The sequence below is a fragment of the Flavobacterium erigeronis genome, from assembly GCF_054075165.1.
On record NZ_JBSKGP010000001.1, the window covers coordinates 1 to 57,671 of the forward strand.

The window sequence follows — 57,671 nt, forward strand, 5'->3', positions numbered from 1 at the left end:
TACTGACGTGTTTGTCGCTGTAACCGCGGCTCCGTTTAGTTTGTCATTCGAAGTAACATTTCCAACATTTACTGCGGCAATTCCCGAAGTCTGATTTGCGTAAGAATCTGAATTAGCACATAATATTGAATTAATAACAAAGCTTGCATCTCCTGACGAACAACTACTAACTGAAGCTGAAATTGTATAAGTCCCCTTTGGTGCTGTAACCGTATTTCCGGTTTGAGTAACTCCAGCTGAAGGAGTTATTTTATATGTGTAAGCTGAATTATAATTATTGATAGTAAAACTTCCTAAAGTTACTGAACATGTAGGTTGAGTAATTGAACTCAACACTGGTGCTGACGGATTCGTGTTTACAGTCACAGTTACTGCTGTACGTGTGCTCTCACATCCGTTTCCAATCTGGCTTACATAATAAGTTCCTGTTGCAAGAGTTTCATCTCCTGTATATAATGTTCCGTTCGAAGAAGCGCTGTACCATTTGTATGTAGATCCAGACGGACTTAAGTCTTTTACTTTTTTGGCTTCAGCTGAACAGAATGTCTGTGCTGATGCCGAAGGTGCTGATGGAGTCGTATTTACCGTAACTGTTACCGCTGTGCGAGTGCTTTCACATCCGTTTGCAGTTTGGCTTACATAGTAAGTCCCCGTTGCAAGGGTTTCATTTCCTGTATATAATGTTCCGTTTGAAGCAGCGCTGTACCATTTGTATGTAGCTCCAGAAGGACTTAAATCGTTTACTTTTTTAGCTTCGGCAGAACAGAATGTCTGCGCTGATGCCGAAGGTGCAGACGGAGTTGTATTTACCGTAACTGTTACTGCTGTGCGAGAACTTTCACATCCATTTGCCATTTGGCTTACATAGTAAGTCCCCGTTGCAAGGGTTTCATTTCCTGTATATAATGTTCCGTTTGCAGAAGCGCTGTACCATTTGTACGCTGCTCCCCACGGACTCAAATCACTTACTTTTTTAGCTTCAGCTGAACAGAATGTCTGTGCTGATGCCGAAGGTGCTGATGGTATAGAATTTACTGTAACCGCCGTTGCTGTTGAAAATGCACTAGGACATCCAGAAGCATTGGTTACTCTAACACTATAACTTCCTGAAGTAGATACGGTGATTGATTGTGTTGTTGCTCCATTTGACCATAGATAGCTACTTCCTCCTGTCGAAGTTAAAATTACACTTTCTCCTTGACAGAATGTTGTTGCTCCATCCGCTGAAATAGAAGGTGCTGCTGGCGTAGGATTTACTGTAACTCCTACTAAGGTCCTTACACTTTCACAGTTATTAAGTGTTTGACTTACATAATAATTTCCAGAAATTAAAATGTCATCGCCTGAATATTGCGTTCCTCCAGTACTTGCATTGTACCATTTCAGAGCAAATCCTGTCGCAACCAGATCATTTACCTTTTTAGCATCATCCGCACAAAAAGTTTGAGCTGAAGCTGTAGGTGCAGCCGTAGTATTTATCGTAACAGTTACTTGAGTTCTTTGACTTTCGCAACCATTTAACGTTTGACTTACATAATAATTACCAGAAACTACAGTTTCATTTCCTGAATATTGTGTCCCGCCAGTATTTGAATCATACCATTTTAAGGCAGATCCAGTAGCCACTAAATTATTTACTTTTTTAGCCTCAGAAACACAATAAGTCTGAGCTGAAGCTGTAGGCGCTGCGGTAGTATTTATTGTAACCGACACTCTAGTTCTTGGACTTTCACCGCAACTATTACTTTGGCTTACAAAATAATTTCCAGAAGTTAAAGTTTCATTACCTATATATAAAGTACCTGCTGTAGCTGCACTATACCATTTATAGTCAGTTCCAGAAGGTGTTAAATCATTTACTTTTTTATTCTCGTTTACACAAAATGTTTGTGAAGAGGCTGATGGTGCAGATGGTATCGTACTAATAGCAACTGTAACCTTGGTTTTCTCACTTTCACCACAGCTATTTGCTGTTTGGGTAACATAATAATCCCCATTAGCCAAAGCTTGAGACGAAGTAAGAAGTGTTCCTGATGCATTGTACCACTTTAAAGCAGTTCCAGTAGCTTGTAAATTATTAACAGTACTATTGCTTGCAGCACAAAAAGATTGTAACGCAGCTGCAACTGGCGCTGAAGAATTTGAATTTATTGTTACTCGCACTGCTCCAGTCTTAGAACTTTCACAACCATTTACAGTCTGAGTTGCATAATAATTGGTATTATTAGTTAATAATTGGTTTGATGGCAATAGCGTACCATTATTATTATACCATTTTATATCACTACCTGTCGCAACCAGATTACCAACAGTTTTATTCTCTGAAGAACAGAATGTTTGATCAGAAGCTATTGGTGCAGCTGGTGCAAATATAACAGAAACACTAGAAGAGCTAGCGCTTATACAGTTTGAACTATTAGTTACTTTAACTGAATAAGTTCCATTTGTAGTAACAACAATATCACGTGAAGTTTCTCCAGTTGACCATAAATATCCACTACTGCTAGGTGCTCTTAACGTGATACTGCTTCCATCAAAACAACTAATTGAACCATTAGTTATAGTAGCCCCACTAGTTCTTGAACTAATACTAGGCGTAGTAGGTTGTGCATTAACTGTAACCTCTACTGGTTTTATAAACTGACATCCGTCAGCAGAAACTGCTTTTATATAATAAGTTCCTGAAGTCGCAACAGTACTTGGCGAAGATAGGCTAGTCGTTGCTCCAGCATTTGTCCAATAAGAAAGTGTCAGATTTGAAGAACTTCCTGTCGTAACAGAAGAAGCTGTTAAATTTACCGTTGAAGGTGCACAAACCGCAGCAGGATTTGTTACCACAAGATTTGCTGACTTTGGATTTACCGCAGCACTTGCAGAATTGTTTGCAGTATTTGTATCTACATCGTTTGGTAATGATGCCGTATTGGTATAATTTCCAGATGCGTTTACAGTAGCAACAATTTTTAATGTCATTGATGATTGTGCTTCTACATCACCAATTGTCCAAACTCCCGTTGTTGAATTATACACTCCAACTGATGGTGTTGAACTTACATACGTATAACCTGAAGGAAGTGAATCGGTTACTGAAATCCCAGAAACATTGTTCCCTCCTAAATTACTAACCTTAACCGTAAATTCTACATTAGATCCGATACAAGGCGCAGCAATATCTACTGTTTTAGTAATTCCTAAATCTGTACATAAAGTTACTGCAACTGTTTTAGAAGGAGTCTGAGCCCCACATACCAATGTAGAAGATACTGAATAGTTACCTGTTTTTGTTGCAACATATGTTGGAGAATTAGCACCACTTATCGCTGTTCCATTGTAATACCATTGATATGGAGCAAAACCAGGAGGTGTAGTTAATTCAGCGGAGTTATTTGTACAACCTCCTCCTTCGATGTATGTCAAACCAGGATCTCCTGGTAAAGCTGCAAAAGTTGAGAAAAAACCAGCCATCGAGAAACCTCCAGCTTGCTGAACTATCGAAACTGTTAGTTTAGCTTTACTTTCAATAGAAAGAACTTCAGGTCTTCCTATTTTCTCGCTATTAAAATTTATAATATACCAACCTGTTGAACCAATTTGATAACGAGCTCCAACTCCAGGTATATCTGTAGTTTTTTTGCCATTTATAGTAACATCTTTTTCAGCATCTTTTAATAAAATATATCCAAAATAATCTAAATTTCCAGAGGTATAGTTCTTAAATTTAGTTGTTTCTACAAACTCTGAGCCTCCACAGTCTGATACTGGTGCGATAGTTGAAATATCAACTTCACAATTTTGTGCTGTTCCTGAATAAACAGCTACACTCTTAGTGGCAACAATCCTAGAAGCTGTGAAATTAGTATTTGATACTCCATTAACGAAAGTAGTAAAATCACCAGCTTTTTTTAAGTTCACTGTTTTGGTTGAACTAGGCACCAAAGCTCCAGTTGTTGTAAAACTTTGAATTATTAAATCTGTATCATCTTTTGTTGCTACTACAGTAGTTTGCTCTGCTGTATCATTTCCTGTCCCTCTTTCAAGAAAATATTCAGTTCCTAAAACCGCTTCTGGGGGAATTTGATTGACTGCACCATCTCCACATCCACCAGGCATATCTATAGCAGCCGACGTATTCATAACGATAGGATTAGACGATTCTACCAACGTCCCTATCGCCGCTTTAAACAAATAACTCTGCCCTTGATTCAATGTAGTTACAATAACATCTTTTATTTTTATCGTTGTATTATTAGCCGTAGCCATAATAGTATAGATAGGCCTTTGATCTCCATAATTGTTAAAATTTCCTAGCGAACCATCTCTGTAATAACCCACTCTAAATCGCACTCCAAGTCCTGCATCACCAAAACTAGTTAATGCCGCATTTCCTTTTATTTCCTTATCTATATCAGTACCCGATAACGCATCGGAAGCTACGTTTCTTAAATTAATAGACACTGGAGCACTAGCTTCTACAATTAATCCTATTCCGCTTAAAACGGTATTAAAAACGTACGCCTTTGTTGCTGTTGGACTTGGTGCGCCAGTAAATCTGTATACTGCTGGATTTCCTTTAGTGGCTGTAAGGTTAGTTACTAATGTCCCATCGCTTTTTAATAAACGAATGTTTGCACTACTTGTAGAATTTGTTGCTACAACAATTTCATTCGCATTATTAAAATACTGCCAAGGAGCTGGTGCAATATAATGCTTGGTATAAAATTGAGCCGTAGCGTTGTGGGCTGTTAGTAATAAAAAAACAATAAAAAATAGTAGTCTAGAAAATCTAGACTGATTAAAAGTAAAGTTACGCATAGACAACTTGGGTTTGTGGAACAGAAATTTTATTTGCTAAAAAACGGATGATCGTTTTTAGCATATTGGTGAGATACGTGAAAAAAAGTATGTTGGATTTTAAAAAACTTAAAAAAGTTTTTTCAAGACTTACACAAAAAAAGGACATTATGCAGACCATGACATTGGATTAAAAAAGACTATAAAAGTCCTTTAGGTTTTAAATTAAGTAGATTTGGAAGTGCGAAAGTATATCGAGGAATGAAATCACACCTCATTATTTCGACAAAATGCACATAAACTCGTCAAACAACCTTTTTTAACAATTGTTTATCGCTTGAGAATTGAAAAAACATGAATATTTGACAGCAAAGAAGTGGAATTTTCTTAAATAATTGAGTTAATTTTAAATTCTTACAGAATTTAATGACAAATAAGTAAAATAACGTAAGAATTCAAAGTTGTACAAAAAGAAAAAAGCTATTTAAAACAAATAGCTGATAGTCAAAAACATACTTAAAAACAGACTTAATATAATTATTGAAGAAACTTGATGTTACGTTTTAGACCATCAAATTTGGTTCTTTTAATGGGAGAATTTTTAAAAACTAGCTTAAAGGTTTCTTCAGTAATTTCCATCCAGTCTTTTTTAGTAAAAGAAAGTAGTTCTGGATTAGGATTGAATAAAGGTTCTGAATGTGGTTTAGAAAATCGATTCCACGGACAAACATCTTGACAAGTATCACAGCCAAACATCCATTCATCAAATTTTCCTTTCATTTCTTCTGGAAGGTTTTCTTTTAACTCAATAGTATAATAAGAAATGCATTTACTGCCATCAACAATATAAGGTGCCACGATTGCTTGTGTTGGACATGCATCTATGCAGGCTGTACAAGATCCGCAGTGGTCTGTAACTGCGTGATCGTATTCTAATTCTAAGTCAATAATAAGTTCGGCTATGAAGTAAAAGGAACCGACTTTTTGAGTAATTAGATTACTGTTTTTTCCAATCCATCCCAAACCACTTTTTGCTGCCCACGCTTTATCTAAAACAGGTGCTGAATCAACAAAGGCGCGTCCAGACACGTCTCCAATATTTTCTTGAATAGAGTGGAGCAATTCTTTCAGCTTATCTTTAATTACAAAATGGTAGTCTTGTCCGTAGGCATATTTTGAAATCTTAAAACTCTCGTCGTTTTGTATCGAATCGGGATAGTAATTAAGCAAAAGTGATACGACACTTTTACCGTCATCTACCAGTAAAGTGGGATCTAAACGTTTATCAAAATGGTTTTCCATATAAGCCATCTGACCATTACGATTGTTCTTTAACCAATTTTCAAGTCGAGGCGCTTCCTGTTCCAAAAAACCTGCTTTAGATATACCACAAGAAAGAAAGCCAAGCCTTTTTGCTTCCTCTTTTATAAATTTCGAATATTTTTCTTTGGAATTAATCATTATCTTTCAGAAAAAACAACTTCAACACCAACAGGCTTTAAGGTAATTAACGGATTAAAATTGACAGTATCTCCTACTGACATAATTTTATACTTTTTGACGACATGAGAAATCGCCAAACACATTTCATAAATAGCAAATCCAGCACCAATACACATTCTTGGTCCCGCTCCAAAAGGATAAAAGTATTGCATAGAATGCTTTTTCTGTTCGCCTAAAAAACGGTCCGGATTAAAATTATCTGGGTTTTCCCAATATTTCGGATTTCGATGCAACTCATAAAAAGAAACACCTATCAGAGTGTCTTTTTTTATAGTGAATTCTCCTAAAATATCATCTTCTACATTTTGTCTGTCGGTAATCCAGGCCGGAGGATACAAACGCATTGACTCATTCAAAACTGCATTTATATAAGTCATTTTTTGCAACTGCTCTACAATGTCCTTACTTTCAGATTCAACTTTAAGGATTTCATCCAATACCTTTTGCTGCACATCTGAATGATTTCCCAATAAATGCAATGTAAAAGTCAGAGCGTTGGCAGTTGTTTCATGCCCCGCAATAAAAAGAATCTTAATTTCGTCTATTAACTGCTCAATGGACATTCCCTCGCCAGTATCTTCATAACGAGTTTCCAAAAGCATATTGAGCAGATCATTAACTTCAGTTTTTGAAGCAGTTCTCTCTTCAATAATCCCTCTAATGATTTCATTGTTTTCTTCAGCCAATTGAAGATGTTTCTTTACCTGACCTGTAATAGAAAACCACCAAGCTTTATGCGGTAATCTAATTTCTTTAATTAAAAAATTCTGGACTGCTTCAATAATATATTTAATTCGATCTAACTTTTCATCCGCGATAGAAAATTGAAATAATGATTTAGCCACAACATTAAACGCCAATTCACTCATAACAGGAAAAAGATCAACTTTCTCATTTGAAATTATCCCTTCCAACTCAGAAGCAATAGTCGTTTTCATATTTTCAACCAGCTGATTCATTTTTTGCTTATGAAATGCTGGTTGAATAAGCCTTCTTTGCTTTAACCAAAATTCTCCATCAACAGTCAGCAGTCCTTTACCCAAATATTTAGACAGATAAACAGACTGAAATTTAGATTTATGATAATTCTTATGATTTTTCTGCAGTATATATTGAGCAACATCATTATCTCTTGATAGGATAATATGCCTCGATTTTCCAATTTTTATAGAAAAAGAATCTCCAAAACGCTCAAAATATTTTTTATGATACGGTATAGGATTTCTACGAACGCCTTCAGCATCCTTAAAAAATCTAAAAATAGATAGTCTTTGCGGATAATTGTATATTTTACTTTGAGGCATTTTATTAATTATTCAAACAGACCTCCTTGAATATTGGTGTTGATTTTACCGAGATGTTTATACGCTTTATCGGTAACTTCTCTTCCACGAGGTGTTCTCATGATAAATCCTTCTTGAATTAAAAAAGGCTCATAGACTTCTTCGATTGTTTCACTGCTCTCACTAACTGCAGTTGCTAGTGTCGAAAGTCCGACAGGTCCTCCTTTAAATTTATTGATAATGGTTAACAGTATTTTATTATCCATTTCATCCAGACCATGAGCATCTACATTTAGTGCTTTTAAGGCATATCTTGAAATTTCTATGTCAATTCTCCCATTCCCTTTAATCTGAGCAAAATCTCGAACACGTCTTAGCAACGCGTTTGCGATACGAGGAGTACCACGACTTCTTCCTGCAATTTCAATTGCAGCTTCCAAGTCAATAGGCATTTTTAATATAGAAGCACTTCTTTCAACAATAGTCGTTAAAAGTTCAGTAGTATAATATTGTAAACGTGAAGATATTCCGAAACGAGCACGCATCGGAGCTGTTAACAATCCTGAACGTGTAGTCGCTCCAATCAAAGTAAAAGGATTCAAATTGATTTGAACAGTTCGTGCATTTGGGCCAGATTCAATCATAATATCAATCTTAAAATCCTCCATTGCCGAATATAAATATTCTTCAACAACTGGACTTAATCTATGAATCTCATCAATGAACAAAACATCTCTTTCATCTAAGTTAGTTAGCAAACCAGCTAAATCACCAGGCTTATCTAAAACGGGACCAGAAGTAATTTTAATTCCAACCTGTAATTCGTTAGCTAAGATATTCGCCAGAGTAGTTTTTCCAAGACCAGGCGGCCCATGAAAAAGAGCATGATCGAGTGCTTCACCACGCTGATTAGCCGCAGCAACAAATACTTTTAAATTTTCCAAAACTTGATCTTGTCCTGCAAAATCATCAAATGACAGCGGACGCAATCTTTTTTCAAGATCTAACTCTTCTGAGTTATATCCTTTAGTAGTAGGATCGAGGTTTTCATTCATCCTACAAAGATATATAAACTAATTAGTTTGGAAAACAGAATAAAATTCAAATTCCAAATAAGAAATCCCAAATTCCAATAAATAGGAATCTATCGGATTTGGAATTTGGAATTTTCATAGTTTGAACTTTAATAAAAACAAAAAGACCATCTTTTCAGATGGTCTTTCTTTTTATTTTTAGTGGTGTAAAACTTCTTCACCTTCTTTCATTGGTACATTTTGAGGAACAAAATCTACATCATGATTTGGGTTACTGTAGTCATACGGCCAACGGTATACGTGAGGAATTTCTCCTGGCCAGTTTCCGTGAATGTGTTCAACTGGAGTAGTCCACTCTAAAGTAGTAGATTTCCATGGGTTTTGAACTGCTTTCTTACCGTAGAAAATACTGCTAAAGAAGTTGTATAAGAATACTAATTGGAACGCACCTCCTACAAGAGCAAATGTTGTAATTAAAACATTCACATTTTGTAAATCATCAAATAATGGGAAGTTTGTATTAGTATAATAACGTCTTGGTAAACCTGCTAATCCAATAAAGTGCATTGGGAAGAAAACTCCATAAGCACAAACTGCAGTTACCCAGAAGTGGATATAACCTAAGTTTTTATTTAACATTCTTCCGTACATTTTAGGGAACCAGTGGTAAATACCAGCAAACATTCCGTAAAGTGCAGAGATACCCATTACTAAGTGAAAGTGAGCAATTACGAAATAAGTATCGTGAACGTTAATATCTAAAGTACTATCTCCTAAAATGATACCTGTTAAACCTCCAGTGATGAAAGTAGAAACCATTCCGATAGAGAACAACATTGCAGGGTTAAACTGTAAGTTACCTTTCCATAAAGTTGTAATCCAGTTAAATGCTTTTACAGCAGATGGAATTGCAATCAATAAAGTTGTAAAAGTAAACACAGATCCTAAGAAAGGATTCATACCTGAAATAAACATGTGGTGACCCCAAACGATTGTTGATAAGAATGCAATTGCAAGAACTGACATAATCATCGCTCTGTAACCAAAAATAGGTTTACGAGCATTTGTAGCCATAATTTCAGAAACAAGACCCATCGCTGGTAAGATTACAATGTAAACCTCAGGGTGACCTAAGAACCAGAATAAGTGCTCAAACAATACAGGTGAACCACCTTGGTAGTGTAAAACTTCTCCAGCAATATAGATATCAGATAAGAAGAATGAAGTACCAAAACTTCTATCAAAGATCAATAATAAAGCTGCAGATAATAATACTGGAAATGAAATAACACCAATAATAGCTGTTACGAAAAATGTCCAGATTGTAAGCGGAAGTCTAGTCATAGACATTCCTTTAGTTCTTAAGTTAAGTACAGTAACAATGTAATTTAAAGATCCCATCAAAGAAGATGCGATGAAAATAGCCATAGATACTAACCATAATGTCATACCTGTTCCTGATCCCGGAATTGCTTGTGGCAATGCACTCAAAGGAGGGTAAATTGTCCATCCTGCAGATGCTGGTCCAGCTTCAACAAATAAAGAACATAACATTACAACAGCTGATAAGAAAAACAACCAATATGAAATCATATTCATAAATCCAGATGCCATATCTCTTGCTCCAATTTGAAGCGGAATCAATAAGTTACTGAACGTTCCACTCAAACCTGCCGTCAGTACAAAGAATACCATGATGGTACCGTGAATTGTAACTAAAGCCAGATAAATATCATTCGCCATTACACCATCTGGTGCAAATTTATCTCCTAATAAAACATTAAATATCTTGAAAGACTCTTCTGGCCACGCTAACTGCATTCTAAATAATAAAGACATTGCAATACCAATGATTCCCATAATAATACCAGTAATCAAGTATTGTTTAGCAATCATTTTGTGGTCTATACTAAAAATATATTTAGTAATAAACGTGTCTTTATGATGATGTTCGTGCTCGTGATCGTGTCCGTGATCGTGATCGTGCGCTTCTGCTGACATATATGTGTACTTTAAATTTTCTAAATTAATTATTTCATCGCAACTTTAGCTACAGCCGCTTTTACTGTATCAACTACTGCTTTTACAGTATCGATTACTTTTGCAGCAGAGTCTGCAGTTGGTGCAGCTCCTTCAGCTGGTTTCTCAGCAGCAGCTGCCGCTTTAATATCTTGAGCTAAAGTAGTTTTCTCACTTAACCATTTTTTGTAATCTTCAGGAGTATCAACTACAACTTTCATTTGCATATTGTAGTGAGAAGCTCCACAAATTTTATTACATAATAATAAGTAATCAAATGTATAAGGATCTAAAGCTGTACCACCTTTTGCAACTAACTCAGTACTTTTTTCAGCTCTAAGTTTGTTGATATTTGCAACTTTTTCAACCATAAATGGTAACTCTCTGTATTCTGAAGTAGTATAAGTTGGTACGAAAGCAAATTCAGTAACCATACCAGGAACACAGTTCATTTGTGCTCTAAAGTGAGGGAAGTAAGCAGAGTGCAATACATCCTGAGAACGCATTTTAAAGTGAACTTTTTTTCCTTTAGGGATATGTAATTCTGAAACTACGATATCATCTTGAGCGTTAGGATCTGACATATCAACTCCTAATGTATTAACTCCTTCGATTAAACGTACGTTAGCTTTACCTAATACGTTATCTTGTCCAGCGTATCTTGCAGTCCATTTAAATTGCTGAGCATATAATTCAATCTCGATTACATCTTCATCTTTATCAACGAACATAATGTTATTCCAAGCGTATAATCCATAAAGAATTAAACAAGCTAAAACAACAGAAGGAATGATACTCCAAATTGCTTCTAATTTATTACTATCAGCAAAAAACAATGCTTTTTTATCTTTGTTACCTTTATATTTAAAAGAAAACCAGTATAATAAACCTTGCGTGATTACCTGAACTGTAAAAATTAAAACCCAAGTAATATTCATTAAATTATCTACTAAACCACCATGCTCAGAAGCAGGGGTATGAAGTGCCAAATTACCCCATTTTAGCAAACCATAAATCGTAAATATATAGATGAAAGCTAAAAAGCCAAACATAATATATCCTTGAATGTTATTATCATTATCCGATGCAACCTGAGAATCATCCGAAGAAGTTCCGACCTGCGTAAGATCAAATATCTTCGTCAATTGCCATAATGCAACCGCTAATAAAACTAAAACTATAATTACCAACAAACTTGTCATCTGTTTACTTCTTTAAATATTAATAATGAAAATGTTTACTTTCTTCGATGAAAGGATTTCTTTTTGCAAGCAAAGGAGATTTAGTTAATGCAGTAAATACAACAAATATAAATAGACCTAAGAAGAAAAGAATCGATGCAATTTCAGGAACTCCAATAAACCATTTGTCTCCTACAGTACCAGGCATAATCATATTAAAGAAATCAACATAATGACCTAATAATATCACAATACCAGCCATAACAACAACCCAGTTAAGACGTTTAAAGTCAGTATTGATTAATATTAATAATGGGAAAACAAAGTTCATAACAACCGCTCCAAAGAAAGGAAGGTTATATAATTGAATTCTTGTTACAAAATAAGTTACCTCTTCTGGAATGTTAGCGTACCAAATCAACATGAATTGAGAGAACCATAAATAAGTCCAGAATACACTAATACCAAACATAAACTTAGCTAAATCATGGATATGACTTGTATTTACATATTCTAAATATCCTTTTGATTTTAAATAAATTGTTACCAATGCAATAGCAGTAATTCCACTTACAAAGAATGATGCAAATACATACCATCCAAATAATGTACTAAACCAGTGTGGATCAAATGACATAATCCAATCCCAAGACATGATAGACTCAGAAACAATGAAGAATACTAAGAATCCTGCAGAAGCTTTGAAGTTCTTTTTGTAGTAAAGATCATCATTTGCTTCATCTTGAGCTAAACAGTTTTTTCTAGAAAAATGACGGTATAAATTCCATCCTGCCAAGAAGATAGCTGCTCTTACAATCCAGAATGGAAAGTTTAAGTATCCTGATTTTCCTGCAATGATAGCATCATAATTTGGGCTTTTAGGATCAGTAACTCCTTCACCTAACCATACAAAAATATGATTAAAGTGTAATCCACATAATACTAAAAGTATAAAGAAGATGATAGAACCAGCTGGTAGGTAAGCTGTTATACCTTGCATAACTCTAAATAAAACTGGAGACCAACCTGCTTGAGCTACTTGTTGAATAGCGTAGAAAGCTAAAACTCCCATTGAAAGCAGTAAAAAGAAAATACAAGCTACATATACTGCAGACCAAGGCTTATTTTGCAATTGGTGTAATACGTGCTCTAAATGTTTTTCGTGCTCATTTGCGCCAGAAACTTCTGCATGTGCAGCCCCCTTATGAGAATCATGTGCTGCTTCAGCTGCTTCATGATGACCTGCTTCTTTGTGAGATGCCTCCGCTTTTTCTTCATGCGCAGCGCCATGAGAACCATGTTCATCTGCAGCTAGTATTTTTTCAACTTCTTGAATATCTTTTGGTGCACTTAAAAAACCATACCCAATTCCTAATAGACCAACGGCCATTAAGATGATAGAAAAAGTTTTTAATTTACTTGAAAATGTATACATATCTATTACGATCAGTTTGTTCAACAATTATAATTGGCTTTTTAGTTTCAGAACATAGTCAGCAACTAACCAACGTTCGTGAGCACTTAATTGATTTGCATGTGAACCCATTGCATTTAAACCATAAGTCTCAACATGAAAGATACTTCCTTCTGTGATTTCTCTGTCTTTATAGCTAGGTACTCCAAGAAATTTCTCTCTTTCAACCAATTTACCTTTACCATTACCAGTAGCACCGTGGCAGCTGATACAGTAAATCTCGAAAAGCTCTTTACCTTTTCCAGAATTTCTTTCGATAGAATCCAAAGGAGATTTTAAATTAGCTTTTGCTAATTCATAACCTGCCGTTGAATTTTCATATTCATAAGGTTCAAAACCTCTATTGATAGTTCCTGCAACAGGAAGCTGTCCTTCTTTTCCTCCCTTAAATATTTTTGCTTCTGTATATGGCTCGTAAGCAACAGATTCATACATATTTGGGAAATACTGATAGTTCGGTGCCGAATTATTGTGGCAAGATGAAACTAAAATAGTTATACCAACTAAAAGTGTTATTTTATATATCCTTTTCATAGCTACAATTAATTCTTATCTATTACTTTAACTTCGACAGCTCCAGTTCCTTCAAAGAAAGAAACTAATTCAGCCTCGTTATCATTTACAGCAACCTCCATTAAAAAGTGGTCATCTGTTGTTCTTACATCAGGGTTTTCAGCTTCTTTAAAAGGCCATAATCTACTTCTCATGTAAAAAGTAATTACCATTAAGTGAGCTGCAAAAAATACAGTCATCTCAAACATAATTGGCACGAAGGATGGCATATTTTGGATAAAACTAAAACTTGGTTTACCTCCAATATCCTGTGGCCAGTCATGAATCATGATGTATCCCATCATAGTCGTTGCAACAGAAATACCAACACATCCATATAAAAAAGCACATATTGCTAATCTTGTTGGTGCTAATCCCATGGCTTTATCCAATCCGTGAACTGGGAATGGAGTAAAAACCTCTTCAATATGATGATGAGCAGCTCTAGTTTTCTTTACTGCATTCATCAAAACGTCATCGTCATTATAAATGGCGTATATTACTTTATTACTCATGATGTGAATCTTTACTGTTTGCTCTTTCTCTAATGTAATTATCTCCAGTTCCTTTTAAAATTGTTTTAACCTCTGCCTGAGCAATTACAGGGAATGTTCTAGAGTATAATAAAAACAATACAAAGAAGAAACCAATTGTTCCAATGAAAATTCCAATATCAACAAATGTTGGTGAGAACATTGTCCAAGAAGATGGAAGGTAATCTCTATGTAAAGAAGTAACAATAATTACGAATCTTTCAAACCACATACCGATGTTTACCACAATCGAGATGATAAATGAGAACATGATACTTGTTCTTAATTTTTTGAACCACATGAACTGAGGAGAGAACACGTTACAAGTCATCATTGACCAATATGCCCACCAGTAAGGCCCAGTAGCTCTGTTTAAGAATGCATATTGCTCATATTCTACACCTGAATACCAAGCTACAAATAACTCAGTGATGTAAGCCACACCAACGATAGATCCAGTAATCATGATAATGATATTCATTAACTCGATATGCTGTAATGTGATGTATGCTTCAAGGTTAGAAACTTTTCTCATAACGATCAACAATGTATTTACCATCGCAAATCCTGAGAAAACCGCTCCAGCAACGAAGTATGGAGGGAAAATTGTTGTATGCCATCCTGGAATTACCGAAGTAGCAAAGTCCATAGATACAATTGTGTGTACAGAAAGTACAAGAGGAGTAGCTAAACCAGCAAGTACCAAAGATACTTCTTCAAAACGTTGCCAATCTTTTGCTCTACCGCTCCATCCAAAACTTAAGATAGAATAAACTCTTTTGTTAAATGGAGTTATAGCTCTATCACGTAGCATTGCAAAGTCAGGTAATAAACCAGTCCACCAGAAAACTAATGATACTGAAAGATAAGTTGAAATCGCAAATACGTCCCAAAGTAAAGGTGAGTTAAAGTTTACCCATAAAGATCCAAATTGATTTGGAATAGGTAATACCCAGTATGCTAACCATGGACGTCCCATGTGAATAATTGGAAATAAACCTGCCTGTACAACAGAGAAAATGGTCATAGCTTCCGCAGAACGGTTAATCGCCATTCTCCAGCGCTGACGGAAAAGTAATAATACCGCAGAAATTAATGTACCGGCGTGACCAATACCAACCCACCAAACGAAGTTAGTAATATCCCAAGCCCAGCCAACTGTTTTATTTAATCCCCATGTTCCGATACCGGTAGATACGGTGTAAATTATACAACCTAACCCCCAAAGGAAGGCTATTAATGCGATTGAAAATACAATCCACCATTGTTTATTTGCAGGTCCTTCAACAGGCGCTGCCACATCTACAGTTACATCGTGATATGATTTATCACCTATAACTAAAGGTTTTCTAATGGGTGCTTCGTAGTGAGACGACATAATCCTTTATATTGTTTCTTATTAATAATTTACTAAGTGTTTCTAACTTTTACATGATAGAAAACATTTGGTTTTGTACCAACATGCTCTAATAAGTGATAAGCTCTTTCGCTTTCAGCTAATTTAGCAACTTCACTCTCTTTATCATTTACGTCTCCAAAGACCATTGCTCCAGAAGAACAAGCTGCAGAACAAGCACAAGCATTGTTGAACTCATCTTTCGCTACTACTCTACCTTCACGTTTTGCTTGAAGAATTACAGCTTGAGTACTTTGGATACAGAAAGAACATTTTTCCATAACTCCACGAGAACGAACGTTTACGTCTGGGTTTAATACCATACGACCTAAATCGTCATTCATATGATAATCGAATTCACTGTTTTTGTTGTACAAGAACCAGTTGAAACGACGAACTTTATAAGGACAGTTGTTTGCACAGTAACGAGTACCAACACATCTGTTATAAGCCATGTGGTTTTGACCTTGACGACCGTGAGAAGTTGCAGCAACAGGACAAACTGTTTCACAAGGTGCGTGGTTACAGTGCTGACACATTACTGGTTGGAATGCTACTTGTGGATTATCTCCTGGTTTTTCCATTTCATTAAATGTAGATAATGAGCTAGATAAACCTGCAATTCCTTCTTTTCTTTCGTTATCTCCTTCAAAAGTGCTTTCAGAAGAATAGTATCTATCGATACGTAACCAGTGCATATCACGGCTTCTTCTTACCTCTGCTTTACCTACAACTGGAACGTTGTTTTCAGCGTGACAAGCGATAACGCAAGCCCCACAACCAGTACAAGCATTTAAGTCGATTGAAAGGTTGAAGTGGTGACCGGTTGTACGATCAAATGATTCCCATAAATCTACGGTTGTAGCTTCAACTTCTTGGTGATCTAAAGATACCATTGGTTTTTCATTCCAATGTTCAGCATCTTTAGTATTGAATATTTCTAAAGAAGTTTCTTTAATAATATCTCCTCTACCCATCAAAGTTTTCTGACCTTGAACACAAGCAAACTCATGTACTCCAGCAGCTTTTGCAATAGAAACAGATTGAACACTATTAAAACCTTTATATAAAGCGTAAGCATTTAAACCTACTTGCATTTCTTCTTTAAGAGCCGCTTTACGACCGTAACCAAGAGCTAGACCTAAAGTTCCAACTGCTTGACCTGGCTGAACGATAACTGGAACATTTTCCAATTTAACTCCATCAACAGTAAGAGTAGCATAACTACCATCTAAACCTCCATTAGCAACAATTTCGTTTGATAATCCAAGTTTTTTAGCATCTGCATTAGAAACTGTAACGTAGTTATCCCAAGAAACTCTTGTAATTGGATCTGGAAACTCTTGTAACCAAGGGTTGTTAGCGTGCTGACCATCTCCTAATCCAGTTTTAGTATATAATACTAATTCAAACTCACCAGCAGATTTAGATTTTGCAACCGCGTTTGCAGCAGAAGCAGCATCAATAGCACCACCAGATAATACTGAAGATCCTATAATAGCTACACCGTCATGTAATACTTTATTCCAAGAAGTTCCTGTAGTGTAAGCTCCAGAATTTGCTTTTAAATAGTCATAAAAAGTACCAGCTGTACCATTTACTGACAATAAAACATCTTGAAATTGTTTTGTATTAAAGATAGGACGGATTGTAGGCTGAGTTAAGCTGTATGTTCCGCTTGTAAGCTCAAGATCTCCCCAAGACTCTAAATAGTGAGGAGCCGGTGCAGCAATAGAAACGATTGATGCAGTTTCATCTTCTTTTAATGAAAAAGCAACTGATGTTTTAACTTTTTTCAATCCAGATACGAAAGAAGCTGAATCAGCTAAAGTGTAAACAGGATTAACTCCACTCATAATTAAAGTATGAACACTTCCTGCATTCAAATCTTTAATTAACTGTGCAACTACAGCATTAGAACCTTTTCTAATTTGTCTTGCTCCAGCAGTATTAAAAGCTTCACTAGCCAATGCTTGATTGATAGCTAAAACTAATAATTGAGCATTTTTATCTTCAATTCCAGATACTAAAACTCCTTTTGAACCAGCAGCTTTAAGTTGCTGAGCAGCTTTTACTACTTCAGTCTTAAATGCACCTTCCAAAGAAACAGGAACAGAAGCACCTACAACGATATTATAAATTTGAACTAAAGCTTGTTTTTGTGCAGCTGTAGTCATTGGAACACGCTTATCAGCAGCCGCTCCAGATAATGTCATATTTGATTCAAACTGGAAGTGACGAGACATTTTTCCATTTTGAGGAATACGCCCTTTTGCATATCCAGAATCGTATCCACCACCTTGCCAGTCTCCTAAGAAATCAGCACCAACAGATACAATTAAAGAAGCTTTTGAGAAATCGTAATCAACTAAAGCTCTCTGACCATACGCAGCTTCAAAAGCATCTAAAGCTTCAGATGAAGAAACTGCATCATATACTACATGCTTCGCGTTTGGATTTTTTGCAATAAACTCAGCAATTAATTTTTCAGTAGATGGACTCGCTAAAGTATTTGTTAATAATACTACTTGTCCGCCTTTTGCTTTTGCATCAGCTAAACTTGATTTGATTTTTAAATCAACCGCAGACCAAGAAGAATCTTTTCCGTCTACTTTTGGTTCTTTCAAACGAGCGCTATCATACAATCCTAAAATAGATGCATGAATTCTTGCGTTAGCTGCAAATTTAGCTCCAGCAATTGTATTGTTTTCAATTTTAATTGGACGACCCTCACGAGTTTTTACCAAAAGATTAGCAAAATCAAATCCATCAAAAACTGTAGTTGCATAATAATCTGCAACACCAGGAATGATTTGTTCTGGTTGTAATACATAAGGGATAGACTTGTGAACAGGACCTTCGCAAGCAGCTAATGTTACAGCCGCCGTACTAAACCCTACGTACTTTAAAAAGTCACGACGTGAAGTTCCTGATGTAGATAAAGCATCAGCGTTACCCAAAAACTCATCAGTAGGAATTTCTTCAACAAACTCGTTATTTCTAAGCGCCTCAACAATAGAGCTATTTTCTAGCTCTTCAACACTTTTCCAGTATTTTTTGTTTGATGACATTGTATATATATATTAAAATCTTAATAAATCGATTAATAGTGGCATTTACCACACTCTAAACCTCCCATTTGCGCTGCAGTTAATTTCTCTACACCGTATTTTTTAGAAAGTTCAGCATGAATTTTGTCATAGTAAGCATTACCTTCCATCTTAACATCAGTTTTTCTATGGCAATCAACACACCATCCCATTGTTAATTTAGAGTATTGCTTCATGATTTCAAATTCTTGTACTGGTCCGTGACAAGTTTGACATTCGATACCAGCAACAGAAACGTGTTGAGAGTGATTGAAGTAAACAAAGTCAGGCAAGTTATGAATACGAACCCATTTTACAGGCTGTGTTTTTCCAGTATAAGCTTGTTTAGTCTTATCCCATCCAACAGCATCATATAATTTTTGAATTTGCGCATCGTAGAAAGCTTTGCTGTACTCGGGAGTAGCAGTAGTTTCAGCAACCTCAGAAATATTTTTATGACAGTTCATACAAACATTTAATGAAGGAATACCAGCTGTTTTACTTACACGAGCAGCAGAGTGGCAATATTTACAATTGATTTCGTTATCACCAGCGTGAATTTTGTGAGAGTAGTGAATTGGCTGAATTGGCTCATAATTCTGATCTACACCTACTTGCATTAAGTATCCGTAAACAAAATATCCACTAGCTAAAAGTAAGAAGATTGCAGTTACCAAAACCAAGAATTGGTTTTTAGCGAAAGCTTTCCAGATTGGAAGTCTTGCTTCTTTTGGAGCAACTTCAATACCGTTTTTATTTGCTACTTTAGTCAATACTTTGTTCACCATGAACAACATAACAACTAATATAGCCATTACAAGAGCAAGTGCTCCTAAAATAATATTATTTGATATAGCACCATCCTGAGTATTTGTTCCAGGAGGAGTTGCACCACCCGCTACAGCTGCAGCAGGCTCAGCTTTTGGCTGAGAAGTATATGCTATAATGTTATCAATATCTCCTTCAGACAATTGAGGAAACGAAGTCATAACAGCTTTGTTGTTTTCCTCAAAAAGTTTAACAGCAACAGGATCACCTGACTTAATCATGTCAGAACTATTATGCACCCACTTGTAAAGCCAAGCTTTATCATGCTTATCTGCCACGCCTCTTAAGGCTGGACCAGTTGATTTAGCATCTAATTTGTGACATGCAGCGCAATTTGCATTAAAAAGTTCTTTCCCTTTTACTGGATCACCGCCTCCTGCAGCTGGAGCAGCAGCAGCAGCAGCTTCAGGCGCCGCCGGAGCAGCAGCATCTTGAGCAAATGAAGTTAGGGAGAAAATTAACGTTAGCGATAAGCCAAGCAGTAATTTTCTTGAGATCGAATTATGGTTACCCACCTTTTTCATATAGTATAAATAATTGTCTACTAATTTTTGGTATGATTTTTTCTGTACTAAATCCAGTATAAATCTATACCCTTTTTTAAAACTTGCCACAAAAATACGACTTATGAGCTATTCTCAAAACCTTAAAATAGTCTTAATTATCAATTTATATCAATTCTAAATAATATTAAAATTTTACACTCAAACTTTAAATAGTATTTTTGCATAAAAACCATCACATTATGAGAATTTTAAGTCCTTCAAAAAATCTTTTATTAACAATTACAACGATTGCTTTCGCGCACAATATTAACGCTCAAGACCAAAATTTAACATTGAATCAAGATCCTAAATTTGAGCAGTTACTAAATGAAAAGCGCAAAATTAACACGTCAATAAATACAAACGATACTTATAGAATTCAAATCTTTAGCGGCAAAAGTGACGAGGCCAAAAAAACGCTATCGGATTTCAAAAGAGAAAATTCAGATATAGACGGAACCATTATTTTCAGCACCCCAAATTATAAGGTAATCGTTGGTAATTTTAAAACTCGCATTGAAGCCGAAAGGAATTTGGCAGAAATTAAAAAGAGATACAAAAGTGTCTTTTTACTTAAACCTGGAAGATAATACATTCAAAATAATTAAATAAAAAAGCGAGATTTTCATCTCGCTTTTTTTATGACATTAAAATTTTTCTGCCAACAATCAAATAATAATTATCACTTTGAAAAAAAACTTCTTTTTTTTAGTTAGTTTACTACTTTAATTCCGCTCGCCAGAAAACGAATTTCTTCTTTAGGCGCCGTAATAGCATCTATTTCTGCCTTTGTTTTTTTAGCATCTTTTGCATAATGCTTTAATTCATCAACAGACGTAATCTTTCTTTCTACAGCTCCTTCTAAAACTACATTTTTTCCTTTTAATGCTGTCGGCACAAAGAAAGCATAGTCTTTCATCTTAACAAAGAAAGATGCTCCATTTTCAGTTTTCACACTGACCCAACATCCTCTTTTTGGACAAACACTCGTTACTTCTCCTTTTACCGCAACGTTTTCTATCTTATTTACCGTTTTCAGATCTTTTTCTAATTCTCCAACCGAAATTGCCTTACTTACGACATCCTTAGAAATATCTTCTCCATAATAATCCCCAACCATGGCATTGCCTGCTGGCGGTGCTGGTTTTTCTACAGCTTCCTGCGAAAAGGATAAAGAAGAAAAACTTAGAAATAAAACAAATGAGCATAGTGCTAGTTTCATATTTTTAATATTTAAATCTCCCCTAAAGTAAAGAAAAATTTAAAGCAAGCATCCTCTTATACATCAAAAATCTTAGATCTTATCAGTAGCAGCAAGTCCAATATCAAGCATTTCTTTTTTAACCGCTTCAAAGTCTGACAAAAAATCTGAATTAGCAAAAAGACATTCAACAGTTGCTTTACCCATAATTCTTCCCATCTCTACATCGCTATGCCAATGCGCATTACAAATTACGCGGCTTTCTCCAAAATCATGCCCTCGTTTTAATATCGCTTCTTTATGATGCGGAAAAATTTCGATCAATATTAATGACCAAGCACTACCAACAGCTGCATGACCAGACGGAAAAGAACCAACAGTCTTTAAAACTTCTTCCTGATCTGGCGTACAGGTTTTTTTATTGTTAACAACAAACGGACGCACACGATTATAATAATTCTTAGCAGCATACGTAGACAATCCTGCGTCTGTCATTACTCTACGCATGAAAACATAGAACTTAGGCGTTTTATGCTCACTAATCTCAATTCCTAAAACAGCTTCAAAACATTTAGCTGCAGTAGGAAATGACAAATCTGCATCGCTGGCTGCTTTTAAAAACCGAATTTCATTATCTGATTCAACAGCCTTTTTTGCATGTTCTAAATCAATTTGATAAGCTGAAGAAGTTATCTCTGGAGGAGGCGACAGCAGCTTTAAACTATTTGGCATCTCTTCTTCTGACAAATAGCCATATAATAAGCCCGGCATGACCGCTCTTAGCTGTTCAACTGTCGTGAATTTAGAAATAACATTATTACGCTTATCTTTTTTATAAGCGAGCGAATTAATAATCTGAATTATTTTTAGCTTCATACCCAACTTTCATCTAATTCCTTTTTTCTTCTCAAAAATCACAATTAAACCATAGGATTTCCGCCAAATAAACCAAAGCATCAAATCCTAGTCACCATCAAAAACTTTGAGCAAAGGAATAAATAATTCACAAATCAAAACCTACACGTTTTTCAATAATACGTTTCATATTATAAATTGCAACAAATTTGTTTTACATTTCAAAACATACAGAACAAAAAAAGTCCCAATTTTCATTGGGACTTTTGAATATATAACTGAATATTATTTCAATTTCTTTTTGATTGCTACTTCATGGTAAGCTTCAATAACATCGCTAATTTCGATATCATTAAATCCTTTTATCTGAATACCGCAATCGTAACCTTTAGTTACTTCTTTTACGTCGTCTTTGAAACGTTTCAGCGCCACTAACTCACCTGTATGAACCACAACTCCATCTCTAATAACTCTAATTTTAGAAGTTCTAAGGATTTTACCATCAGTTACCATACATCCTGCAATAGAACCCACTTTAGAAATTTTGAAAATCTCACGAATTTCAGCTGTTCCTAAAATTTCTTCTTTCATCTCTGGAGCAAGCATTCCTTCCATCGCATCTTTCAAGTCATCGATAGCAGCATAGATGATAGAATAGTAACGGATATCGATTTCTTCTTTATCAGCAAGCTGTCTAGCATTTCCAGCCGGACGAACGTTAAATCCGATAATGATTGCATCTGATGCAGAAGCCAAGTTAACATCGGTTTCTGTAATCGCACCAACTCCTTTATGAATGATATTGATTTGAACTTCTTCTGTAGAAAGTTTAGAGAACGAATCAGATAATGCTTCAACAGAACCATCCACGTCTCCTTTAAGGATTACATTTAATTCTTTAAACTGACCAAGAGCAATACGACGTCCGATTTCATCAAGTGTAATATGTCTTTGTGTACGTACAGATTGTTCACGCATTAATTGAGAACGTTTAGATGCAATTTGTTTTGCTTCTTTTTCATCTTCAAATACATTGAACTTATCTCCCGCAGTAGCAGCTCCGTCTAAACCTAAAACAGATACTGGAGTCGAAGGGCCAGCTTGAAGAACAATATGTCCTCTTTCATCATGCATCGCTTTCACTTTTCCATGATGCTTACCTGCTAACATGTAATCTCCAATTTTCAAAGTACCTTGCTGTACTAAAATTGTAGAAACATAACCTTTTCCTTTATCTAAGAAAGCCTCAACAACAGTTCCCTGCGCTGCTTTATTTGGATTTGCTTTTAAATCTAAGATTTCAGCTTCTAATAAAACTTTTTCAAGTAATTCTTTTACACCTGTTCCCACTTTTGCAGAAATATCATGTGACTGAATTTTTCCACCCCAATCTTCAACAAGTAAATTCATACCAGCCAAACGTTCTTTGATTTTATCAACATTTGCGTTTGGTTTATCAATTTTATTGATTGCGAAAATAATCGGAACTCCTGCCGCTTGTGCGTGAGAAATTGCCTCTTTTGTCTGTGGCATGATATCATCATCCGCCGCTACCACAATAATTGCGATATCGGTAACTTGAGCTCCACGTGCACGCATCGCGGTAAACGCCTCGTGACCCGGAGTATCTAAGAATGCAATTTTTTGACCGTTATCTAAAGTAACTCCATATGCTCCAATATGCTGTGTAATACCTCCAGACTCACCAGCGATAACATTTTCTTTACGAATATAATCCAGTAAAGATGTTTTACCGTGGTCAACGTGACCCATTACTGTAACAATTGGCGCTCTAGTTACTAAATCTTCTTCTCTATCTTCAACAACTTCAATTGCTTCTTCGATATCTACTGTAATAAATTCAACATCGTAACCAAACTCATCGGCTACAATAGTCAATGTTTCAGCATCTAAACGCTGATTCATGGTTACCATGATTCCAAGAGACATACAAGTTCCAATTACTTTAGTAATCGGCACATCCATCATGATAGCGATTTCACCTACTGTAACAAATTCAGTAACTTTAATAGTTTTACTTCCTTCGTCAAGAGCTCTTTGCTCATCATCAGATTTCTGACGGTGCGTTTCTCTTTTATCTCTTCTATATTTTGCCGCTTTAGATTTTCCTCCTTTACCTTGAAGTTTTTCAAGAGTTTCTCTAATTTGGTTTTTTACTTCTTCTTCAGTTGGCTCAACTTTAGCTACAATTGCAGGACGATTTCCTTTTACAAAACCAGGTCTCTGACTTCTGTTAGCATTAAAACCTCCTCCATTGTTATTTTGAGCTGGCTTGTTTTGATTTGGTGTTCCAGGAGCATTACCCGTAGCAGGTTTTGGCGCACCAGGTACACCTGGCTTAGGACCAATTCTTTTACGCTTATTTTTATTTGCGTTATTATTATTACCAACTCCAGGAGTTCCAGGCTTATTCTGAGCCGCTTTAGGATCTTCTTTCTTTTTCTTAGGCTTATTAAATTGAGATAAATCAATTGTCTGGCCTGTAAGAGTTGTTCCTGTAAGCTTTTGATATTGAGTCGTAATAGTTTCCTCTGAAGTTGTTGGATCAGTAGACACGATTGGCTCCTGAGCAACTTTAGATTCTGCTTTAACTTCTTTTTTCTCCGTAATAATAGGTTCTTCTTTTTTTGTTTCAGAAACAGGAGTTGAAACAACTGGTTCAGATTTTACCGTTTCATTTTGAACAGGTTTTTCTGGCTGCACAGGAGCAGCAACAGCTTTAGGTTCTTCAACCTTAGCCGCTTCCTCAGAAGGAGTAATCGCAGGTTTTTTTGGATTCAAGTCAATTTTACCAACTTGTACAGGTCCAGAAACAACAGCTCTCGCTTTGATTATTTCTTGCTGTTTTTGACGCTCCTCTTCTTGTCTGCGTTTGTCTTCAATTTCTTTCTCACGCTCTACACGTAATGCCTCTTTTTCTTTTCTCTTCTCTTCTCCAACTTCTTTAGAAGCCTCCTTGTTCCCCTTATCGCCCGCAAATTGGCTTTGAAGGATATTAAATTCACTATCAGAAATTTTAGCATTTGGATTTGCATCAATAGCAATTCCCTTATCTTTTAGATAATCTACAGCCCTTTCTAACGAAATATTTAATTCCCTTAAAACCTTGTTTATTCTTATTACTCTCTCTTCAGACATATAACCTTTTTATTATTACCTTTTTCGTTGTGTTGTTAGAGCAGACTCAAGCTATCGCTTAACTATCAAACTCTTCTTTTAGTATCTTCATAACATCTAGAATCGTTTCCTCTTCTAAGTCTGTTCTTCTTACTAAATCTTCTACGTCATGTTTCAAGATACTTTTTGCAGTATCCAAACCTATTTTTGCAAACTCTTCAATTACCCACTCTTCGATTTCATCAGAGAACTCTGTCAATTCAACATCGTCTTCATCTGCAACAGTTCCGGCAACGTCTCCTTCTCGGATAACATCTAATTCATAACCTGTTAGCTGACCTGCTAATTTAATGTTATGACCACCTCTACCAATTGCTTTAGAAACCTCTTCTAATTTCAAGAAAACTTCAGCTCTTTTGCTCTCTTCATCAATTTTGATAGAAGAAACTTTTGCAGGGCTTAACGCTCTTGTAATAAATAATTGAATATTGTTCGTATAATTGATTACATCAATATTTTCATTTCCAAGCTCACGAACAATTCCGTGAATACGAGAACCTTTCATTCCAACGCAAGCTCCAACTGGATCAATTCTATCATCATAAGAATCAACAGCCACTTTTGCTTTTTCTCCAGGAATACGAACTACATTTTTCACTGTAATTAATCCGTCGAAAACCTCTGGAATTTCTTGCTCAAATAATTTTTCTAAGAACTTTTCTGAAGTTCTAGACATAATAATCTGAGGTTTATTTCCTTTTAATTCAACGCTTTCAATGATACCGCGAACATTATCTCCTTTACGGAAGAAATCTGACGGGATTTGTTTTTCTTTTGGAAGTACAATCTCATTTCCTTCATCATCAACCAAGATTACTACTCTTGGACGCACGTGGTGTACTTCAGCTGTATATATATCACCGATAATATCTTTAAATTGTTTGTAAAGATTTGTATTATCGTGTTCGTGAATTTTAGATATTAGATTCTGACGAAGCGCTAAGATAGCTCTTCTTCCTAAATCAATCAATTTTACTTCTTCAGAAACTTCTTCTCCAATTTCAAAATCCGCTTCAATTTTTCTTGCTTCAGTCAATGTAATTTCCTCATTTTCAAAATCAAGATCTTCATCGGCAACAATTACTCTTCTTCTCCAAATTTCCATATCTCCTTTATCAGGGTTTATAATGATATCGAAATTTTCATCTGATCCGTATTTTTTCTTTAATGCATTTCTAAATACGTCCTCTAAAATTGCCATAAGCGTTACACGATCAATAAGTTTATTATCTTTAAACTCTGAGAATGAATCGATTAATGCTAAATTTTCCATGCGAATTTTTTAATTAAAATTAAAATGTTACCGTAACAACTGCCTCTTTAATTTCTGTATAAGGTATTTGTTGCTCTTTTTGAACTGTTTCTTTTCCTTTTCCTACTTTTTTCGGTTCTCTTGCTTTCCAAGACAAAATTATAAAAACATCATTAGCTTCTACCAATTCTGCTTCAATTTTTTCTGTATTTGTGGTAACAATCAACGTTCTACCAACATTTTTTTTGTATTGTCTAACCATTTTCAGAGGTGTCCCTACTCCAACCGATGCTACTTCAAGCGAAAAATCTTGTTCTTCACGATCCAGATTATTCTCGATTGCACGACTAATGTCTATACAGTCTTGCAGCGCCACTCCATTATCTCCGTCTAAACCAACACTAATTTTAAAAGAATCCGAAACAGCCAGATCAACCAAAAAGATTGATGGTTTTTCCAGAAGAGCTTCTGTAATTAATCCGTTTACTTTTTCTTTGAATGTCATAATTTTATAAAAAGAGGGGACACTTAGTCCCCTCATTATTTAGATTTTAATAAATAACAGTGCAAATATAGTGTTTTTTTTATAAATCAAATAAATTGATTGCTCTAAAATAATTTCTTATCTTTATAATAGCATTAAAACACAGAATTATTCATCATTTTTAACCCTCAAATCATGAAACGAATTTTAGTACCTACAGACTTCTCAGAACACGCAGAAGATGCTTTAAAAGTTGCCGCACAAATTGCAAAAAAGAACAATTCTGAACTCATTCTTCTGCACATGCTCGAATTGCCTCACCAGTCCAATGATGCCATAATGGGCGGAGCCAGCATCCCTGAAGCGATGCTTTTTATGAAAAAAGCAAATGAAACGCTTGATGAAGTTGCCTCTAGAGAATATCTTGAAGGAATTCCGGTTACTGAAATTGTAAAAATGGACAAGCCTATTCATGGAATCACTCAAATAAGCAAAGATTATGATGTCGATTTAATTGTTATGGGATCGCACGGTTCTTCTGGCGTTGAAGAGTTATTAATAGGTTCTAATACTGAAAAAGTAGTTAGAAACTCGGAAATCCCTGTCTTAGTCATCAAAAAAAATATTCCAAATTTTAACGCCTTCGATATTGTATTCGCATCTGATTTTTCGGAAGAAGCCAAAAAACCATTTGAAAAACTTTTAAATTTCACCAAATCATTTGATTCAAAATTACATTTAGTCACTATTTGCACACCAAACAGCTTTAAACCAACTCATGTAAGCGAAAAAATAATGAGCGATTTTATAGCCGAATTCGATATTGCGAATTACACTACTCAAATTTACAATGATACCAATATTGAAAAAGGAATTATTAATTTCTCGAACAAAATAAATGCTGACATAATTGGAATGTGCACACATGGAAGAACAGGTTTTGCACATTTCTTTAACGGAAGCATCAGCGAAGGTCTAGTGAATCACGCCGTTAAACCTGTTATAACTTTAAAGATTTAAATATATTATTTCAAAAAACTTCAAAGCTTCTCAAACGAGAAGCTTTTTTTTATCCAAACAAAAAAAATGAGCTTTTCAGCAAAGCTTAGTTGAGCTTTACAACAAAGTTGCCAGTCCATTTAATACGGAAATTTGTCAAATAGAAATTCATTAAAAAACAACAAAATGAAAACAATATACAAAATTTACGTTAATGGAGAATTTATTACTCCACAAGGAACAGAATACTTTGACCTTATTAGCCCAATAACAAACGAAAAATTAGGAAAAGTTCTTTTAGGCAATGCAGAAGACACTCAAAAAGCGATAGAAGCCGCTAAAAACGCTTTTAAAACTTTTTCAAAAACAACAGTTTCAGAAAGAATCCAATATCTCAAAAACATTAAATCTGCTGTCGAAAAAAGAAAATACGATTTTATTAATGTAATGATAGAAGAATATGGAGGTACTTTTCAATTTACCAGTGTAAGCTACGACTATATGCTAAAAAGTTTTGACTCCGCCATCAGCCTGCTTCATTCTTATGATTTCACTAAAACAATGGGAGATTCTGAAGTTCAAATGACACCAATTGGTGTTGTCGGAATCATTATTCCATGGAATTCCAGCAATGGCTATATCTGCAGCAAATTATCTACAGCAATTGCAGCAGGATGTACAACCGTAATCAAGCCTAGCGAAATGAGTGCTCAACAGACAGAATTAATCCTCGAATGTCTTCACGAAGCAAATCTTCCAAAAGGAGTTGTCAATATCGTAAACGGACTGGGAGAAATCGTGGGAGCAGAAATAAGCAGAAATCCAGATATTACTAAAATATCTTTTACAGGATCTACCAATGTTGGAAAAATCATTGCAAAAGAAGCCGTTAATACCATGAAACGAGTTACGCTTGAACTTGGCGGAAAATCTCCAAACATCATTCTAGACGATGCCGATTTTTCAAAAGCTATTCCGCTTGCTATAAGCGCGGCTTTTATGAACAACGGACAAGCCTGCATCGCGGGAAGCAGATTGTTAATTCCAGAAAACAAGTTAAATGAAGCAAAACTTTTTATTAAAGAAACCGTTTCAAAACTTATTGTAGACAATCCTAAAAACCCAAACACTAATGTAGGCCCAATGGTGAGCACAAAACAATACAATCGTGTTCAGGATTATATTCAGGCCGGAATTGACGAAGGGGCAGAAATATTAACTGGCGGGTTAGGAAAACCCGAAGGATTAGAAAACGGAAATTTTGTTAAGCCAACTGTCTTTATCCATGCCAATAATCAAATGCGTATTGCGAGAGAAGAAATATTTGGACCAGTTTTATCTGTCATCACCTATAAAACCGAAGAAGAAGCAATCGAAATTGCCAATGATACCACGTATGGACTACAAGCTTATGTAAGTTCTTCAAATTCAGAAAGAGCTCACCGTGTTGCCTCACAACTTAATGCTGGCCGCGTTCAGGTAAACGGAATTAGCCACGACCCAATGGCTCCTTTTGGCGGATTTAAACAATCTGGAATCGGACGTGAATTTGGAACTTTAGGACTTGAGGCCTATTTAGAACCAAGAGCGCTAATTCAACAAAAATAATCTTCCTCTATCTGGAAATCTTTAAGCGTAAAGATTTCCAGATCTTTTAGTATTTTTACAATATGAGCACCAAACCAAGCACAAAGCCTAAAATTCTATACTCGTGTTATTATTCACGCAGTCGCGAAGGCGAGCACTTTATACCTGAGCACGTTTTTAGCTATCAGATTTCTGGAGAAATGATTGCCTCAGACAGCAAAAACACTTTTCACATAAAACCGGGGGAGTTTCGTTTCAGCAGACGAAATCATTTAGCAAAATTCACTAAAATCCCTCCCGAAGGTGGCGAGTTCAAAACTATTTCTCTTTTTCTAGATCAAGAAATTTTAAGAGAAGTCAGTAAAGAATACAATTTAAAGTCCGACAAAAAATTGGATTCAGATGCTATGTTTGCCCTAGCTCCTAACCCGCTCTACAAATCTTTTATGGAGTCGCTGCTATCTTATCTTGAAGTTGAAGAAGAAAACAACGAAGCTTTATTTAATTTAAAAATTAAAGAAGCTGTTCATCTTTTACTAAAAGTAAACCCAGAATTAAAAGACATTTTATTTGATTTTAACGAACCTGGCAAAATTGATTTAGAAGCCTTTATGAACAAAAACTTCCATTTTAATGTTCAAATGCACAGATTCGCCTATCTCACAGGAAGAAGTTTAGCAACATTTAAAAGGGATTTTCAAAAAGTATTTCAGCAAACACCCGGAAAATGGCTATTAAACAAAAGGCTTCAAGAAGCTTATTATTTAATCAGTCAAGGAAACACACCGTCAGAAGTATATATAGGTGTGGGTTTTGAAGATCTTTCTCATTTCTCCTTTGCCTTTAAAAAGAAATTCGGAATCGTTCCTTCTTCCTTATAAATCTCAACTATAAAAAATTTCAAAAAAGAAATTCCAAATTCCAATCTGCAAAGCCTTGGAATTTGGAATTTAAATATTCGAATTTTAAAAAACTTTGTTGCATAAAAAAAGCCTCTCATTTCTGAGAGGCTTTGTGTTGGTCTACTAGGACTCGAACCTAGAAAGACGGCACCAAAAACCGTAGTGTTACCATTACACCATAGACCAGCAGTGCTGTTAAGCGGGTGCAAAATTAAAACTTTATTTAATTTATGCAAATTTTAAAGTAAACTTTTTTCAAATAAAAAAAGCCTCTCATTTCTGAGAGGCTTTGTGTTGGTCTACTAGGACTCGAACCTAGAAAGACGGCACCAAAAACCGTAGTGTTACCATTACACCATAGACCAGCAGTGCTGTTAAGCGAGTGCAAATTTAAGTCTTTATTTAGTTTGTGCAAACTTTTTGAGCAAAAAAAATATTTTTTTTTGATTTTTTTCACGTTAAAATCAGCTTCAGCATTAAAAACTCCTCATAGACAACATATTAGTTTTAAAAGATAGTTTTGTAGAATTTTATGTTAATGGTCGTTTCTTTAAGTAAAAAAACATTTTCTTTGTAGGATAGAAAAACATTCAAATTTTTAATACCTAAATATGGCACAATTCAATTTCAATAAATGGAATACAATTATTGGTTGGTTTGCATTTGCAATCGCTTTAATAACTTATACATTAACTGTTGAACCTACAATGAGCTTTTGGGATTGCGGAGAATATATTGCTACCGCAGCCAAACTTGAAGTAGGACACCCACCGGGAGCTCCTCTTTTCCAGATGATGGGTGCATTTTTTGCCATGTTTGCAATAGATGCTCAGCATGTAGCTCTTATGGTTAACATGATGTCTGTTTTTTCTAGTGCATTTACCATATTATTTATGTTCTGGTCGTCGTCTATGATTTTGAAAAAGATTGTAGGTCGTTTTACAGAAATTGATCAAAACAATTCGATTGTTATTTTAGGAAGCTCATTTGTAGGGGCTTTGGCTTATACTTTTTCTGATAGTTTTTGGTTCAACGCAGTAGAAGCCGAAGTTTATGCAATGGCTTCTTTGTTAATTGCTTTGCTTTTCTGGCTTGGTTTGCGTTGGGAGCAAGACATGGACAAACCAAAAGGAAACAAATGGTTGTTAATCATTTCTTTGGTTATTGGTCTTTCGTTTGGAGTTCACTTTATGGCTCTTTTGACCATTCCATCGATCGGATTTTTATATTATTTCAAACACTACGAAAAAGTTACAATCAAAAATTTCATCATTGCTAATATAGTTGTGATTGGAATTTTATTATTCATTTTCAAGTTGCTTCTTCCTCTTACTATGGCATTTTTCGGAAAAACCGAAATTTTCATGGTAAACAGCATGGGACTTCCATTTAATTCAGGAACTATCTTTGTAGCTTTATTATTTATTGCGTTTTTCTATTTCGGATTAAAATACACAAAGCAAAAAGGTTTAATATTCTACAACACTATTATATTGTGTATTTTATTTATCCTGATTGGTTTCTCAACTTGGTTAATGCTTCCTGTTCGTGCAAACGCGAATACAGTTATTAACGAAAACAAACCATCAGATGCTACTGAGGTTTTGGCTTATTATAATCGTGAACAATATGGCGTGAATCCTTTGTTTTACGGACCTCAATACACCGAACTTTTTGCTGGTCTTGATGCTAAAACTCCTTATTTAGACAAAAAGCCTAACTACGAAAGAGATTATAAAACTGGTAAATACATTATTACCAATAATTATAAAAATGCAGAACAAAATTCTGATGACAACCAGAAAGCCATTCTGCCAAGAATGTGGAGCACGGAAACAGCTCACATTCAAAACTATATCAACTTTACAAATCCTCCGAAATTTAGAATAGATCCAAATCATAATTATGATGAAGATTTGGCAAAATACGGAATCGACGCTAGCCAATTGACTGAAGATGAATATAACAAAGCTACAGCTCAATTGCGCAATGAAGTTGAAAAAACAGTTTCTGAATTCAGAAGAGCTTATGCTCAAAAACAGATTGACAATGAAGGTTATGTAAAATTCTTAAGAAGCTATGGTGAATATCTTCTTATCGAAAAACCTTCTACAGGAGATAACTTTAGTTTTATGTTTGAATATCAATTCGGATATATGTATTGGAGATATTTAATGTGGAACTTTGTTGGACGCCAGAATGATGTTCAAGGTAAATATGACAATTTGGACGGAAACTGGATTAGCGGCATCAAGCCTTTAGATTCTGTTCATTTAGGCTCTCAAGACAACTTACCTTCTGATGTTTTAAACAACAAAGGGCGTAATGCTTATTATTTCATTCCGTTTATTCTAGGGTTAATCGGTATAATGTACCATGCTAATAAAGACTTAAAAAGTTTTTATGTTCTTTTAGCTTTGTTTTTATTCACAGGAATTGCATTAAAAATATATTTGAACGAAAGACCTTTTGAACCTCGTGAAAGAGATTACGCTCTTGTAGGTTCCTTCTACGTCTTTGCCATCTGGATCGGATTTGGTGTTTATTCTCTTTACGAAAGTCTCCAAAAATACCTCGCTCCGAAAATTGCTGGACCAGTACTTATTGCGGGAAGTTTATTAGCAGCGCCTGTTTTAATGGCAGCTCAAAACTGGGATGATCACGACAGATCTGGAAGATATACAGCAGTTGCAATGGCAAAAGCGTATTTAAGTTCTTGTGATAAAGATGCTATTTTATTCACCATTGGAGATAATGACACCTTCCCTCTTTGGTACGCGCAGGAAATTGAGCATTTTAGAACCGATGTGAAGATTGTAAATACGAGTTTGTTTATGACAGACTGGTACATCGATCAAATGAAAGCGAAGTCTTATGAATCTAATCCGTTGCCTATTTCTTTCAATCACAGTCAATATGTGGGTGATAACTTGGATTATACGGCTTACATTCAAAAAATTGATACTCGTTGGAATATTAAAGATTTTATCGATTTCATCAAAAACCCTAAATCGACTGTTGGATTACAAAACGGACAAACTATCCATTTCTATCCAACAAACAAGATTAGAGTAAATGTAGACAAAGATCTTATCATCAAAAATAAGGTAGTTAATCCTAAATATTATGATTCAATCGTTCCTTATTTAGATATTGATATTAAAGGAAGTGCATTATACAAAAACCGCTTAATGATGCTTGATATCTTGGCAAATAACAATTGGAAACGACCAATTTATTTTAGTGGCGGTGCTTTTGATGATGAAGATTATTTATGGTTAAAAGATTATCTGCAGCTGGATGGAATGGTTTACAAACTGGTTCCTGTAAAAAATGCTCCTTCTAAAGACGGTGGACCATTAGATATGGGACAAATTGATGCCGATAAAATGTATGATATCGTAATGAAATGGGATTGGGGTAACAGCGAAAGCGAAAAAATCTACCACGATCCAGAAACGAGAAGAAACAGTATTACGTACCGTACGAATCTTTCAAGATTAATGAATCAGCTTATTGCTGAAGGTAAAATTGACAAAGCTAAAAACGTAATAAATTTAGCAATGACTAAAATGCCTTTGGATAAATTTGGATATTATTCGTTAGTTGAAGGTTTTGGTGACGGTTATTATAAAGTTGGCGAAAAAGCTAAAGCCCAAGATCTTTTAAATAAACTGGTTCAGAAATATAGAGAGAATTTGGATTATTATAAAACTTTAACGCCTTCAGATCAGACCGATTTGGCAATGGATATTATTACAGATATCGAGCGCTATAGAAGTTTGCTGCATGTAATGGATGAAAATAAAGACACTGCTTTTTACAATAAGCACAAAACTACATTCAATACTTATGTAAATATTTTTGAGCGTTTTGGACGTGAAAAAGAATAAATAATATACGAAAATCTTACTGATTAAAAAAATGCAGCACTGTTTGATAAATAGCGCTGCATTTTTTAATTTTATACGTACAATATAATTTTAATTCAAAATGAGCTTTTATTGGGTAAAAACTAATGCATTTATCAAAAAGGTGTTTTCTAAATATTGCTGGGACATTCCTAACAACGAAAAGAAAATATACCTCACTTTTGACGATGGCCCAACTCCAGAAATCACAGACTGGGTTTTATCTGAATTAAAAAAATTTGATGCCAAAGCTACTTTTTTCTGTATTGGAAAAAATATCAAAGCAAACTTGGCTTTATTTGAAAAGTTAATCACCGACGGACATTCTATTGGAAACCATACCATGAACCATGTAAATGGATGGAAAAGCCACACAAATGAATATGTTGAAAATGTAAAAAACTGCGCGGCAATTTTAGACGAACAAGAAAAAGCGCCTCGCTGTTTGCTATTCCGCCCTCCTTACGGGAAAATTAAAAAAGCGCAGTCTAAGATTCTTAGAAGTTTAGGCTATAAAATTGTAATGTGGGATGTTTTAAGTGCTGATTTTGATCAAAGCATTACTCCTGAAAAATGTCTTGAAAACGTGACAAAAAATGTAAAATCAGGAAGTGTAATTGTTTTTCATGACAGTATAAAGGCTTCTCCAAATTTAAGATTTGCCTTGCCTCGAACACTGCATTTTTTAAAAGAAAACGGATATAAGTTTGACATTATTCACTAAATAACATCAATAAAAAGAAGTTATTTAGACGCTGAATTGTTCCTGAACAATCCCGATTATAGTATTGGCATCAAGCTCTCCAGATTGCCTCCAGATCATTTGTCCTTCTTTATAAATCATTAAAGTTGGAAGTCCTTTAATACGAAGTGCTTCAGCTAGTTCCTGATTTTTATCTACATCAATTTTGATTACTTTGGCTTTATCACCAAGCGCAGCAGCTACGTCCTTAATAACAGGATGCATAGACACCGAAGATTCATTCCAATCTGTGTAAAAGTCAATTAACACTGGAACTTGAGCATTTATTAATTCTCCAAATTTTGACATAAAACCAAAAATTTAAGTTTTTTAAATCTCTTAAAAGAAATATATATTATACAAATGTAGCATTTTTAACGAATTAAGCGACATTACGGCCTTTTTTTAGTTCAATAACTGTTATTTCCGGCATAATTCCAACTCGTCCTGGATAAGCGTGAAAACCAAACCCACGGTTTACATAAACGTATCTTCCGACGTTTTCGTACAATCCCGCCCATTGTTTGTAAATGTACTGCGCCAAACTCCATTTAAAATATCCTGGAATTTCGATTCCGAACTGCATACCATGCGTATGGCCTGCAAATGTCAGATGAAAATTCTTTGGATGGTCTTTAATTTCGGCCTCCCAATGACTCGGATCATGGCTCATTAAAATTTTAAAATCGTCTTGGTGCACATTTTCAGAAGCTTTGTTTAGGTCACCTGCTTTTTTAAAATTCACTCCCCAATTTTCTACCCCAATTAAAGCGATTTTATCATTGCCTTTTTGAATATAAGTATGTTCATTCAGCAAAAGCTTAAAGCCAATCTGATCGTATAATCTTTTTATTTCCTGAAAGTTTTCATTTTTATCCTTTTCAGAAGGCCAAGTTACATATTCGCCATAATCATGATTTCCTAAAACCGAAAACTTACCATATTTGTAATTCTTGATACGATTAAAAGTTTCCAGCCAAGGATGCATTTCTTTAGCATGTGTATTTACAATATCTCCAGTAAACAAAATCAAATCAGATTCCTGTTCATTAATCAGATCGATTGCATAATTAATCTTTTCTGGATTATCGAAACTTCCGCTATGAACATCAGAAATCTGCGTGATTTTAAAACCATCGAAAGCATCTGGAAGATCTGGAAAAAATACGGTTTGTTTGATGACTTTGAAATTATATTTCCCTTCAAAAATTCCGTAAATAATGGAAAGAAACGGAATCGCAGCCAACCCTAAAGCGATCTGGCTAACAAACTTTCTTCGATCTGGCATCATTTCTTTACGTGGCGCATTGTAAACAAAATAATTTACGATACTCGCTCCTATTCTAAAAATATCCTCACCAAACATTATTAAGGTAAGTACAATTTTTGGAACGTATATTACCAGCATCAAACCTGTAGTAAACATAAACTGTCTGGTTTGACCAACAGAGCGATCTACCTGAGAAAATGAATATATAATGAAGATTAAAGCCAGTAAACTTATAATTTGATAACCAACCAAAACCCAGCGTGCTTTGATTAATGTTCGAAAAGCCTGATAAGAATAGAACTCAATAAATAATAAAAGAGCGCATAGAATTACAAAACGAAGGATCATTTAATATAGTTTTAAACAAAGTAACAAAGAATGAAAATTCTATTGCTTTTTATTATAAAAAATTTAACGCTCTAAAAATAAAAAAGCCGAAAGATTGCTCTTTCAGCTTTAACCTACCTATCTTTAAAACTATTTTATATTCGAGATTTACATCTCATTTATTTTGCTGTTGCAGCTTCTGGTTTTGCGGCTTCTGCTTTTTTACCTCCTTTTGCTTTTTTGTGTTTTTTATCGTGTTTTTCCGTTTTTACTTCTTTAGTTTTTGCTGGTGCTGGAGTTGTTTGCGCGTTTACCATTGCAAATGTTCCTAAAACTGCTACTGCTAAAATTGCTGCTTTTTTCATGACTTTTAAATTTTATGATTACTATTATTTCATTATTTATAAGTCAAAATTACATTCATGAGATTAAGGCAAAATGAAGAAAAAGTCTTACAAGAAAGTTTAACTTTTAATTATGTTTTTCAAACCATAATTTAAAAGAAGTTCCTTCATTCAATACCGATTTTACCGTAATTTCTATATGGTGAAAAGAAGCAATACTTTTTGCAATGGCAAGACCTAAGCCTTGCCCTTCCTGATCTGAACTGATTCGGGCAAAACGGCTGAATACTTTATCCAATTGTGTTTCATCCATTCCAATTCCAGTGTCTTTTACTGAAATAAAATAATGATTATCTTCAAAACCATCTTCGACCATAATCTTTCCCTTCGGCTTGTTATATTTTATAGCGTTGGTCACCAGATTATAAATCAGAATATGAATTAAGGTTTTGTTTCCAATAAAAATAAAACTGTTTTGCATTTTATTTTCAAACTGAATTTCTCTATCCTCAATACGATCTTGGAGATCTTCATACAAATCCGAAACAATTTCACGAAGGTTGATTTCTTCATTCGCTTCGTATTGATTGTTATCAATTCTTGAAATCAGCAATAAATTATTAATGATTTTTTTCAGCATATCGAGCGTCTTTAAAGAACCTGCAATTTTATCCATTGCATTATCATCCAGAGATTCATTCTGCAATAAGTTTTCAAGCTTATTTTTAAGAAGCGCAATTGGCGTTAGCAGCTCATGCGAAACATTAGATATAAACTGTTTTTCTTTTTTAAAAACTTCAGCAATTCGATCCATCATTTGGTTTAAAACAAAATCTAACTCTCTAAAATCTCTTGAAACCGCTTTTATCGGAGTGTGATCAAATGCATCTGGTTCGTTGACACGCCTGATTTTGGTATCGATAATTTTATAAAATGGTTTTAAAAGATATTCGATATAAAAAGTATCGGCCAAAAAGGTAATCAAGAGAATCACCACAAAAACAATAATAATAAACAGTTTGATTACGAATGTTAAATCGTTGACTTCGCTCAAACTGCTCCCAATTTCAAGCTGATAATCTTCGCCTTCATAAGTAAAATGATGCTCTAGAATTCGGTATTCGTTTTCTTCGCCTTCAATTTTTCGGTATTCATTACTAAAAGTTGTTTTTTTCTGACGCGGTTTTATCGGAACTCTAGAAAGCACCAAAAACTCACTATGAAGTGTTGAAAACTCAGAAAAAGTTCCTGTTGAATTGTCCGGATTTTCTATAAAATCATTTATTTCCTCTCGATTCAGATGTTCGATAAATTTTTTCTTTTTTTCGAGCAGCGTGGTATTAATATGGCGATACACGACATTTTCTACCAAAATAGGAAGCATCAGCCATAAAATCAAAATGACCAGCAATCTGGTCAAAGCATTAAAAATGACTAATTGATGTTTTATTTTCACAAGAATCGATTTATTCGTTTATACGATATCCTACATTTCGAACCGTTTCAAACCAATCTATAGGCGTATGTTTGTCCAATTTTTTTCGGAGATTACGAACATGCACATCGATAAAATTAGAATCTGAATTTACCTCCAAGACATCTCCCCAAATATGTTCTGTTAACTGTAACCTTGTGATAACGCGGTTTTTATTTAAAACTAAATATTGAAAAATATCAAATTCTTTTTTGGTGAGGTTTAAAGGAATTTCATTAAAACTAACTTTATAGTCCTGAAGTTGCAGTAAAAAACCGTGAATACTTAAATTGTTTAAGGTAAAACCATGAATCCTGCGAATTACCGCAAATATTCTCGCCGCCAATTCTGTCAAAGCAAAAGGTTTCGTTAAGTAATCATCGGCCCCTAGATGAAGCCCATTAATTCTATCACCTAATTCTCCGCGGGCAGTAAGCACAATTACCGCAATTTTTGATTTTGTTTTTCGAATGGTCTGCAAAACTTCAAAACCGTCGCCATCAGGCAAACCAAGATCCAGCAGCATAACATCATAATCATTGCTTCCGAATTCTTCCAGAGCATCGGCACAGTTATTTGCAATTTTACAAATATAACCTGCATTGCATAAAAAATCGAAAACTTCTACAGCAAGTTCTTTATTATCTTCAACAATTAAAACATTCATAAACAAAGGCTTTTAAGCGCAACTAAAATTAATCAATTATCAAAAGTCTAATCGCACATTATTAAAAAATTAACGAATAAAAAAAGCTGATAAATTTCTCCATCAGCTTTCTTCAATCGCATTCTCATAATCATTATTCCTGTTTTGTTTCCTTACAATGCTCCGAAAACAAAACGAGAGCAACTCTTATTTTTTCACTTTTGCAGTCTCTGGTTTCGCAGTTGCTGCTTTTGGCGCTTCACTTTTTACTGATTTTGTTTTTTTATCAGTTTTGTGTTTAGGATTTTTGGTCGCTTTTACTTCTTTTGCCGGAGCTTCTTTTCCATCTTTTGCTGGAAATGCGTGAACCATTGCACTTGTTCCTAAAACTGCCACTAGTAACATTAATAAATTTCTCATGATTTCTAAGATTTAAGAATTAATAACCTTTTATTTTACAGATCAAAATTACCCTTACAAGATGAAGAAAAAATGAAGAAATACTACGTTTAAGATATTTTAACTTGGCATTAACGCTTTGTGTTTCTGAACCATATAAGTCATGTAAGTTCATTTTGGATTAGCAGGAATAATTTAATCTCGCAAAGGCGCCAAGTCGCAAAGTTTATTAATTCTCTTGGCGCCTTTGAGAGAACATTTCATCGTAATAAAAATTAAAAATGAACTTACATGACTTATATGGTCCAATAAAATATTCGTTTTCACAATTTAGACGCACTGCGGTGTGTCTCTACAGAATGACATGACTTCTATGATTTAAAAATTAGACGTACGACTGTGCATCTCTAAAAAAATAAACTTATATGGCTTATATGGTTTAAAATTTAGGAGCACTACAATTAGTCTCTACATATATGGTGGAAAAAAAATCTTATTAGTTTAACTTTTGAGAACCCAATTGATTATTTTTACAGACTAATATTTTTAATATGTCAACTCAAAAACGCCTTTTTCTTCTAGATGCTTACGCATTAATTTTTCGCGGTTATTATGCCTTTATTAAAAACCCGAGAATCAACTCAAAAGGAATGGATACATCTGCAATTATGGGTTTTATGAACTCACTTTTGGATGTTATTAAAAGAGAAAAACCAGATCATTTGGCCGTTGCTTTCGATAAAGAAGGAAGCCACGCGAGAACCGAAATGTTCACCGAATATAAAGCCAATCGCGACGAAACTCCAGAAGCGATTAAAATTGCGGTTCCGTACATTCAAGAATTATTACGAGCGATGCATATTCCGATTATTGAACTTGCTGGCTGCGAGGCCGATGATTTAATTGGAACTATTGCCAAACAAGCAGAAAAACAAAACTACAAAGTCTATATGGTAACCCCAGATAAAGATTTTGCACAGTTGGTTTCTGAAAATATCTTTATGTACAAACCTGCCCGTATGGGTAACGGAATCGAAATTTGGGGCGTTCCTGAGGTTTTGGCAAAATTTGAAATTGAAAGGCCTGAACAGGTAATTGATTTTCTTGGAATGATGGGTGACGCTGTAGATAATATCCCTGGATTGCCTGGAGTTGGAGAAGTTACGGCTAAAAAGTTCCTAAAGGAATTTGGAACAATGGAAAATCTTTTAGAAAATACGCATTTGCTAAAAGGCAAAATGAAAGAAAACATTGAAGCCAATAAAGAAAAAGGTATTCTTTCTAAAAAATTAGCAGCAATTATCACCGATTGTGATGTTACCTTTAATGAAGAAGATTACGAACTTTCTCGCCCAGATATCGAAAAAACAGATGCTATCTTTCAAGAATTAGAGTTTAGAAGAATGGCGGAGCAATTTGATAATTTGTTTAAAACGGGGGGTGCGCAGACTGAAGCGCCAGATGCAAATGCTAAACCAGCTAAAAAAGCATCAGCTAAAAATGAAGACCAATTTGATCTTTTTGGAAGCGCTACGGAAGGTGAAGATGCAGACACCCATCGAACTTCTTTCTACAATACTTTAGAAAACACAGAACATTCATACCAAACTGTTCAAGGTGATTTAGGAATTAAATTGCTTTTGCAAAATTTACAAAAACAACCGTCAGTTTGTTTTGATACTGAAACAACAGGAATTGATGCGCTGCATGCAGAATTGGTTGGAATGTCTTTTGCTTACGAAAAAGGAAAAGCATTTTATGTTCCGTTTCCGGAAAATCAGGAAGAAGCAAAAGCTTTGATTGATAAATTTGTTCCGTTTTTTGAGAATGAAAACATTGAGAAAATTGGACAAAATTTAAAATACGATTTAAAAATCCTTTCTAATTACGGAGTGACTGTAAAAGGAAAGCTTTTTGACACGATGATCGCGCATTATCTGATCAATCCTGATATGCGTCATAATATGGATATTTTGGCAGAAACCTATTTAAAATATTCTCCAAAATCTATTGAAACTTTAATTGGTAAAAAAGGGAAAAATCAGCTAAATATGCGTGATGTTCCTTTAGAAGATATTAAAGAATATGCTGCGGAAGATGCCGATATTACTTTACAGCTAAAAGAAATCTTTACAACAGAATTAGATAAAACCGAAACTAAAAAGTTGTTTGATGATATCGAAATTCCTTTAGTGAGCGTTTTGGCTGATATGGAAACTGAAGGTATTCGTTTAGATGTTGATTTCTTGAAAGAAATGTCGAAAGAAATGGATGTCGAAATCAAATCTTTGGAACAAAAAATCTACGAAACGGCTGGCGAAACCTTCAATCTGGCTTCTCCAAAACAATTAGGAGATATTTTATTTGACAAACTTAAAATTGGCGGAGCAAAACAAAAGAAAACCAAAACAGGACAATATGCAACTGGCGAGGAAGTTTTGACTTATCTGGCTAATGACAATCCAATTGTAAAAGATATTTTGGATTGGCGTCAAATGGTAAAATTGCAAAGCACTTATATTCTGGCTTTACCAGAACAGGTTGATAAAAAGACCTTACGCGTTCATACCGATTATATGCAGGCCGTTGCAGCGACTGGACGTTTAAGTTCTAATAATCCGAACTTGCAGAATATTCCAATTCGTACTCAGAGAGGGCGTCAGATTCGTAAAGCCTTTGTCGCTCGCGATGAAAACCACACTTTAATCTCTGCCGATTACTCTCAGATTGAATTGCGAATTATTGCTGCTTTAAGCGGAGAAGAAAATATGATTGCCGCTTTCCAAAACGGAGAAGACATTCACAGAGCCACGGCCGCAAAAGTTTTTGATGTTGCCTTAGAAGAGGTTTCTCGCGAACAAAGAAGCAATGCTAAAACGGTAAACTTCGGAATTATTTATGGTGTTTCAGCTTTTGGATTGAGCAATCAGACTTCACTTTCTAGAAGTGAAAGCGCCGCTTTGATCGATGCTTATTATAAAACATATCCAAGATTACGTTCTTATATTAATGAACAAGTTGAATTTGCACGCGAAAATGGTTATGTACAAACTATTTTAGGCCGTCGCCGTTATTTAAAAGATATTAATTCTGCTAATGCCGTTGTAAGAAGTGCCGCTGAACGAAATGCTGTAAACGCACCAATTCAGGGAAGTGCTGCCGATGTGATTAAAATAGCGATGATCAACATTCATAAAAAACTTCGTGAAGAAAACTGGAAGTCGAGAATGCTGCTTCAGGTGCATGATGAGCTTGTGTTCGATGTTCACAATGACGAACTCGAAAAAATCCAGCCAATGATTAAACACGAAATGGAAAATGCATTTAAAATGTCGGTTCCTCTAGAAGTTGAACTTGGATTAGGTAAAGACTGGTTAGAAGCGCACTAACAATTTTAGATTTCAGATTGTTGATTTTAGATTTTAGATTTTTTTCAAATAAAAAAAGTAAATGACCGACGATTTTAAGCCTCCTATTAAAACCCGAACAACAAAAGAGTTACTAGCAATAACTGGTGCTCCAAAAAGATGGAATGAGAGAGCTTATAAATTGGCAATAGATGAACTTCATCTTAGAAAAATTAATTTTAAATTAATAGATCAAGCTAAACATGTAGAAAAGAAACGTGAAAGTTTTGAAGCTTTAAAAAAAGCAAAAGAAAGTTATCATATAACAGATTTCATCTTTAATTTGAGAGAAACTCTTTTTGAAATTATCTTTACGTGGGAGCTTAAAAAAGACGGATATCTGTTAAAAGCCGAACAACAAAAAAAATTTAGACTTGTATTATTTTTTATAATTGCGTTTGCATATTTACTTTCTATCTAAACATATAAAGCCATTCAATTCGAATGGCTTTTTTTATTCAATAAAAAACAAAATCATTTCAAGCTATAAGAATTTCACTTTTCTTACTTTTACTACTGTATTTTTAAATTTTAAAAAGTAAAATGAAGAAATTTCTTTTGCACCTATTTCTACTTTATTCAACAATTGCATTTTGTCAAAGCAGAGCCTATTATCTGGAAGGAACGCTCGGGAAAAGTAAAATTTTCATGAGGTTTGAAATTTATGAAGATGACGCCACACCAAACATTGTTTACTTTTATCAAAGCTCATTAAAAGATATTAAACTGGAAGGAAAAGTAAGTGACGGCAATAATTTTACTTTTTATTTTAAACCGAATGAAGCTGTTGTTGAAAAATTTTACCTAAAAAAATCAGGAAACAGTTTTGATGGTTTTTGGTATGATGCTAAAGACAAAAAATTAGCTGTTCATCTTGAGCCTGTAAATTTTGACAATTACAAATCAAATCTCAAAATTAGGTTTGATGACGAAAAATTGAATCTGGTAAAATATAAATTCCTTGAATTTAAAAAGCAGAAAACCACAATTTACAACAACAAAGAATTTGTTTGGTATTCTGAAAAGCATTGCGCCTCAGATTTCTTTAGATTGGGAACTAATTTTTCTGAGAAAAGCAAAACCTTGATTAATCCGATTTTAGAACAAATTCATATCGAAAACACCTTAAGTCAGCTTGGCTGTTCTTCTAGTTTTGAATATAGCAATGGACAAGGCATAGAAAGCAACACAACAATAAATTATTTAAATACCAATTTGTTAGGTTTTCAAACTTCTGATTCTTGGTTCTGCGGAGGCGCGCATCCCGATTTTGGAAGCAGCGGTTATTTAATCGATTTAAACAACGGAAAAAAATATGAAATTGATGATATTCTGGCTTTTGACAAAAGTGTAACTGGCGACAAAGAGAATAATTTTGATGCTTTTTCAAAATACAGAACTGATTTCTTTGCACCTAAATTACTTGCTGTAATTAATTCTCAGGAACATTTTGAAAAGCCAAAAAATGAAGATGATTATTGTGATTACACCAATGAAGAATACTGGGATTTTCCATCTTGGAATTATACAGAAAAAGGAATTGAATTTACTCCTATCTTTTATAGAGCAGCAAGATCCTGTGAAGAATCTTTTCTAGTTCCGTTTGAGAAATTAAAAAAATACAAGAATCCTAAATTTCCTTATGAGTTAAAATAAAAAACATCCGCTGCGGCGGATGTTTTCTGTTTATTTTTTCTTTCTCGTAGATTCTCTTTCTTTCAATTTCGTTTTAATGACGATTGTTTCGTACTCAGAAATTGTCCCTTCAGGCTCTTCCAATCTTTCGATTAATCTTTTTGCTGCTACTTCTCCAATTTCAACACCATGCTGACTTACTGTAGTCAAACTTGGCGATAAACGTCTTGAAGCTAAAATTCCATCAGCAAAACCAATTATTGAAATATCTTCAGGAACTCTGTAGCCTTTTTTCAAACTTACTCTTAGAGCCGCAACAGAATCGTTTTCGTCTAAAGCGAAAATTCCGTCTACTTTTTGATCCAATATACCTTCGATTCTGCTTTTCATATCTTCTTCAGAATCGGTACGAAGAATTATCTTTTCGTTAACGGGAATATTATTGTCTTTTAAGGCTTTCAAATATCCATCTGCTCTCAATTTTCCGATGCTTAAATTATCTACAGAAGAAATTAAGGCAATATTTTTGCATCCTAAATCAATTAAATGTTGTGTTGAATTTAATGCAGAATCAAAATCATCTACCACCACTTTATCACATTCCACTTCATCGGCAATTCGGTCAAACATTACAATTGGAGTTCCGTCATTTATAATTTCAGAAAAATGATTGTAATCCTGTAATTTTTGAGCTTCTTCAGAAACCGAAAGGATAAATCCGTCGATTGTTCCGTTACTTAGCATTTCTAGTGTATGAACTTCTTTTTCTAAAGATTCATTAGAAATACACGTAATTACATTATACCCCTTTTTGTCGGCAACTTTCTCAATACCGCTAAAAACTTTCGCAAAGAAAGAATTTAAAATATTAGGAATAATCACCCCGATCGTTTTGGTTTTACGGTTTTTTAAATTTAGACCAATAACATTAGGCTTGTAATTTTTGAGTTTGGCATACTCCTTAATCTTCACCTTTGTTTGCTCACTGATTTCTGGGCTGTCATTTAACGCCTTAGAAACTGTCGATACAGAAACACCAAGTTCTTTCGCAATTTGTTTTAGAGTTGCTTTAGCTTTCATTTAAAAATAGTTTTTCATGTAATTGATACAAATATAGTAGAATTACCGAAAATAAAACAAAAAACAAGTACTTCATCTTCAAATCACTGAAATTTTTTTAAAAGAAAAATAATAAACGTTAAAGTTTAAAACCGTATGTCTAAAAATTTCGTTAATAAACTTAAGACCAATGTTATTAACCTTATTAAAAAACCTTTAATTATGAAAAACGAAGTTAAAATTCATGAAGTTGATCCTTCATTGAATAGTAGAAGGAGCTTTCTTAAGCTCAGTGGGTTAACATTAGTAACCACAGGTTTGGTTTTAGCTGGATGCAGCGACAATGACAACGATGATAATAACATGGGCGACACCTCACTTCCTGGAGTTCGAAATGGTGTTTTTGATTTAGGCTCTGGCGATTTTGGAGTTCTTACTTATGCATACGCTCTTGAACAATTGGAAGCTGATTTTTACACCAAAGTTGTAAATGCAAGCAATTTCAATACTGTTTTTAGTTCTTTAGAACGAGAAGTCTTAACCGATTTATACCATCACGAAGTGGTTCACAGAGATTTCTTTAAAGCTGCTTTGACTGGAGCACTTCCAGATCCAAGCTCACAATTGCTTCCTTCCCTAGCCTTTAATTATGGTTCTCTAAATTTTAATAGCCGCACCGAAGTTCTTGCTACTGCAAAAGCATTAGAAGATACAGGAGTTGCTGCTTATAATGGTGCTGGAAAATTAATCAAAACAGCTGATTACTTATTATTAGCAGGAAAAATAGTTTCTGTAGAAGCGCGACATGCGGCGGCTATCAGAAGTTTAATTAATCCGAATTCTAAAGATTTTGCTGGAGATGATATCGTAAACATGTCAACAGGTTTAGATGATGCTAAAGATCCGTCTAAAATCCTGCCTATTGCTGCCGGTTTTATCACTACAAAATTTACAGCTAAATACTTACCTTAATCTAACCAGCTAAAACTTAGAAATTATGAACATTTTAAAATTTATAGAATCCTTTACTGATGATAATTTATTAAATAGCACTGGCTCAAGAAGAGACAGTTTTTCTCAGTTTGGAAACATCGGAAAAAATTTAGCACTGGCTTCAATCCCTTTCGGACTATCAGCTTTGACTAATAAAGCTTTCGCTAAAGACATAACAGCAACTCCTGCTACGCCTATTGGAGCGCTTCAATTTGCTTTAACATTAGAATATCTAGAAAACGAATTTTATGCTATGGCTCTAGATTCTGGCGTAATTCCAGCCTCTGAAAATGGCGGACGCGATTTAAAAGTTTTCCAACAGATTGCGGCTCATGAATCTGATCACGTGAAATTTCTAATTGCAGGATTAGGCGGAACAGCGAGTCCAAACTTTGTTGCCAAACCTACTTTTGACTTTACCGTTGGAGGCGCATTTAATCCTTTTGGAGATTATCCTACATTTTTAGCTCTCGCTCAAGCTTTTGAAGATACAGGCGTAAGAGCGTATAAAGGACAGGCAGCGAATTTAATTACCACACCCGATTTATTGCAAGCCGCATTACAGATACATTCGGTAGAAGCTCGTCATGCATCTGAAGTGCGAAGACTTCGAGGTTTAAAAGGCTGGATTTCCAATTCTGATAGAGGCGCAGGAATGCCAGCAGCAACACAAGCTGTATATGATGGCGAAGGCGTAACCATGCAGGCAGGTTTTAATACTGCAACTGCATTTGGCGCTGCGGCAGGCTCAGAAGCTTATGATGAACCACTTACAACACAACAAGTAGTAGATATTGCCAATATATTTATTGTATAAGCCAATTTTTAGTAATATTGAACCGTCTTTTCACTTCAGAAGAGACGGTTTTTTTTATGTCCATTTATTTCAAAAACTGAATGCCTGATTTTCAGCGAATAAAATATTCTTTAAGGTATTTGGTTTTAAAATAATTAATTGTACTTTTGCATCCCCTTTATTGGGGATGGAATGTTTAATTAAAATAATATTATGGACGCATTAAGCTACAAAACAGTTTCGGCAAACAAAGGCACTGTAACTAAAGAGTGGATTGTTGTTGACGCTGAAGGTCATAACTTAGGACGTCTTGCATCTAAGGTTGCTATGATCTTAAGAGGTAAGTACAAGCCAAGTTACACACCGCACGTTGACTGTGGAGATAACGTAATTGTTATCAACTCAGAAAAAATTAACCTTACAGGTACAAAATTGAATGACAAAATCTACATGCGTCATACAGGTTACCCAGGAGGACAAAGAACTTTAACTGCTAAAGTATTGCAAGCTAAAAACCCTGCATTATTAGTAGAAAAAGCGGTAAAAGGTATGTTACCTAAAAACAAATTAGGAGCAGAACTTTTCAGAAATCTAAATGTTGTTGTAGGAGCTGAGCACACTCACGGAGCTCAAAAACCTAGAACTGTTAACCTAAATGATCTTAAGTAATGGGAGTTATTCACAAAATCGGTAGAAGAAAAACCGCTGTTGCACGTGTATACGTTTCTGAAGGAACTGGAAACATCACTGTAAACAAAAAAGAATTCGCAACTTACTTTCCAACTGCAACTTTACAATACAAAGTTTTACAACCGCTTTCTATGACAGAAAACGCTAGTAACTTTGACGTAAAAGTAAACGTTTACGGAGGTGGTACAACTGGTCAAGCAGAAGCTGTAAGAATGGCATTAGCACGCGTAATGTGTGAAGTTAACGCTGAAAACAGAGCTATCCTTAAACCAGAAGGTTTATTAACAAGAGACCCAAGAATGGTTGAACGTAAGAAATTCGGTCAGAAGAAAGCTCGTAAGAGATTCCAGTTCTCTAAACGTTAATATTACCTGTCTTGTTCGGATGGGACAAGACATTATCAATTATTTATTGAAATTAAAAAACACAGTTATTGTTGCTCTCCTATCGAGGTAGGATATAGTTTAGCATCTAAATGTATAAAGCCAGAGAAATCGCCATTTATACATTGCTAATCAACAGAACGTAAACTAGTACAAAAATGGCAAACAAAATAGAAGTAAAAGAATTACTAGAAGCAGGTGTTCACTTCGGACACATGACTAGAAAATGGGATCCAAACATGGCTCCTTACATTTATATGGAGCGTAATGGTATTCACATTATCAATCTATATAAAACTGCAGCTAAAATTGAAGAAGCTAACGAAGCTTTGAAAAAAATCGCTGCATCAGGTAGAAAAATTTTATTCGTAGCTACCAAAAAACAAGCTAAAGACATCGTTGCTGACAAAGCAAAAGCTGCAAACATGCCTTACATCACTGAAAGATGGCCAGGTGGAATGCTAACTAACTTCGTAACTATCAGAAAGGCAGTTAAAAAAATGTCTTCTATTGATAAAATGAAGAAAGATGGTACTTTCAACACACTTTCTAAAAAAGAGCGTTTACAAGTTGATCGTCTACGTGCTAAATTGGAGAAAAACTTAGGTTCAATTGCTGATATGTCTAGACTACCTGCAGCATTGTTCGTAGTAGATATCAAAGCTGAACACATCGCAATAAAAGAAGCTCAAAAATTAAACATTCCAGTTTTCGCAATGGTTGATACGAATTCTGACCCAAGAGAGGTTGATTACGTGATTCCTGCAAATGATGATGCTTCTAAATCAATTGACAAAATTTTATCTTTAGTAACTACTGCTGTAATCGAAGGTCTATCTGACAGAGGTGCAGAAAAAGAAGTTGAAGCTGCTGAAGAAGCTCCTGCTGTTGAGGCTGAAGCTGCTCCTGCAACTGAAGAATAAATCAAATTTTAAATTCCAAATTTTAAATTCCAAATTCCAAATACAAAATTAAAAACGTTATGTTGATAATTTAATAAAATTGGAGTTTGGGATTTAGAAGATGGAATTTTTACTTTTAACATTAAAATTCAAAATATTATGGCAACAATTACTGCTGCAGACGTAAATAAATTAAGACAATCTACAGGTGCCGGAATGATGGACTGTAAAAAAGCTTTAGTTGAAGCGGAAGGAGATTTCGATAAAGCGATCCAAATCCTTAGAGAAAAAGGACAAAAAGTTGCTGCTAACCGTTCTGACCGTGAGTCTTCTGAAGGAGCTGCTGTTTCTTTTATCAATGCTGATAACACTAAAGGAGCTATTCTTACTTTGAACTGCGAAACTGACTTCGTAGGTAAAAATGAGGCTTTCGTTACTTTAGCTAAAGATTTAGTTGAAAGAGCTATCAACTTCTCTTCTAAAGAAGATTTCTTAGCTTCTGATTTCAACGGAATTACTGTTGCTGAAAAATTAATCGAGCAAACAGGAGTTATTGGTGAAAAAATCGAAATCGGTGGTTTCGAAATTTTAGAAGGTGCTTTCGTTGGATCTTACGTTCACGTTAACAAAATTGCTGCTTTAACAGCTATTTCTGCTAAAGTTGACAACGCTGAGACTTTAACAAAAGATATCTCTATGCAAGTTGCTTCTATGGGAGCTGACACATTATCTTACAAAGATTTTGATCCTGCTTTCGTTGAATCTGAACTTGCTGCTCGTATTGCTGTAATCGAAAAAGATAATGAAGAAGCTGCACGTTTAGGAAAAACGTTGAAAAATGTTCCTAAATACATCTCTTTCTCTCAATTAACTCCAGAAGTTATCAAACAAGCTGAAGAAGATGCTAAAGCTGAATTAAAAGCTGAAGGTAAACCAGAGCAAATCTGGGACAAAATTCTTCCAGGAAAAGTACAACGTTTCATCTCTGACAACACTACGTTAGATCAAGAAAAAGCGTTACTTGACCAAAACTTCATCAAAGATGATAGTAAAAAAGTAGGTGATTACGTTAAAGGATTCAACGTTGAAATCACTGGTTTCAAAAGAGTTACTTTAGGTTAATATATTATTTTTTCAATATTAAAAAGCCCGAATATTTAGTTATTCGGGCTTTTTTTATTTCATATCAACTTTCAACTGGAAAATTTCTGGCTCTCATCAAAGCACCAGATTGTGGAGCATGTCCTCTGAAATTTTCATACATCGTTTCATTATCGATCGTATTCCCAACACTCAAAACGGCATCATAAAGATGCTTAGAAACTACTTTATCAAAAGGTCCGTTTGCTTCTAAAAAAGCTTCGTAAGCATCTGCATTGATTACATCTGCCCATAAATAGCTGTAATATCCCGCTGCATATCCGTCACTTGAAAATATATGTGCAAATTGAGGAATTCTATGTCGCATCACAATTTCTGAAGGCATATTAATTTCGCTTAAAATCTTTTTCTCAAAATCATACGGATCGATTACTTCGGTTGCAAGATGCAGTTTCATATCAACAAAAGAACTTGAAATCGTTTCTACAGTTGCAAAACCTTCATTAAAATTAGCTGCTTTTCCTATTCTTTCTACCAATGATTGAGACAAAGGTTCGTTTGTTTTGTAATGAAGGGCAAACTTATTTAGCACTTCGGGAGTTGCCAACCAATGTTCTAATAACTGGGAAGGAAACTCCACATAATCTCTTGCGACCGAGGTCCCAGAAAGACTTGGATAAGTAACATTCGAACACAACCCGTGCAATGCATGGCCAAATTCATGAAACAAAGTTGTAGCATCGTCCCAAGAAATCAAAGTTGGTTCGTCGCTGTTTCCTTTGATAAAATTGCAGTTGTTTGACACGATTGGCAATACTTTTCCGTTGATTTTCTGCTGATCGCGATGCGAATTCATCCAAGCTCCAGAACGTTTTCCAATTCGCGCATATGGGTCAAAATACCATAATCCAATTGGTTCTCCTGTATTTTTATTATTTACTTCCCAAACTCTAACATCTTCATGATAAACCAGAACATCAAACAACTGCTTAAAACCTAAATCAAACAATTCGCCCGCTGTCCAAAACATTGATTCACGCAGATTTTCTAACTGCAAATACTGTTTAATTTCATTCTGATCTAAATCATATTTTTCTTTACGCACTTTTTCTGCATAATAACGGTAATCCCAAGGCTGGATTTTAAAGTTCCCTCCTTCTCTATCTACCATTTCCTGCATTGCCGAAACATCATTTTTTACTTTGTCAACAGCAGGTTTCCATACAGAATGCATTAGATCTAGCGTTTTCTGCGGATCCTTTGCCATTTTATTAGACAAACTCCACTCAGCAAAATTAGCAAAGCCCAAAATCTTTGCTTTCTCTGCTCTTAGTCTTAAAATAGATACAAGAGTGTCATTTGTATCATTTTCATTCTTATTATCGCCTCTTTTTGCAAAAATTTCAAAAGCTTGTTCTCTTAAATTTCTTTTGTTAGAAAAAGTCAAAAAAGGCTCAATTGAAGATCTTGTATTTCCGATACATCCCAAAACACTTAGATTTCTTTCTTTTGCCTCAGCAATAGCAGCATTCTTAAATTCTTCAGGTAAACCGTCAAAATCGGCTTCCGTTTTTAATTCGATATACTGATTATTTTCTTCTGCCAACAATTTTTGACTAAAAGAAGTAAAAAGCGTTGCCAATTCTTGGTTTATTTCGGCAACTTTATCTTTGTCTTCTTTGTTTAACTCCGCTCCTTCTCTAACAAAATCGGTATAATACAGCCAAAGCAAACGTTGCTGCTCCTTCGTTAAATTTTCCTTTTCATCCGATTTGTATAAAGCTTCAATTCTAGAAAACAACTTCTCATTTTGATACAGCTTATCATTAATTTCTGCCAATTTTGGCGACATTTCTGTATCAACACTATTAAATTCCGGAGTGCTCAAGTTCGATCTGTAAATTCCATAAACAGCATAAATTCTATCTAACTTTTCACCGGAAAGTTCTAAAGCTTTGACTGTATTTTCAAATGTCGGCTCTTCTGGATTATTTGCGATGGCATCAATTTCTTCCAATTTTTCTTTTATTGCAAATTCTATTGCAGGCTTAAAATCGGAAACTTTGTAGGCTGTAAAATCTGGAACTCCTCCATAAGGGCCAGACCATTCTCTTAACAATGGATTATCTAATTCTATTGGTGTTTTCATAACTATACTTTTATTAATTCTGTACAAAAATTGGACTAGCAAAAAATGCAACAGAATCTCAAAATTAACCAATCGAAAGCAAACTTCTTAATCCGTTTCTAAGATTTAAAAGAAATAGTTTATTTTTGAAATATCAATACCAAAAATCAAATGTTTAAAACCAGAAAAGAAATTGTTTTTGTAATTTTATCAGGGATATTTATCACCAATGCCGTTGTCGCTGAGTTAATTGGAGGAAAATTAATCCAAGTTGGACCTTTTGTAATGAGTATCGGAATTTTGCCTTGGCCAATCGTATTTCTAACAACCGATTTGATTAATGAATATTTTGGTGAAAAAGGAGTAAAAAAACTTTCTTTTATAACGGCATGTCTGATTGCTTATGCTTTTATTATCTTGTTTATGGCTATGGTAATTCCGGCCGCAAAAGGAATAAGTCCTGTAAATGACGAGCAATTTCAAGCCGTTTTTGGACAGAGCATGTGGATTATTGTTGGAAGTTTAATCGCTTTTATGGCTTCTCAGCTTATTGATGTTTGGATTTTTTGGTTTTTTAAAAACAGAACCGGCGAAAAGAAAATATGGCTGAGAGCGACGGGTTCTACCGTAATTTCGCAATTATTTGATTCGTTTATTGTTTTGGGAATTGCTTTTTGGCTTCCAGGAAAAATTGACTTTGACACCTTTATATCTTCAGGATTAATAGGATATACTTTTAAACTGGCAATCGCTATTTTACTAACACCAGCGATTTACTTAGGACATCATTTGATTAAAAAATATTTAGAAGGAGATCCAGCACAAAAAAGTTAAGAATAAAAAACTTAGGTTATGAAAAATAATTACTTTCTTATTTTATTCTCTGTCTCCTATTTCTTTTTAAGCTGTGGAAATGACGAAAAAAAACAGCATAAAAAAATCATTCAGCCTGTTAATAAATTAACACCCGCTGGTGTGAAAATAAATTCTACAATTTCATCAAAAAACATTACCGCTCCAAAAGAGATCGATTCCAAAAAAACTGTTTCATCAAAAAGTCCTTTTGCAGTTAAAACTCCGATAGAAGTTAAAACGGTAAATTCCAGAACCGTAAATAATACTGTAAGTCAGCCAACTTCTATAAAAAAAGAAGCCAACGACAAATTATTAAGCTTTGTCAATATTCGTAAAATATTAGAAAAATGCAAAATGGGTCAGACCATGACTCAAAAGCAGTTAACAGAGAACTTCGAGATTCCCGAAGAAGCGGTTAAGCTCGTAAAAAGTGTAACTAAAACAGCCGAAAATGAATTGGCTGTAAAATGGCATTCTACTTGGTTTATTGAAAAAGTATCTGACGCAGAGTTGGAAGATGGCAAAATGAAAGTAGTCTTTAAAGCCAATAAAATGTACACATCCGGAAATGCGATTGGCATTAAATACAACCGAAAAACCTACAATAATTTAGTTATAGTTGGAAGTTCTGCATATATTCCGAGTGTTAAAGGATATAGTTGGCAAATAGGAAAATAATTACTTTTAAGAAGCTATTACTCAATATTTTAAGAAAAATTTAAGACGTTTAAAAGAAAAACCTCATAAATTCTTTCGTTTTTTACAAAAAAGATTTTATTTTCGCCCCATAACATTTAACAAATAAAATCTACCAAAAATGAAAAAACTAAGCATTCTTTTTGTGTCAATTTTGACATTAGGCTTAACTGCCGTTTCTTGCAGCAGCGATGATGATAACAATGGTGGCTCTATTGAGGGAAAATGGGAAATTACCCACCAAGGAGCTGTTTTTAGCGGTCAAGAAATATTACAACCTTATGATAGTGAAGGTTGTGAAATTCCTTCAATGACATTCTCTAATGATGGAAAATTCATCGACATTACATCAGAATATTGGGACTCAAAATGCAGCACTTATGATGAAAATGGTACTTGGAAAAAAGATGGAAACACTTTAACTTTAAAATATAGTGATGAAGAAGTTAAATGGGAAATCTCAGAATTAACCAGTACTACATTAAAAATAAAAATGTCATATTCAGAAGGTGGTATATCAGTAAGCGCTATTTCTGTATATAAGAAAAAATAATTTTGATAAATTATAAATTCCCAAAAGCTTCAAACTTCATAGTCTGAAGCTTTTTTTATACATTTAAAATAAAAAAATGGAACCAATAAGATGTGGCTGGTGCTCTGCCAGCGATTTATATAAAAAATACCACGACGAAGAATGGGGAACTCCTGTTTACGACGACCCGACTATTTTTGAGTTTTTAATTTTAGAAACTTTTCAAGCGGGATTAAGCTGGATTACCATTTTAAACAAAAGAGAAAACTTTAAAACTGCTTTTGATAATTTCGATTATAAAAAAATTGCGAATTATTCTGAAGATAAAATCGAAGAGTTACTGCAAGACACTGGAATTATTCGCAATAAATTGAAAATCAATTCCGCTGTTTCAAACGCTCAGGCTTTTATGAAAATTCAAGAAGAATTTGGAACTTTCTCAAAATACATCTGGAAATTTGTTGACGGAAAGCCAATTGACAACAAACCAAAAACTTTAAAAGATGTTCCTGCAACCACTCCAATTTCTGATGCGATTAGTAAAGATTTAAAGAAACGCGGATTTAAATTTGTTGGCTCAACGGTTATTTATGCTCACATGCAGGCAACTGGAATGGTCAATGATCATATAGAAGATTGCTTTACGCGAAAGAAATAACTGTCTCAGTTTTCAGTTCTAGTTTTCATTTTTTTTGAACTTGAAAACCTTAAACTTGAAACTTTAAACAAAAATTACATATATTTGCTTCACACTTTAGGGGTGTCTGCATCATGCAGGCTGAGATTTTACCCTCTGAACCTGATCTAGTTCATACTAGCGTAGGGAAAAGTAAGATGACTTCTATGCGCGCGCCTGCGTGTATTTTGTAGCCATTCCTATTGTGTAACTATACACTAAACTCAAAAAGGAATGGAACTTAAAATCAATCAACAAACCAAAAAATTCAATGCTGAATCGCTAAGCGTTCAATCATTGCTCGATCTCGAAATTCCGCTCAAACAAAACGGAATCGCTGTTGCTGTCAACAATACTGTTGTTCCAAAAACCAAATGGAACGAATACCTCCTACACGAAACTGACGATATTTTGATTATTTCTGCTACTCAAGGAGGTTAAATTTAATCCAAATTTTAAAAACCCAAATTCCAATTTTCCAATCATACGTAGATGCACTGCAGTGCGTCTCTACGGAAAAACGTTGTGAATAACACAATCAGAATCAACTTGATACTTTAAACTTCAAACCTGAAACAAAAACTATGAAAGAAGAACAAATATCCAGAACCCCGTTTCCGAATTCTAAAAAAGTATATATCGACGGAGAAATTCATCCGATAAAAGTGGCAATGCGCGAAATTACTTTGAGCGACACCAAACTTTCTAATGGCGGAATTGAGAAAAACCCTCCAGTAACTGTTTATGACACTTCGGGTGCTTACACCGATCCAAATATTGCTATCGATATTCGAAAAGGATTGCCACGCTTACGCGAAAAATGGATTTTGGATCGAAATGATGTCGAAATCCTAGAAGAAATAACTTCAGATTACGGTCAAAGCAGACTGAAAGATGAAAGCTTAAACCATCTTCGATTCGAATATTTACATCAGCCAAAACGTGCTAAAAAAGGTGCTAACGTAACCCAATTATATTACGCTAAACAAGGAATTATTACTCCCGAAATGGAATATATCGCGATTCGTGAAAATCAGCGAATCGAACTTTTAAATGAACAAACTGAGGCTATGCGCTGTCAGCATCATGGCCATAGTTTTGGAGCCAACACTCAAAAAAGCAAAATCACTCCCGAATTTGTTCGTTCTGAAGTGGCTTGTGGGAGAGCCATTATTCCCAACAACATTAACCATCCTGAAAGCGAGCCTATGATTGTCGGGCGTAATTTCTTGGTAAAAATTAATGCCAATATCGGAAATAGCGCTGTGACTTCAAGCATAGAAGAAGAGGTAGAAAAAGCCGTTTGGGCTTGCCGTTGGGGAGCTGACACTATTATGGATCTTTCGACAGGAAAAAACATTCACGAAACCAGAGAATGGATTATTCGCAACTCCCCTGTCCCAATTGGCACCGTTCCTATTTATCAGGCTTTAGAAAAAGTAAAAGGAATCGCCGAAGATTTAACTTGGGAAATTTTCCGTGATACATTAATCGAACAGGCAGAACAAGGTGTCTCCTATTTCACGATTCACGCTGGAGTTTTATTGCGTTATATTCATTTAACTGCCAATCGTGTTACAGGAATTGTCTCTCGTGGAGGATCTATCATGGCAAAATGGTGTTTATTCCATCATAAAGAAAACTTTTTGTACACGCATTTTGAAGAAATCTGCGAAATCATGAAACAATATGATGTCGCCTTTTCTCTTGGAGATGGCTTGCGTCCAGGTTCTATTGCCGATGCCAATGACGCTGCACAATTTGCCGAATTGGAAACTTTAGGGGAACTCACAAAAATTGCTTGGAAACACGATGTTCAAGTTTTTATTGAAGGTCCAGGGCACGTTCCAATGCACATGATTAAAGAGAATATGGACAAACAACTGGAACATTGTCATGAAGCTCCGTTTTATACTTTAGGCCCTTTAACTACAGATATTGCACCAGGTTACGATCATATTACTTCTGCTATTGGCGCTGCCATGATTGGCTGGTACGG

46 protein-coding genes, 2 tRNA genes and 1 riboswitch (1 of these 49 running past the window's edge) are annotated in these 57,671 nt (G+C 34.8%); of the genes, 21 read left to right on the plus strand and 27 right to left on the minus strand.

The genetic code is table 11. The features are described 5' to 3' along the window. The 12 genes from ACWA1F_RS00005 to ACWA1F_RS00060 form a co-directional block, all read right to left on the minus strand. Window positions 1-4,812, minus strand: a 4,812-nt coding sequence (locus ACWA1F_RS00005) for an Ig-like domain-containing protein (protein WP_456890638.1), incomplete at its 3' end; no start/stop codon positions are given. A 516-nt stretch (window positions 4,813-5,328) separates the two neighbouring features. Further along, entirely contained in the window at window positions 5,329-6,252 is a 924-nt protein-coding gene (gene queG, locus ACWA1F_RS00010) for a tRNA epoxyqueuosine(34) reductase QueG (protein WP_456890640.1), read from the minus strand. Next, window positions 6,252-7,598 carry a cytochrome P450 gene (locus ACWA1F_RS00015; protein WP_456890642.1) on the minus strand — a complete coding sequence of 449 codons (1,347 nt, stop codon included), beginning with the start codon at window positions 7,596-7,598 and terminating at the stop codon, window positions 6,252-6,254. The genes queG and ACWA1F_RS00015 overlap by 1 nt, the downstream gene beginning before the upstream one ends. 8 nt (window positions 7,599-7,606) lie before the next feature. Then, window positions 7,607-8,632: a Holliday junction branch migration DNA helicase RuvB gene (gene ruvB, locus ACWA1F_RS00020; RefSeq protein WP_125722271.1), complete on the minus strand. Its 1,026-nt coding sequence runs from the start codon at window positions 8,630-8,632 to the stop codon at window positions 7,607-7,609. Between the two features lie 177 nt (window positions 8,633-8,809). After that, window positions 8,810-10,612: a cytochrome c oxidase subunit I gene (locus tag ACWA1F_RS00025; RefSeq protein ID WP_306161305.1), complete on the minus strand. Its 1,803-nt coding sequence runs from the start codon at window positions 10,610-10,612 to the stop codon at window positions 8,810-8,812. Window positions 10,613-10,641: 29 nt separating this feature from the next. Next, window positions 10,642-11,832 (minus strand): cytochrome c oxidase subunit II, encoded by a 1,191-nt coding sequence (locus ACWA1F_RS00030; protein ID WP_456890644.1) that lies wholly within the window; start codon window positions 11,830-11,832, stop codon window positions 10,642-10,644. 19 nt (window positions 11,833-11,851) lie between these two features. Continuing rightward, entirely contained in the window at window positions 11,852-13,246 is a 1,395-nt protein-coding gene (locus ACWA1F_RS00035; RefSeq protein WP_306161301.1) for a quinol:cytochrome C oxidoreductase, read from the minus strand. Between the two features lie 27 nt (window positions 13,247-13,273). Next, on the minus strand, window positions 13,274-13,819 hold the full coding sequence (locus tag ACWA1F_RS00040) for a c-type cytochrome (protein ID WP_057117453.1): 546 nt from the start codon (window positions 13,817-13,819) through the stop codon (window positions 13,274-13,276). Window positions 13,820-13,827: 8 nt separating this feature from the next. Next, window positions 13,828-14,352, minus strand: coding sequence for a DUF3341 domain-containing protein (locus ACWA1F_RS00045; RefSeq protein ID WP_306161299.1), 525 nt, complete (start codon window positions 14,350-14,352; stop codon window positions 13,828-13,830). Further along, a complete protein-coding gene (gene nrfD, locus ACWA1F_RS00050) occupies window positions 14,345-15,748 on the minus strand; it encodes an NrfD/PsrC family molybdoenzyme membrane anchor subunit (RefSeq protein ID WP_008466839.1) in 1,404 nt (467 codons plus the stop codon). Before nrfD ends, ACWA1F_RS00045 begins: the two co-directional genes overlap by 8 nt. Window positions 15,749-15,780: 32 nt before the next feature. Further along, on the minus strand, window positions 15,781-18,837 hold the full coding sequence (locus ACWA1F_RS00055) for a TAT-variant-translocated molybdopterin oxidoreductase (RefSeq protein WP_456890648.1): 3,057 nt from the start codon (window positions 18,835-18,837) through the stop codon (window positions 15,781-15,783). 32 nt (window positions 18,838-18,869) lie between these two features. Continuing rightward, window positions 18,870-20,207 carry a c-type cytochrome gene (locus ACWA1F_RS00060; RefSeq protein ID WP_456891806.1) on the minus strand — a complete coding sequence of 446 codons (1,338 nt, stop codon included), beginning with the start codon at window positions 20,205-20,207 and terminating at the stop codon, window positions 18,870-18,872. A gap of 221 nt (window positions 20,208-20,428) precedes the next feature. Between ACWA1F_RS00060 and ACWA1F_RS00065 the strand changes: the two genes are divergently transcribed. After that, on the plus strand, window positions 20,429-20,818 hold the full coding sequence (locus tag ACWA1F_RS00065) for an SPOR domain-containing protein (RefSeq protein ID WP_456890650.1): 390 nt from the start codon (window positions 20,429-20,431) through the stop codon (window positions 20,816-20,818). Between the two features lie 122 nt (window positions 20,819-20,940). On the opposite strand, the gene ACWA1F_RS00070 is transcribed toward ACWA1F_RS00065, so the two are convergent. From ACWA1F_RS00070 to rimP, 5 genes are all read right to left on the minus strand, one after another. Then, the gene (locus ACWA1F_RS00070) at window positions 20,941-21,450 is read right to left on the minus strand and encodes a DUF4920 domain-containing protein (RefSeq protein ID WP_456890651.1); all 510 of its coding nucleotides are present in this window, start codon (window positions 21,448-21,450) and stop codon (window positions 20,941-20,943) included. 72 nt (window positions 21,451-21,522) lie between these two features. After that, window positions 21,523-22,305 carry an acid phosphatase gene (locus ACWA1F_RS00075; RefSeq protein ID WP_456890653.1) on the minus strand — a complete coding sequence of 261 codons (783 nt, stop codon included), beginning with the start codon at window positions 22,303-22,305 and terminating at the stop codon, window positions 21,523-21,525. Window positions 22,306-22,569: 264 nt separating this feature from the next. Next, complete coding sequence (infB, locus tag ACWA1F_RS00080) at window positions 22,570-25,443, minus strand: translation initiation factor IF-2 (protein WP_456890655.1); 2,874 nt, start codon at window positions 25,441-25,443, stop codon at window positions 22,570-22,572. Window positions 25,444-25,501: 58 nt separating this feature from the next. Next, window positions 25,502-26,755, minus strand: a complete 1,254-nt coding sequence (gene nusA / locus ACWA1F_RS00085; protein ID WP_125722262.1) for a transcription termination factor NusA — start codon at window positions 26,753-26,755, stop codon at window positions 25,502-25,504. A gap of 19 nt (window positions 26,756-26,774) precedes the next feature. Further along, complete coding sequence (gene rimP / locus ACWA1F_RS00090; RefSeq protein WP_260672502.1) at window positions 26,775-27,239, minus strand: ribosome assembly cofactor RimP; 465 nt, start codon at window positions 27,237-27,239, stop codon at window positions 26,775-26,777. A gap of 174 nt (window positions 27,240-27,413) precedes the next feature. On the opposite strand from rimP, the gene ACWA1F_RS00095 reads away from it, so the two are divergent. From ACWA1F_RS00095 to ACWA1F_RS00105, 3 genes are all read left to right on the plus strand, one after another. Further along, entirely contained in the window at window positions 27,414-28,238 is an 825-nt protein-coding gene (locus ACWA1F_RS00095) for a universal stress protein (protein WP_456890657.1), read from the plus strand. A 165-nt stretch (window positions 28,239-28,403) separates the two neighbouring features. Beyond that, window positions 28,404-29,825 (plus strand): aldehyde dehydrogenase family protein, encoded by a 1,422-nt coding sequence (locus ACWA1F_RS00100; protein WP_456890658.1) that lies wholly within the window; start codon window positions 28,404-28,406, stop codon window positions 29,823-29,825. A gap of 62 nt (window positions 29,826-29,887) precedes the next feature. Continuing rightward, window positions 29,888-30,685 (plus strand): helix-turn-helix domain-containing protein, encoded by a 798-nt coding sequence (locus ACWA1F_RS00105; protein WP_456890660.1) that lies wholly within the window; start codon window positions 29,888-29,890, stop codon window positions 30,683-30,685. 136 nt (window positions 30,686-30,821) lie between these two features. On the opposite strand, the gene ACWA1F_RS00110 is transcribed toward ACWA1F_RS00105, so the two are convergent. Further along, window positions 30,822-30,892 (minus strand) — tRNA-Gln (locus ACWA1F_RS00110). Window positions 30,893-31,000: 108 nt separating this feature from the next. Next, window positions 31,001-31,071 (minus strand) — tRNA-Gln (locus ACWA1F_RS00115). Between the two features lie 246 nt (window positions 31,072-31,317). On the opposite strand from ACWA1F_RS00115, the gene ACWA1F_RS00120 reads away from it, so the two are divergent. Together ACWA1F_RS00120 and ACWA1F_RS00125 are read left to right on the plus strand one after the other, a co-directional pair. Next, a complete protein-coding gene (locus ACWA1F_RS00120; RefSeq protein ID WP_456890661.1) occupies window positions 31,318-34,599 on the plus strand; it encodes a glycosyltransferase family 117 protein in 3,282 nt (1,093 codons plus the stop codon). A gap of 100 nt (window positions 34,600-34,699) precedes the next feature. After that, entirely contained in the window at window positions 34,700-35,341 is a 642-nt protein-coding gene (locus tag ACWA1F_RS00125; protein WP_306155932.1) for a polysaccharide deacetylase family protein, read from the plus strand. Window positions 35,342-35,365: 24 nt separating this feature from the next. On the opposite strand, the gene ACWA1F_RS00130 is transcribed toward ACWA1F_RS00125, so the two are convergent. The 6 genes from ACWA1F_RS00130 to ACWA1F_RS00155 all read right to left on the minus strand — a co-directional run bounded on the left by ACWA1F_RS00130 (window position 35,366) and on the right by ACWA1F_RS00155 (window position 39,840). Continuing rightward, complete coding sequence (locus tag ACWA1F_RS00130) at window positions 35,366-35,668, minus strand: thioredoxin family protein (protein WP_059117840.1); 303 nt, start codon at window positions 35,666-35,668, stop codon at window positions 35,366-35,368. Between the two features lie 73 nt (window positions 35,669-35,741). Next, entirely contained in the window at window positions 35,742-36,977 is a 1,236-nt protein-coding gene (locus tag ACWA1F_RS00135) for a metallophosphoesterase (RefSeq protein WP_456890663.1), read from the minus strand. A 158-nt stretch (window positions 36,978-37,135) separates the two neighbouring features. Beyond that, the gene (locus ACWA1F_RS00140; RefSeq protein WP_306155930.1) at window positions 37,136-37,321 is read right to left on the minus strand and encodes a hypothetical protein; all 186 of its coding nucleotides are present in this window, start codon (window positions 37,319-37,321) and stop codon (window positions 37,136-37,138) included. A gap of 106 nt (window positions 37,322-37,427) precedes the next feature. Beyond that, on the minus strand, window positions 37,428-38,756 hold the full coding sequence (locus tag ACWA1F_RS00145; protein WP_456890665.1) for a sensor histidine kinase: 1,329 nt from the start codon (window positions 38,754-38,756) through the stop codon (window positions 37,428-37,430). A gap of 10 nt (window positions 38,757-38,766) precedes the next feature. Then, window positions 38,767-39,441 (minus strand): response regulator transcription factor, encoded by a 675-nt coding sequence (locus tag ACWA1F_RS00150; protein WP_456890666.1) that lies wholly within the window; start codon window positions 39,439-39,441, stop codon window positions 38,767-38,769. Between the two features lie 186 nt (window positions 39,442-39,627). Then, on the minus strand, window positions 39,628-39,840 hold the full coding sequence (locus ACWA1F_RS00155) for a hypothetical protein (protein ID WP_456890668.1): 213 nt from the start codon (window positions 39,838-39,840) through the stop codon (window positions 39,628-39,630). A gap of 530 nt (window positions 39,841-40,370) precedes the next feature. On the opposite strand from ACWA1F_RS00155, the gene polA reads away from it, so the two are divergent. From polA to ACWA1F_RS00170, 3 genes are all read left to right on the plus strand, one after another. Beyond that, window positions 40,371-43,208, plus strand: a complete 2,838-nt coding sequence (gene polA / locus ACWA1F_RS00160) for a DNA polymerase I (protein ID WP_456890669.1) — start codon at window positions 40,371-40,373, stop codon at window positions 43,206-43,208. Window positions 43,209-43,269: 61 nt separating this feature from the next. Further along, window positions 43,270-43,647, plus strand: a complete 378-nt coding sequence (locus tag ACWA1F_RS00165) for a hypothetical protein (protein ID WP_456890671.1) — start codon at window positions 43,270-43,272, stop codon at window positions 43,645-43,647. 227 nt (window positions 43,648-43,874) lie between these two features. Further along, complete coding sequence (locus tag ACWA1F_RS00170) at window positions 43,875-44,882, plus strand: hypothetical protein (RefSeq protein WP_456890673.1); 1,008 nt, start codon at window positions 43,875-43,877, stop codon at window positions 44,880-44,882. 30 nt (window positions 44,883-44,912) lie between these two features. On the opposite strand, the gene ACWA1F_RS00175 is transcribed toward ACWA1F_RS00170, so the two are convergent. After that, the gene (locus ACWA1F_RS00175) at window positions 44,913-45,941 is read right to left on the minus strand and encodes a LacI family DNA-binding transcriptional regulator (protein ID WP_306155923.1); all 1,029 of its coding nucleotides are present in this window, start codon (window positions 45,939-45,941) and stop codon (window positions 44,913-44,915) included. A gap of 201 nt (window positions 45,942-46,142) precedes the next feature. Between ACWA1F_RS00175 and ACWA1F_RS00180 the strand changes: the two genes are divergently transcribed. The 6 genes from ACWA1F_RS00180 (at window position 46,143) to tsf (ending at window position 50,806) form a co-directional block, all read left to right on the plus strand. Beyond that, a complete protein-coding gene (locus tag ACWA1F_RS00180) occupies window positions 46,143-46,892 on the plus strand; it encodes a ferritin-like domain-containing protein (protein WP_306155922.1) in 750 nt (249 codons plus the stop codon). Between the two features lie 25 nt (window positions 46,893-46,917). Next, window positions 46,918-47,730, plus strand: coding sequence for a ferritin-like domain-containing protein (locus ACWA1F_RS00185; RefSeq protein ID WP_306155921.1), 813 nt, complete (start codon window positions 46,918-46,920; stop codon window positions 47,728-47,730). A gap of 192 nt (window positions 47,731-47,922) precedes the next feature. Next, entirely contained in the window at window positions 47,923-48,378 is a 456-nt protein-coding gene (rplM, locus tag ACWA1F_RS00190) for a 50S ribosomal protein L13 (RefSeq protein ID WP_125722248.1), read from the plus strand. Further along, window positions 48,378-48,764, plus strand: coding sequence for a 30S ribosomal protein S9 (rpsI, locus tag ACWA1F_RS00195; RefSeq protein ID WP_008466792.1), 387 nt, complete (start codon window positions 48,378-48,380; stop codon window positions 48,762-48,764). Before rplM ends, rpsI begins: the two co-directional genes overlap by 1 nt. 176 nt (window positions 48,765-48,940) lie before the next feature. Beyond that, window positions 48,941-49,705, plus strand: coding sequence for a 30S ribosomal protein S2 (gene rpsB / locus ACWA1F_RS00200; RefSeq protein ID WP_095927954.1), 765 nt, complete (start codon window positions 48,941-48,943; stop codon window positions 49,703-49,705). Window positions 49,706-49,843: 138 nt separating this feature from the next. Then, window positions 49,844-50,806, plus strand: a complete 963-nt coding sequence (tsf, locus tag ACWA1F_RS00205) for a translation elongation factor Ts (RefSeq protein WP_306155920.1) — start codon at window positions 49,844-49,846, stop codon at window positions 50,804-50,806. Window positions 50,807-50,870: 64 nt separating this feature from the next. On the opposite strand, the gene ACWA1F_RS00210 is transcribed toward tsf, so the two are convergent. Continuing rightward, a complete protein-coding gene (locus tag ACWA1F_RS00210; protein ID WP_456890677.1) occupies window positions 50,871-52,934 on the minus strand; it encodes a M3 family metallopeptidase in 2,064 nt (687 codons plus the stop codon). 150 nt (window positions 52,935-53,084) lie between these two features. Here ACWA1F_RS00210 and ACWA1F_RS00215 point away from each other — a divergent pair, with 150 nt between their 5' ends. The 6 genes from ACWA1F_RS00215 to thiC all read left to right on the plus strand — a co-directional run. Then, window positions 53,085-53,747 carry a queuosine precursor transporter gene (locus ACWA1F_RS00215; protein ID WP_306155918.1) on the plus strand — a complete coding sequence of 221 codons (663 nt, stop codon included), beginning with the start codon at window positions 53,085-53,087 and terminating at the stop codon, window positions 53,745-53,747. 18 nt (window positions 53,748-53,765) lie between these two features. Continuing rightward, window positions 53,766-54,446: a hypothetical protein gene (locus tag ACWA1F_RS00220; RefSeq protein WP_456890679.1), complete on the plus strand. Its 681-nt coding sequence runs from the start codon at window positions 53,766-53,768 to the stop codon at window positions 54,444-54,446. Window positions 54,447-54,585: 139 nt separating this feature from the next. After that, the gene (locus ACWA1F_RS00225) at window positions 54,586-55,017 is read left to right on the plus strand and encodes a lipocalin-like domain-containing protein (RefSeq protein ID WP_456890681.1); all 432 of its coding nucleotides are present in this window, start codon (window positions 54,586-54,588) and stop codon (window positions 55,015-55,017) included. 76 nt (window positions 55,018-55,093) lie between these two features. Next, window positions 55,094-55,654: a DNA-3-methyladenine glycosylase I gene (locus ACWA1F_RS00230; RefSeq protein ID WP_456890683.1), complete on the plus strand. Its 561-nt coding sequence runs from the start codon at window positions 55,094-55,096 to the stop codon at window positions 55,652-55,654. 88 nt (window positions 55,655-55,742) lie between these two features. Then, window positions 55,743-55,839, plus strand: a riboswitch (TPP riboswitch). Between the two features lie 67 nt (window positions 55,840-55,906). Beyond that, a complete protein-coding gene (thiS, locus tag ACWA1F_RS00235; protein WP_456890685.1) occupies window positions 55,907-56,113 on the plus strand; it encodes a sulfur carrier protein ThiS in 207 nt (68 codons plus the stop codon). Between the two features lie 143 nt (window positions 56,114-56,256). Next, a protein-coding gene (gene thiC / locus ACWA1F_RS00240) for a phosphomethylpyrimidine synthase ThiC (protein WP_456890687.1) crosses the window boundary here: on the plus strand, window positions 56,257-57,671 show its 5' portion. The gene runs 406 nt beyond the window's last position; only the first 1,415 of its 1,821 coding nucleotides appear in the window; the start codon lies at window positions 56,257-56,259; the stop codon falls past the right edge of the window.

Coding starts and splice junctions, on each gene's coding strand:
- queG (WP_456890640.1), bottom strand. CDS start 6,252: ATGATTAATTCCAAAGAAAAATATTCGAAATTTATAAAAGAGGAAGCA.
- ACWA1F_RS00015 (WP_456890642.1), bottom strand. CDS start 7,598: ATGCCTCAAAGTAAAATATACAATTATCCGCAAAGACTATCTATTTTT.
- ruvB (WP_125722271.1), bottom strand. CDS start 8,632: ATGAATGAAAACCTCGATCCTACTACTAAAGGATATAACTCAGAAGAG.
- ACWA1F_RS00025 (WP_306161305.1), bottom strand. CDS start 10,612: ATGTCAGCAGAAGCGCACGATCACGATCACGGACACGATCACGAGCAC.
- ACWA1F_RS00030 (WP_456890644.1), bottom strand. CDS start 11,832: ATGACAAGTTTGTTGGTAATTATAGTTTTAGTTTTATTAGCGGTTGCA.
- ACWA1F_RS00035 (WP_306161301.1), bottom strand. CDS start 13,246: ATGTATACATTTTCAAGTAAATTAAAAACTTTTTCTATCATCTTAATG.
- ACWA1F_RS00040 (WP_057117453.1), bottom strand. CDS start 13,819: ATGAAAAGGATATATAAAATAACACTTTTAGTTGGTATAACTATTTTA.
- ACWA1F_RS00045 (WP_306161299.1), bottom strand. CDS start 14,352: ATGAGTAATAAAGTAATATACGCCATTTATAATGACGATGACGTTTTG.
- nrfD (WP_008466839.1), bottom strand. CDS start 15,748: ATGTCGTCTCACTACGAAGCACCCATTAGAAAACCTTTAGTTATAGGT.
- ACWA1F_RS00055 (WP_456890648.1), bottom strand. CDS start 18,837: ATGTCATCAAACAAAAAATACTGGAAAAGTGTTGAAGAGCTAGAAAAT.
- ACWA1F_RS00060 (WP_456891806.1), bottom strand. CDS start 20,207: ATGAAAAAGGTGGGTAACCATAATTCGATCTCAAGAAAATTACTGCTT.
- ACWA1F_RS00065 (WP_456890650.1), top strand. CDS start 20,429: ATGAGAATTTTAAGTCCTTCAAAAAATCTTTTATTAACAATTACAACG.
- ACWA1F_RS00070 (WP_456890651.1), bottom strand. CDS start 21,450: ATGAAACTAGCACTATGCTCATTTGTTTTATTTCTAAGTTTTTCTTCT.
- ACWA1F_RS00075 (WP_456890653.1), bottom strand. CDS start 22,305: ATGAAGCTAAAAATAATTCAGATTATTAATTCGCTCGCTTATAAAAAA.
- infB (WP_456890655.1), bottom strand. CDS start 25,443: ATGTCTGAAGAGAGAGTAATAAGAATAAACAAGGTTTTAAGGGAATTA.
- nusA (WP_125722262.1), bottom strand. CDS start 26,755: ATGGAAAATTTAGCATTAATCGATTCATTCTCAGAGTTTAAAGATAAT.
- rimP (WP_260672502.1), bottom strand. CDS start 27,239: ATGACATTCAAAGAAAAAGTAAACGGATTAATTACAGAAGCTCTTCTG.
- ACWA1F_RS00095 (WP_456890657.1), top strand. CDS start 27,414: ATGAAACGAATTTTAGTACCTACAGACTTCTCAGAACACGCAGAAGAT.
- ACWA1F_RS00100 (WP_456890658.1), top strand. CDS start 28,404: ATGAAAACAATATACAAAATTTACGTTAATGGAGAATTTATTACTCCA.
- ACWA1F_RS00105 (WP_456890660.1), top strand. CDS start 29,888: ATGAGCACCAAACCAAGCACAAAGCCTAAAATTCTATACTCGTGTTAT.
- ACWA1F_RS00120 (WP_456890661.1), top strand. CDS start 31,318: ATGGCACAATTCAATTTCAATAAATGGAATACAATTATTGGTTGGTTT.
- ACWA1F_RS00125 (WP_306155932.1), top strand. CDS start 34,700: ATGAGCTTTTATTGGGTAAAAACTAATGCATTTATCAAAAAGGTGTTT.
- ACWA1F_RS00130 (WP_059117840.1), bottom strand. CDS start 35,668: ATGTCAAAATTTGGAGAATTAATAAATGCTCAAGTTCCAGTGTTAATT.
- ACWA1F_RS00135 (WP_456890663.1), bottom strand. CDS start 36,977: ATGATCCTTCGTTTTGTAATTCTATGCGCTCTTTTATTATTTATTGAG.
- ACWA1F_RS00140 (WP_306155930.1), bottom strand. CDS start 37,321: ATGAAAAAAGCAGCAATTTTAGCAGTAGCAGTTTTAGGAACATTTGCA.
- ACWA1F_RS00150 (WP_456890666.1), bottom strand. CDS start 39,441: ATGAATGTTTTAATTGTTGAAGATAATAAAGAACTTGCTGTAGAAGTT.
- ACWA1F_RS00155 (WP_456890668.1), bottom strand. CDS start 39,840: ATGAGAAATTTATTAATGTTACTAGTGGCAGTTTTAGGAACAAGTGCA.
- polA (WP_456890669.1), top strand. CDS start 40,371: ATGTCAACTCAAAAACGCCTTTTTCTTCTAGATGCTTACGCATTAATT.
- ACWA1F_RS00165 (WP_456890671.1), top strand. CDS start 43,270: ATGACCGACGATTTTAAGCCTCCTATTAAAACCCGAACAACAAAAGAG.
- ACWA1F_RS00170 (WP_456890673.1), top strand. CDS start 43,875: ATGAGGTTTGAAATTTATGAAGATGACGCCACACCAAACATTGTTTAC.
- ACWA1F_RS00175 (WP_306155923.1), bottom strand. CDS start 45,941: ATGAAAGCTAAAGCAACTCTAAAACAAATTGCGAAAGAACTTGGTGTT.
- ACWA1F_RS00180 (WP_306155922.1), top strand. CDS start 46,143: ATGAAAAACGAAGTTAAAATTCATGAAGTTGATCCTTCATTGAATAGT.
- ACWA1F_RS00185 (WP_306155921.1), top strand. CDS start 46,918: ATGAACATTTTAAAATTTATAGAATCCTTTACTGATGATAATTTATTA.
- rplM (WP_125722248.1), top strand. CDS start 47,923: ATGGACGCATTAAGCTACAAAACAGTTTCGGCAAACAAAGGCACTGTA.
- rpsI (WP_008466792.1), top strand. CDS start 48,378: ATGGGAGTTATTCACAAAATCGGTAGAAGAAAAACCGCTGTTGCACGT.
- rpsB (WP_095927954.1), top strand. CDS start 48,941: ATGGCAAACAAAATAGAAGTAAAAGAATTACTAGAAGCAGGTGTTCAC.
- tsf (WP_306155920.1), top strand. CDS start 49,844: ATGGCAACAATTACTGCTGCAGACGTAAATAAATTAAGACAATCTACA.
- ACWA1F_RS00210 (WP_456890677.1), bottom strand. CDS start 52,934: ATGAAAACACCAATAGAATTAGATAATCCATTGTTAAGAGAATGGTCT.
- ACWA1F_RS00215 (WP_306155918.1), top strand. CDS start 53,085: ATGTTTAAAACCAGAAAAGAAATTGTTTTTGTAATTTTATCAGGGATA.
- ACWA1F_RS00220 (WP_456890679.1), top strand. CDS start 53,766: ATGAAAAATAATTACTTTCTTATTTTATTCTCTGTCTCCTATTTCTTT.
- ACWA1F_RS00225 (WP_456890681.1), top strand. CDS start 54,586: ATGAAAAAACTAAGCATTCTTTTTGTGTCAATTTTGACATTAGGCTTA.
- ACWA1F_RS00230 (WP_456890683.1), top strand. CDS start 55,094: ATGGAACCAATAAGATGTGGCTGGTGCTCTGCCAGCGATTTATATAAA.
- thiS (WP_456890685.1), top strand. CDS start 55,907: ATGGAACTTAAAATCAATCAACAAACCAAAAAATTCAATGCTGAATCG.